Source organism: Zavarzinella formosa DSM 19928 (assembly GCF_000255705.1).
GTDB lineage: Bacteria > Planctomycetota > Planctomycetia > Gemmatales > Gemmataceae > Zavarzinella > Zavarzinella formosa.
In genome coordinates this window covers 538,362-592,309 of the sequence record NZ_JH636442.1, presented here as the reverse complement: position 1 = coordinate 592,309, position 53,948 = coordinate 538,362, and the positions used below count along the sequence as shown (strand labels likewise).

General features: G+C 59.6%; 36 protein-coding genes, 1 tRNA gene and 2 pseudogenes. 26 read left to right on the top strand and 13 right to left on the bottom strand.

Annotated elements, in window-relative coordinates; all coding sequences use genetic code 11:
- From BGIM_RS52055 to BGIM_RS0123675, 3 genes are all read left to right on the top strand, one after another.
- Positions 1 to 458 (top strand): TolC family protein (locus BGIM_RS52055; protein ID WP_040889946.1); only part of this gene is annotated, 458 nt, incomplete at its 5' end.
- On the top strand, positions 455 to 1,696 hold the full coding sequence (locus tag BGIM_RS52050; protein WP_020472207.1) for an efflux RND transporter periplasmic adaptor subunit: 1,242 nt from the start codon (positions 455 to 457) through the stop codon (positions 1,694 to 1,696). The genes BGIM_RS52055 and BGIM_RS52050, both read left to right, overlap by 4 nt.
- Positions 1,697 to 1,707: 11 nt before the next feature.
- Positions 1,708 to 4,818: an efflux RND transporter permease subunit gene (locus BGIM_RS0123675; RefSeq protein ID WP_020472206.1), complete on the top strand. Its 3,111-nt coding sequence runs from the start codon at positions 1,708 to 1,710 to the stop codon at positions 4,816 to 4,818.
- A 10-nt stretch (positions 4,819 to 4,828) separates the two neighbouring features.
- On the opposite strand, the gene BGIM_RS58120 is transcribed toward BGIM_RS0123675, so the two are convergent.
- The 10 genes and pseudogenes from BGIM_RS58120 to BGIM_RS0123615 form a co-directional block, all read right to left on the bottom strand.
- Positions 4,829 to 6,880, bottom strand: coding sequence for a response regulator (locus BGIM_RS58120; protein ID WP_020472205.1), 2,052 nt, complete (start codon positions 6,878 to 6,880; stop codon positions 4,829 to 4,831).
- A gap of 177 nt (positions 6,881 to 7,057) precedes the next feature.
- Positions 7,058 to 9,322, bottom strand: a pseudogene (locus BGIM_RS0123665) (response regulator); the annotation flags it as partial.
- On the bottom strand, positions 9,319 to 10,398 hold the full coding sequence (gene cheB, locus BGIM_RS0123660; RefSeq protein WP_020472203.1) for a chemotaxis-specific protein-glutamate methyltransferase CheB: 1,080 nt from the start codon (positions 10,396 to 10,398) through the stop codon (positions 9,319 to 9,321). The pseudogene BGIM_RS0123665 and the gene cheB, both read right to left, overlap by 4 nt.
- The gene (locus BGIM_RS0123655; RefSeq protein WP_020472202.1) at positions 10,395 to 12,464 is read right to left on the bottom strand and encodes a hybrid sensor histidine kinase/response regulator; all 2,070 of its coding nucleotides are present in this window, start codon (positions 12,462 to 12,464) and stop codon (positions 10,395 to 10,397) included. Before BGIM_RS0123655 ends, cheB begins: the two co-directional genes overlap by 4 nt.
- Positions 12,465 to 12,467: 3 nt before the next feature.
- A complete protein-coding gene (locus BGIM_RS0123650) occupies positions 12,468 to 13,940 on the bottom strand; it encodes a CHASE3 domain-containing protein (protein WP_020472201.1) in 1,473 nt (490 codons plus the stop codon).
- Between the two features lie 175 nt (positions 13,941 to 14,115).
- Positions 14,116 to 14,757 carry a chemotaxis protein CheW gene (locus BGIM_RS0123645; protein ID WP_020472199.1) on the bottom strand — a complete coding sequence of 214 codons (642 nt, stop codon included), beginning with the start codon at positions 14,755 to 14,757 and terminating at the stop codon, positions 14,116 to 14,118.
- Complete coding sequence (locus tag BGIM_RS58115) at positions 14,754 to 16,322, bottom strand: CheR family methyltransferase (protein ID WP_020472198.1); 1,569 nt, start codon at positions 16,320 to 16,322, stop codon at positions 14,754 to 14,756. Before BGIM_RS58115 ends, BGIM_RS0123645 begins: the two co-directional genes overlap by 4 nt.
- On the bottom strand, positions 16,322 to 16,774 hold the full coding sequence (locus tag BGIM_RS52035) for a chemotaxis protein CheW (protein ID WP_020472197.1): 453 nt from the start codon (positions 16,772 to 16,774) through the stop codon (positions 16,322 to 16,324). Before BGIM_RS52035 ends, BGIM_RS58115 begins: the two co-directional genes overlap by 1 nt.
- Before the next feature lie 557 nt (positions 16,775 to 17,331).
- The gene (locus tag BGIM_RS52030) at positions 17,332 to 18,234 is read right to left on the bottom strand and encodes an ATP-grasp domain-containing protein (protein WP_020472195.1); all 903 of its coding nucleotides are present in this window, start codon (positions 18,232 to 18,234) and stop codon (positions 17,332 to 17,334) included.
- Positions 18,235 to 18,599: 365 nt separating this feature from the next.
- Positions 18,600 to 18,673, bottom strand: a tRNA-Asp gene (locus BGIM_RS0123615).
- Positions 18,674 to 18,793: 120 nt separating this feature from the next.
- On the opposite strand from BGIM_RS0123615, the gene BGIM_RS0123610 reads away from it, so the two are divergent.
- The 17 genes from BGIM_RS0123610 (at position 18,794) to BGIM_RS0123525 (ending at position 34,961) form a co-directional block, all read left to right on the top strand.
- Positions 18,794 to 19,462, top strand: coding sequence for a hypothetical protein (locus tag BGIM_RS0123610; RefSeq protein WP_020472193.1), 669 nt, complete (start codon positions 18,794 to 18,796; stop codon positions 19,460 to 19,462).
- A 19-nt stretch (positions 19,463 to 19,481) separates the two neighbouring features.
- Positions 19,482 to 20,357: an RluA family pseudouridine synthase gene (locus BGIM_RS0123605; RefSeq protein WP_020472192.1), complete on the top strand. Its 876-nt coding sequence runs from the start codon at positions 19,482 to 19,484 to the stop codon at positions 20,355 to 20,357.
- 63 nt (positions 20,358 to 20,420) lie between these two features.
- Positions 20,421 to 21,116: a Uma2 family endonuclease gene (locus BGIM_RS0123600; RefSeq protein ID WP_020472191.1), complete on the top strand. Its 696-nt coding sequence runs from the start codon at positions 20,421 to 20,423 to the stop codon at positions 21,114 to 21,116.
- A 51-nt stretch (positions 21,117 to 21,167) separates the two neighbouring features.
- On the top strand, positions 21,168 to 22,103 hold the full coding sequence (locus BGIM_RS0123595) for a bifunctional riboflavin kinase/FAD synthetase (protein ID WP_020472190.1): 936 nt from the start codon (positions 21,168 to 21,170) through the stop codon (positions 22,101 to 22,103).
- Positions 22,100 to 22,339 carry a NifU family protein gene (locus BGIM_RS0123590; protein ID WP_020472189.1) on the top strand — a complete coding sequence of 80 codons (240 nt, stop codon included), beginning with the start codon at positions 22,100 to 22,102 and terminating at the stop codon, positions 22,337 to 22,339. The genes BGIM_RS0123595 and BGIM_RS0123590 overlap by 4 nt, the downstream gene beginning before the upstream one ends.
- Positions 22,339 to 23,163, top strand: coding sequence for a sugar phosphate isomerase/epimerase family protein (locus BGIM_RS0123585; RefSeq protein ID WP_020472188.1), 825 nt, complete (start codon positions 22,339 to 22,341; stop codon positions 23,161 to 23,163). The genes BGIM_RS0123590 and BGIM_RS0123585 overlap by 1 nt, the downstream gene beginning before the upstream one ends.
- Before the next feature lie 27 nt (positions 23,164 to 23,190).
- Positions 23,191 to 25,680, top strand: coding sequence for an ATP-dependent helicase HrpB (gene hrpB / locus BGIM_RS0123580; protein WP_020472187.1), 2,490 nt, complete (start codon positions 23,191 to 23,193; stop codon positions 25,678 to 25,680).
- 189 nt (positions 25,681 to 25,869) lie between these two features.
- Positions 25,870 to 26,388 carry a hypothetical protein gene (locus BGIM_RS0123575; RefSeq protein WP_020472186.1) on the top strand — a complete coding sequence of 173 codons (519 nt, stop codon included), beginning with the start codon at positions 25,870 to 25,872 and terminating at the stop codon, positions 26,386 to 26,388.
- A 115-nt stretch (positions 26,389 to 26,503) separates the two neighbouring features.
- Positions 26,504 to 28,375, top strand: a complete 1,872-nt coding sequence (locus BGIM_RS0123565) for a lysophospholipid acyltransferase family protein (RefSeq protein WP_020472185.1) — start codon at positions 26,504 to 26,506, stop codon at positions 28,373 to 28,375.
- Positions 28,372 to 28,833: an rRNA maturation RNase YbeY gene (gene ybeY / locus BGIM_RS0123560; protein WP_020472184.1), complete on the top strand. Its 462-nt coding sequence runs from the start codon at positions 28,372 to 28,374 to the stop codon at positions 28,831 to 28,833. Before BGIM_RS0123565 ends, ybeY begins: the two co-directional genes overlap by 4 nt.
- A gap of 99 nt (positions 28,834 to 28,932) precedes the next feature.
- The gene (locus BGIM_RS0123555; protein WP_020472183.1) at positions 28,933 to 29,481 is read left to right on the top strand and encodes a nucleoside/nucleotide kinase family protein; all 549 of its coding nucleotides are present in this window, start codon (positions 28,933 to 28,935) and stop codon (positions 29,479 to 29,481) included.
- Between the two features lie 413 nt (positions 29,482 to 29,894).
- Positions 29,895 to 30,266: a RyR domain-containing protein gene (locus BGIM_RS0123550; RefSeq protein WP_020472182.1), complete on the top strand. Its 372-nt coding sequence runs from the start codon at positions 29,895 to 29,897 to the stop codon at positions 30,264 to 30,266.
- A gap of 175 nt (positions 30,267 to 30,441) precedes the next feature.
- Complete coding sequence (locus BGIM_RS0123545; protein ID WP_020472181.1) at positions 30,442 to 30,921, top strand: hypothetical protein; 480 nt, start codon at positions 30,442 to 30,444, stop codon at positions 30,919 to 30,921.
- A gap of 81 nt (positions 30,922 to 31,002) precedes the next feature.
- Positions 31,003 to 32,604 (top strand): DUF1549 domain-containing protein, encoded by a 1,602-nt coding sequence (locus BGIM_RS0123540; protein WP_202947294.1) that lies wholly within the window; start codon positions 31,003 to 31,005, stop codon positions 32,602 to 32,604.
- Entirely contained in the window at positions 32,592 to 33,851 is a 1,260-nt protein-coding gene (locus tag BGIM_RS0123535) for a DUF1501 domain-containing protein (protein WP_020472179.1), read from the top strand. The genes BGIM_RS0123540 and BGIM_RS0123535 overlap by 13 nt, the downstream gene beginning before the upstream one ends.
- A gap of 13 nt (positions 33,852 to 33,864) precedes the next feature.
- Complete coding sequence (locus tag BGIM_RS0123530) at positions 33,865 to 34,503, top strand: VOC family protein (RefSeq protein WP_020472178.1); 639 nt, start codon at positions 33,865 to 33,867, stop codon at positions 34,501 to 34,503.
- 32 nt (positions 34,504 to 34,535) lie between these two features.
- On the top strand, positions 34,536 to 34,961 hold the full coding sequence (locus BGIM_RS0123525) for a DUF6157 family protein (protein ID WP_020472177.1): 426 nt from the start codon (positions 34,536 to 34,538) through the stop codon (positions 34,959 to 34,961).
- 1 nt (position 34,962) lies between these two features.
- Here BGIM_RS0123525 and recQ read toward each other — a convergent pair whose 3' ends face one another.
- A complete protein-coding gene (recQ, locus tag BGIM_RS0123520; protein WP_020472176.1) occupies positions 34,963 to 37,170 on the bottom strand; it encodes a DNA helicase RecQ in 2,208 nt (735 codons plus the stop codon).
- Positions 37,171 to 37,192: 22 nt separating this feature from the next.
- Between recQ and BGIM_RS63195 the strand changes: the two genes are divergently transcribed.
- The 4 genes from BGIM_RS63195 to BGIM_RS0123500 all read left to right on the top strand — a co-directional run bounded on the left by BGIM_RS63195 (position 37,193) and on the right by BGIM_RS0123500 (position 45,968).
- Entirely contained in the window at positions 37,193 to 37,426 is a 234-nt protein-coding gene (locus tag BGIM_RS63195) for a hypothetical protein (protein WP_157369365.1), read from the top strand.
- A gap of 68 nt (positions 37,427 to 37,494) precedes the next feature.
- Positions 37,495 to 43,536, top strand: a complete 6,042-nt coding sequence (locus BGIM_RS0123515; protein ID WP_020472175.1) for an alpha-2-macroglobulin family protein — start codon at positions 37,495 to 37,497, stop codon at positions 43,534 to 43,536.
- A gap of 155 nt (positions 43,537 to 43,691) precedes the next feature.
- Positions 43,692 to 44,954, top strand: a complete 1,263-nt coding sequence (locus BGIM_RS0123505; protein WP_020472174.1) for a PQQ-binding-like beta-propeller repeat protein — start codon at positions 43,692 to 43,694, stop codon at positions 44,952 to 44,954.
- A gap of 27 nt (positions 44,955 to 44,981) precedes the next feature.
- Positions 44,982 to 45,968, top strand: a complete 987-nt coding sequence (locus BGIM_RS0123500) for a beta propeller repeat protein (RefSeq protein WP_157369363.1) — start codon at positions 44,982 to 44,984, stop codon at positions 45,966 to 45,968.
- Positions 45,969 to 46,010: 42 nt separating this feature from the next.
- On the opposite strand, the gene lptB is transcribed toward BGIM_RS0123500, so the two are convergent.
- Positions 46,011 to 47,108, bottom strand: coding sequence for an LPS export ABC transporter ATP-binding protein (lptB, locus tag BGIM_RS0123495; protein ID WP_020472172.1), 1,098 nt, complete (start codon positions 47,106 to 47,108; stop codon positions 46,011 to 46,013).
- A 437-nt stretch (positions 47,109 to 47,545) separates the two neighbouring features.
- Here lptB and BGIM_RS0123485 point away from each other — a divergent pair, with 437 nt between their 5' ends.
- On the top strand, positions 47,546 to 51,244 hold the full coding sequence (locus BGIM_RS0123485) for a trypsin-like peptidase domain-containing protein (protein ID WP_157369362.1): 3,699 nt from the start codon (positions 47,546 to 47,548) through the stop codon (positions 51,242 to 51,244).
- Between the two features lie 89 nt (positions 51,245 to 51,333).
- On the opposite strand, the gene BGIM_RS59895 is transcribed toward BGIM_RS0123485, so the two are convergent.
- On the bottom strand, positions 51,334 to 53,091 hold the full coding sequence (locus BGIM_RS59895) for a GDSL-type esterase/lipase family protein (protein ID WP_084760027.1): 1,758 nt from the start codon (positions 53,089 to 53,091) through the stop codon (positions 51,334 to 51,336).
- A 231-nt stretch (positions 53,092 to 53,322) separates the two neighbouring features.
- Here BGIM_RS59895 and BGIM_RS64955 point away from each other — a divergent pair.
- Positions 53,323 to 53,948, top strand: a pseudogene (locus tag BGIM_RS64955) (hypothetical protein); the annotation flags it as partial.

Below are 53,948 nucleotides of genomic sequence, written 5' to 3'. Positions count from 1 at the left end.
TGCTCGGCATCGCCGACGCCACCAGCGGCAAAAAGACCGGGCACGAGTTCGGCCCCGCCCTCCGCGTCACCGTCCCGATCTTCAACCAGAACCAGGGGGGCATCGCTCGCGCCGAGGCCGAACTGGAGCAACTCACCCGCCGGGAACTGGTCCTGCGCAACCAGATCATCACCGAGGTGCGGCTGGCGGCCGTGCGATACGAACAGGCCCGGTCGGAGTATGAAATTCTGCTCGGGAAAGTCAAATCCGAGGCCGAGGCGGGTATTCAACGCTCGCAAAAGGCGTATGAAGACGGGAACGCCGGTTACCTGATCGTGCTGGAAACCACCCGCCAGTTGATCGACACCAACAACCGCGAGGCCCAGCTAAAGGCCGACCTGCAACGGGCCTGGGCCGAACTGGAACGCAGCGTCGGTCGGCGGTTACTTTTCGAGACACCCCCATCCAACCTTCCATGAGTTACCAAAAGGGCTTGTTGACCGGACTGGCCGTCTCGGCCGTCGTCGGGGCGGGCGTCTGGTTCCTGGCCAGCGGCACCGTTGGCGGCGGCAAAGGCTCCCCCCCGGCGGTCCCGGCAAGTGTTTCCAAAACACTGGACGAATCGAAAATCACCACCGTGACCTTGAAGCCGGAAGGCTTGAAGAGTCTCGGCATCGAAACCGGCGTCGTGGGGCAGGAAGCCAAAAAGCGGACCCGCGTCTACGGCGGCGAAGTGACCGTCCGGCCGGGACAGGCCATCAGTGTCGCCGCCCCGCTCAGCGGCGTGTTGAAGGCCCCCGAAAAAGGCGTCCCGAGCGCCGGAACCCCGGTCGCCCGAAACCAGCCAGTTTTCCAGTTTCTGCCCTTGCTCACCCCCGAAGGGCGGGCCAACCTCGCCGCCTCGAAGATCGACGCGGACGGACAGGTGAAAACCGTCCAGACCACGCTGGACGCCGCCAAGGTCAACCTTGACCGGGCGAAGCAACTGTTGAAAGACGAGGCGGGCAGCAAGCGCATGCTGGAAGATGCCCAAGCCGCTTACGACACCGCCCAACAATCGTTGCTGGCCGTCATTGCCCGCCGCGATCTGCTTGCCAAGGTGGTCGGCGAGTTCGATGCCGGGACGGCTTCCCCCATCGCCATCAATGCCCCGGAGGACGGACTGCTGCGGACAATCTCGGCCTCGCCCGGCCAGACAGTACCAAGCGGGGCATTGTTGTTTGATCTGGTGAACACCGACCGTGTTTGGATTCGCGTGCCGGTCTACGCCGGGGATTTGAGCCACCTCGATCCCAAGGCCGATGCGGTGGTGACGCCGCTGGCGGCCAAGCCGGGCCGCTCGGAACAAACCGCGAAGTCTGTCCCGGCCGCCCCGTCGGCGAATCCGCTCGCCGGAACGGTCGATCTCTTTTACGAACTGGAGAACCGGGAGTCGAAGTACAGCCCAGGCCACCGGGTGTCGGTTCGTCTGCCGCTCGACGATCCGGACGACAGCCTGACCGTGCCGTGGGACGCGGTGTTCCACGACATCCACGGGGGAACCTGGGTTTATGAACAACTCTCCGAGGGGACATTCACCCGCCGTCGGGTGGAAGTGCGTTATGTCACCGGAAACGTCGCTTATCTGAAGCCGGGTTCGGCCCCCAAACCCGGCACGGTGGTGGTGACCAAGGGAACCGCCGAACTTTTCGGCACGGAAGCGGGCTTTAGCAAGTAGGCCGACACACCATGCTCTCTTCCCTGATTGAAACCTCCGTCCGTCTTCGGGTTGTTGTCCTCGCCCTGAGCGTCGTGCTCATGGTCGTCGGCTCCCGCTCGGTCCGCACGGCCCCGCTGGATGTCTTCCCGGAGTTTGCGCCGCCGGTCGTGGAGGTGCAGACCGAGGCCCCCGGCCTCTCCACGGAGGAAGTCGAAAACCTCGTCACCGTGCCGCTGGAGAACGCCCTCAACGGCATTCCCCAAGTGAAAACATTGCGGTCCAAGTCCGTTCTCGGGCTGTCGCAAATCGTGATGATTTTGGAGAACGGCAGCAACCCGATGGCCGCCCGGCAGATGGTGCAGGAACGGGTGACCGCCGAAACGCGGCGGCTCCCCGCCGTGGCCCGCCCGCCGGTGATTTTACAGCCCCTTTCCTCCACTAGCCGCGTGATGAAGATCGGCGTCTGGTCGGACACGCTCAGCCAGCAAGAACTGACCGACATCATCATGTGGACGGTCCGCCCCCGGTTGATGGCCGTCACCGGCGTGGCCAACGTCGCCGTTTGGGGCCAGCGGGACAAGCAATTTCAAGTGCTGGTCGATCCCGACATTCTCCGGGCCAACGGCATCACGCTCGACGCCGTGAGCCGGGCCGCCGGGGACGCGACCGTCCTCGACTCCGGCGGCTTCGTGGACACCCCCAACAACCGGCTGGCCGTCCGGCATGTCTCGCCAATCCTCACGGAAGACGATCTTGCCCGCACCGTCGTGGATTTCAAAGGCGGGGCGCCGGTCCGGCTCGGGGACATTGCCAAAATCCGCATCGACTCCGGCGCCCCCATCGGCGACGCGATCATCAACGACAAACCGGGTTTGCTGCTGATCGTCGAGAAACAACCGCAGGCCAACACGCTGGAACTCACCCGCAAGGTGGAAGCCGTCATCGAGTTGCTGAAGCCGGGATTGAAGGATGTGGAGATTGACCCGACCATCTTCCGGCCGGCGACGTTCATCGAACGGGCCATCGACAACCTGAAACACGCCCTCGTGATCGGCTGCGGTCTGGTCGTCGTGATTTTGATGATGTTCCTCTATGACATCCGAACCGCCCTCATCAGCCTGACGGCCATCCCTCTCTCCCTGATGGCGGCGCTGCTCGTCATCGCTTATTCCGGGGCAACCATCAACACAATGGTGCTGGCCGGACTGGTGATCGCGCTGGGTGAAGTCGTCGATGATGCCATTATCGACGTTGAGAACATCGCCCGCCGGCTGGCCTTGAACCGGCAACTGCCCGTGCCGCACACGCCGTTCCGAGTGGTGATCGACGCATCGATGGAAGTTCGCTCGGCTGTCGTGTACGCCAGTTTCATCGTCGTCTTGGTGTTCGTTCCGGTGTATTACCTTGACGGCCTCTCCGGGGCCTTCTTCCGGCCGCTGGCGATGGCCTATGTCGTCGCCATCATGGCCTCGCTGTTCGTGGCCCTCACGGTCACGCCCGCTCTTTCTTATATGCTGCTCACCGGCCGCACGACCCCGCCGAAAGAAGCTCCGGTGGCCCGGTTCTTGAAAGCCCAGTATCGCCGGGTGTTGCCGTTCTTCGTCAGTCGGCCGACGTTTGCGATCGTGTTTCTCAGCGCGGCGTTCGTCCTCTCGGCCGCCGGGGCGACCCGGCTCGGACAGGAATTTTTGCCGAACTTTCAAGAGACCGACTTCTTGATGCACTTCGTCGAAAAGCCCGGCACCTCGCTGGAGGCGATGACCCGCGTGACTGTGCTGGCCAGCAAGGATTTGCGAAAGATCGAGGGTGTGCGAAACTTCGGCTCGCACATTGGCCGGGCCGAGGTCGCGGACGAACCCGTCGGCCCGAACTTCACCGAACTGTGGATTAGCATTGATTCCAAGGCCGACTACCAAAAAACGCTCAAGCTCATCGAAGCGGCCGTGTACTCATATCCGGGGCTTTACCGGGACGTGCTGACCTTCCTGCGGGAACGCATCAAAGAGGTGCTGACCGGTTCGGGGGCCACCGTTGTCGTGCGGTTGTACGGCCCGGATCAGGCGGTCTTGAGGTCGAAGGCCAAAGAGGTCGAGGCGGCGATGGCCAAGGTGCCGGGAGTGGCCAACCTGAAGGTAGAACCGCAAGTGTTGATCCCCCAAATGGAAGTGAAACTCAAGCCCGAGGCGGCCGAGAAATACGGGCTGACGGCCGGTCACATTCGCCGGGCCTCCTCGACGCTTTTGAAGGGTTTAAAGGTCGGCGAAGTCTTCGAGGGAGTGAAAAAATACGACGTGATGGTGTGGGGCGTCCCGAGTGTGCGGAGCGATCTCACGGCCGTGCAAGAGTTGCCCATCGACACCCCCGCCGGAGTGCAAGTGCGGTTGGGGGACGTGGCCGAGGTCGCCATCGTTCCCGCTGCCAACGAAATCAAACGGGAGAATGCCTCCCGCCGCATCGACATCACTTGCAATGTGAAAGACCGTGATTTGGGCTCCGTCGCCGGCGAGGTTGAAACGGCGGTGAAGGCCGTTCCGTTCGACCGTGAGTATCACCCGGAATTCCTCGGCGAATACGCGGCCCGGCAGGAATCCACGCGAAAGCTCTACGCCCTTGGCGCGCTGGCCCTGATCGGCATCGTGCTGTTGCTGTTTGTCGATTTCGGGGAGTGGCGGCCGACCTGGCTCGTCGCTCTGACCATCCCGTTCGCCCTCGTCGGCGGAGTGATCGCCGTGTTTCTCACCGGCGGGGTGATGTCCCTCGGGTCCATCGTCGGCTTCGTGACCGTGCTGGGCATCGCCGCCCGAAACGGCATTATGATGGTGAGCCACTTCCGGCATTTGGAACACGAGGAAGGCGAACCCTTCGGCCTCTCGCTGGTGACACGGGGGGCCGAGGAACGCCTCGCCCCGATTCTGATGACCGCCCTCGCCACCGGCCTCGCCCTTCTCCCCCTGGCCATCACCGGCAACAAGCCGGGGCAGGAAATCGAATTCCCCCTCGCCGTCGTCATCCTTGGCGGGCTGGTCACCTCCACCGTCTTAAATCTCTTCCTTCTGCCCCCGCTATATCTGCGGTTTGGGAAAAAAACGAATAGCGGAGAAACCGACCATTCCAAGCCCCCGGCCAGCATTGCAGGGTGAGCCGGGCAAGTCATTGGTTCTTCTCAATGTCTGATGATTCAAGCGAGTTGGAACCCAATGACGGGAGGAAGAAAAAAAAGGTCGCGCCACGATCAGGCTCGGCCTCGGCCCAAACCCGCCCCAAGTGCCGCTGAACGATGCGCTGAACGATGGCCAGCCCCACACCGGTCCCTTCGTAGTCTTCGGCTCGATGGAGTCGCTGAAACACTCCAAACAACTTGTGAACGTAACGCATATCGAAGCCAGCGCCATTGTCTTTGACGAAGTACGTCGATCCCAAGGAATCAGACTGGCATCCGATCTCGATCACCGCCGGGTTCCGCTTGCCGGTGTATTTGAACGCATTGGAGAGCAGGTTGAACCAAACCTGTTTGAGCAGATTCGGGTCGGCCTGACAAGGGGCGAGATCCCCGATTCGGATCTCCACAGGCCGTTCCGCAACGACCGGCTTCAGTTCCTCCAGGCATTTCTGAACCATCTTCAATGTGTCAACCGGTTGCTTACGCAACGGCTGTCGGCTCAGGCGGGAGAAGCCAAGCAAGTCGTCCACAAGCCGGCTCATCTGTTGGGCGCCTCTCAGGACATCGCGGAGATAGTCTTGTGCTTCGTCGGGCAGTGAAGGGCCAAAATCACTGATGACAATCCGGGCATACCCGTCGATGGCCCGGAGCGGCGCCCGGAGGTCGTGCGACACGGAATAGGAAAACGCCTCAAGTTCCTTGTTGGCTGCCTCAAGCTCCGCCGTGCGTTCGCGCACCCGTTGTTCAAGAGCCTCGTTCGCCGAACGGAGCGACTCCTCGGCGAATTTCCTCCGGGTGATGTCGATAATCGTGCTTTCGTACCGCAAGGTTTTGCCTTGAGAGTTTCTGATTGCCCGGCCATTCAACGACACCCAGATCCGGCCCCCGTCCTTCCGGACCATTCTCAGTTCGATGTTCTGAACCTGACCATGTTCCTCGACAAGCCGCTTCACCTCCTCGCGATCCTGTCCGTTCTGATAGACTTGCGACCCCAAGTCCCGCACACCGGCGATGAGGTCGCCGGGTGAGTCGTAACCCAGAATCCCCGCCATGGCCGGGTTTGCGATCTGCACCCGGCCGTCCGGAGAGGACTGAAGGATGCCTTCGGAGGCGTTTTCGAAGATGGAACGGTACTGCTCCTCCGCACGCAGGACAGCCAGATGGAGTCTGGCGCTCTCCAAGGCCGACGCCCCGGTGTTGGCAAGAATGCCAAGCGACTTGACCTGTCCCATCGTGGACGACTGCCGCCGGTTGGTTGAGTTGACGTTCAGAACCCCGACGAGCTTGCCGCCCACCAGCATGGGCATGGAGATCGCGCAGCGAATATCGGATCGCGCCTGAACGGGCGAGAATCGCGGATCGCGGACCTCGCCCATGAGCGTGAGCGGTTCACGATGGCGGGTCACCCATCCCGCGATCCCGTGTTCCAAGGGAACCCGTTCTCCGACGAGGTGGGCCCGCCCGTCGCCCCGGATGACGGCGACCCGGAGTTCGTCCCCCTTGTCGGTGGGCAGCATGATCGAAGCCTCCTCGGCCTCGCATTGTTGCATCGCGGCGTCAATCACTTTGTTCAAAAGCGTCTGATGATCGAGAGTGAAGGCGATGGCATTGCATAGCTCGTAAATGCCCACGGTCTCGCGCAACTGGAGGTTTTCCAATCGCAGCCGTCGGAGTTCCAGGGCGCGAGCCAGAACAGGCAGGATCACGTTGAGCTTGAACGGCTTCAAGATGTAATCTGCGGCGCCGGACTTCATCGCATCGACGGCGGTCTGCACGGTCGCCTGTCCCGTCATGACGATTCCGGCCAGGTCGGGCTCGATTTTGCGAGCCGCCTGAAGCAGCGTGATCCCGTCCATCCCCGGCATCATCAGATCCGTCAGCAAGAGATCAAAGGCCCGGCCCGCCAGTGCGTTCAGGGCTTCGTGGGGGGAGGAGAACCGCACGGTCTCGTAGCCCTGCCTCGCAAGCTTGTCCGCCAGAGAATTCAGAAGTTCAATCTCGTCATCGACGATCAACAACCGTCCCAGACTGGAAGTGTTCATGGCGAAATTCTCCGGCGGATGGATCGGCACGGGCTGACGGTCACGGGGCCGTCTTGCCGGGGGCGAGGGAGTTTATGTTGGTCACCCGGCGTCCAGATGTTTGCCGTTATGTCCGTTGCGGACGGGCAACGCAATCCGAAAGGTGGTTCCTTTGCCTGTTTCACTGGTCAGGGTGATCGTCCCGTGGTGTTCCTGGACGATTCGGCGGCAGATCGCCAGACCCAAGCCCGTCCCCTTCCCCGGTTCTTTTGTGGTGAAGAAAGGCTCCATGATCTTGGGCAAATGCTCGGCCGGAATACCGGTTCCGGTGTCGGTGAATTCCAACACGACTGCGGCCGGTTCATCCTCCCTAACGCCGCTGCCGATTCGGATGAACAGGGTGCCCCCCTTGGGCATGGCATCGCTGGCATTCACGATCAAGTTCAGGAACACCTGCCGGAGTTGCTGCCGATCGGCCTGGATGAAGGGAACATCGGGTGCGAACTCCCGAACCACTTCCACGCCGCGTTTGCGGAGGAAATGGAGGCTTAACTCCAGCGTCTTCTCGATTTCCGAGGACAACTCGAAAGTGGAAACCTGTTGATGACCGGGCCGGCTGAACTGGAGCAGGTCTGCCACCAGTCGGGCCATCCGGTCCGTTTCCTGCTCCATGACTTTCAGTTCCCGGCGGGCGGCCGAGCCTTCCGGGGCTTGGGAAAGCAATTCTTCGATCCCCAAGCTTACCGTTCCCAACGGATTGTTCAGTTCGTGGGCGATGCCGGCGGCCAACTCCCCCATGGTCGCCAGTTTGGCCGTCTGCCAAAGTTGCTGGGAGATCTCGCGGACCTCTTCATTTCTGGCCTGAAGGACAAGTTCCATTTCCTTCCGCCGGGTCACGTCCCGCACTGTCGCAAGAACCAACACGCCGTCCTCCGTCACGACCGGTCCCAGCACGATGTCCGCCGGAAACTCGGTCCCGTCCTTGCGACGGGCCCAAAAATCGCGATCCGGCGCGCTGGCGCGCCGACGCGGCTCGGCCATGTAAGCCTGACGAAAGGATTCATGTTTTTCGCGGAACCGTTCGGGCACTAATATTTCGACCAGTTGATTAAGCGCCTCCGCGCGGCCATACCCGAACACCGCCTCGGCCTGGGCGTTGAACCGGACGATCCGGCCATCGCGGTCGCAAACGACAATGGCGTCCGGCGAGGACTCGAATAGACCGCCTAACAACGCCTCGCTTTTGCGGAGGGTGGAGACCACCTCCTGAATCAGCCGGTTCTCCCCCTCGTATTGCTTGCGTCGCAGTTGAGCCCGCACTCTTCCCTTGAGGACGCCAAACTCAAGCGCCTTCGGTATGTAATCGTCCGCCCCCGCCTTCAGGCAACTGAGAAGGGCCTCCTGATCCTTGGTGGCGGTCAGGATCATCACCGGGACATCCCGGCCCCCCGGCATCGCCTTCATTCGCCGGCATGTCTCCTCGCCCGTCATGCCCGGCATCACCAAGTCGAGCAACACGCAATCGACCGGCTGACTGGCGAGTATTTTGAGCGCGTCTTCCCCGGACCGGGCTTGGAACACCTCGTACTCGTCCTGTTCGAGTTCATGGGAAACCGCGTCCAGAAATGTCGGGCTGTCATCCACTGTCAGGATTCGCTTCGGACCGGCCGGTGAGATTTGCCGTCCCAAGGCGGTCGGCGCGACCGCCGAGCGCAAGAGGGTGGTGATGCGACTGAGGACGACGGCAGTCCCTTCTTCTTTGCGGACGAAACTATCGGCCCCTGCCTCCAAGGCCCGGAGTTCGTCGTCTGTTGCCGCCGAGGCGGTGAGCAGCAGACAGGGAATGTGCCGGAGCGCCGGTTCAGATCGGAGGCGGCGAATCACCGTGCCGCCGTCAATGCCGGGGAGTTGACCATCAACCACGACGACATCAGGGCGGGTCTGCCCGGCCATCCGCAATCCTTCTTCTCCAGTTCCCGCCGTCTGCACGGCGTACCCAGCCGATTCGAGAACCTCGGAAAGCTCCTCCCGAACCGTCGGGCTGTCGTCGATGACAAGGACAAGAGGCGAAGAGGATGACCCTGCGGAACCGGACCGCCGGCGCATGAATTCCCGGGCGCGGTCGATCACGATGGCGCAGTCATAAGGCTTGCCAAGGTATCCGTCCGCGCCGACCACCAGCCCCCGAACCCGGTCGCGGACTTCGGCTTCCGCCGACAAGAGAATGACGGGCATGTTCGCGATCGCCGGGTTCGCCCGAATCTCACGGAGCAGGTCAATCCCGTCGCCATCCGGGAGGAGCACATCCAAGACGGCCATCGCCACGGTACCTTCGGCCAAGACCCGGCGGGCGGACGCCAGATCGGCGCAGAGGACCGGTTCAAAGCCGGCCTCCGAGAAGGCCTCCGACAGATCCATGCGCACGGTCAGGCTGTCGTCGAGGATTAACACACGGTGGGTCATGATTTCTTCCCTCCGTTGCCGGCAACGGCGAGCGAGGCGATGGTCGTCGCGATTTCTTCCAGAGGGAGGACATGACGCGCCGCCCCCAGCAGAATTGCCTCTCGCGGCATCCCGAAGACGACCGATGTCGCCTCGTCTTGGGCAATGGTCAGCCCGCCCGCCTCCCGGATGGCGAGGAGTCCCTTGGCCCCGTCACGGCCCATCCCGGTCAGGAGAACGGCGGCGGCCAGTTTTCCGATCTCTTCCGCAATCGATTGAAAGAGAACATCCACCGAGGGCCGACATGAGTGGATCTCACGGTCGTATGTCAGCATGAGTTTTCGCTCCCGGACAATAAGGTGCCGGTCCGGCGGCGCCAGCAACACGCACGGAGTGCCGAACGACGGAAGCGGCTGATCGCGGACCACCATGACCACGGGAATCGAAGAATGATCGTTGAGCCAGTCGGCAAACGCCACCCCGAAAATCGGGCTGATGTGCATGACGATCAGGATCGGGAGCGGGTAGTCGGCCGGGAGCGCGCGCAGGAGGGTCGCCAGAGCCTGCGGACCGCCAGTCGAGGCGCCGATCGCAAGATACTGGCAGGATGACACCGGCCCTTGGCGAGAAGGGAGGGAGGAAGCGACCGGCGGGTCTTTCCGAGTCTGTCCCAGTTTCGCCCGGAGGTGGGTGATTACCTTGATCCGCGAAACAAGTTTCACCGTGGACAGCAATTTCCGTTCCCACTCGGGGTTGCTGGTGTCGTCAAGAGGCTTCTCAATGACTTCGATGGCCCCGGCGGCGAGGGCTTCGTAGGTCCGGAACAATTCACCGCGATTGGTTGATGCCGAAACGATCACAATGGGCGTCGGGCAATAGGCCATGATGTACTCGGTGGCGGACAGGCCGCTCATCACCGGAAGCACCATGTCGATCGTGACAACGTCCGGCCGCAATCGCTCGCAAAGTTCAATGGCTTTTTTGCCATCATCCGCCTCGGCGACCACCTCGAACTCGGGATCGGCTTGAAAGCATTCCACCAAATACTTGCGCACCGTGAGGGAATCTTCCACGACCAACACTCGTGTTTTTCTCATGGCGATTCCCCCCCGATGAGCCGGCGTATCGTGCGAAGCAGATGCCCCTCTTCAAAATCCCCCTTGGCGATATGGTCGCTGGCCCCGGCCTGTTTTCCCCGCCGCCGGTCTTCGGGCGAGGCTCGGGAGGTCACCAAGATCGCCGGAATTCGCCGCAGGACGGGGTCCGCCTGGAACTTTTCAAGGAGTTCAAAACCGTTCATTCCCGGCATTTCCACGTCCACGACAAAGATCGCATACTGTTTTAACTTCGCCTTCTCCAAGGCGTCTTCCCCGGAGACGGCCAGATCGACGTGATACCCGGCGGTTTCCAAGATGCTTTGCTCCAGCATGCGACTGGTGAGCGAATCATCGACCACTAGGACGGAGGATGGAGGAACCACCACCGGCTCGGTCGCCGACTCGGATTCGGAATGAACCGCGGCGATCAGGGCGGCCGGGTCAAGCACCAGTTCCGGATTGCCTTCGCCGTCAAGCGTTCCGCCGACGACCAAGGGGACCGGCCCGCAGAGGGCCGGCAGCGGCCTGACCACCACGTTGCGGACGCCGTTCAATCGGTCCACCCCCACCGCCGCTTGCAACCCTCTGGCCCGGACAACGAGGATGGTCCACACCATCGGCGAGCGCCCGGTCTGACGCCGCCCGTCCAGAATATCCGCAAGCGGGACAAACGGGAAAGCCTGTCCGTCCAAAACCATCATCACACCATTGTTAGACCGCACCAGATCCTTGTTCGCCAGTCTCGCCGTTTTGAGAATCGCGTCAAACGGTATTAATGCCCTTGAATCCCCGGCATCGACGGCCAGCACGTCCATCGACTCCATCGACACGGGCACCATCATCTCAATCGTTGTGCCCCGGCCCGGTTCGCTGCGAAGACTGACTTCGCCCTTCAACCGGCTGACCGTCGCCCGCACGACATCCAGCCCGATGCCGCGCCCCATGACCTCGGTGACCTCGGCCGCAGTGCTCAATCCTCCCTGAAACAAAAGCTGCGCTGCTTCGGAAATCCCAAGCGCCCTCGCCTCGTTGGCGGGGAGCAACCGCTTCGCGATCAAGGAATCTTGAATGGCGACAAGGTTGACGCCACCGCCATCGTCATCGACGACAAAGTGAATGCGTCTTCCAACCTTGTTCACACGAAGGCGAACGCGGCCCTCGGAGGGCTTGCCGCTTGCAGACCGTTTCGCCTCTGTCTCGATGCCATGAGCCACCGCATTGCGAACGACATGCGCGAGAGCGTCCCGCAGCGCCAGCAAAACGTGGGCATCCAGTCGATGTTCACCACCGGCGGCCTCAAAAATCACTCGTTTCTTCAGCGTCTCGGCCGCATCTCGCGCGGTGCGTTCCATCAAGGCGAAAATCGTCTTCGCGGGGAGCAACCTCAGATCGCTGACCCGGTCGCGGATGGCTTCGAGATCACGGTGCGCGCGGTCAAGGCCGGCGCGCAAGACCCGATGGCTCCGCTTCAACGCCGCGTGTAATTCGTCGGCCGTGGAGGACTCCGTGCCGGCGAGCAATCGTTTGCCGTCATCGGCAACTCCGGACAGTGAAGCCAGTTCCGTCGCCAGTTTGCCGGCCGTTTCCGTGATGGAATCAAGCGTCGAGGCTTCCTGGAACAGTGCCCCCATATGACTGGCCGCATCCGCGAGATCATAAAGCAGCGAGTCCATTTCCGCGATTTCCACGCGAACATTGGTGAACGCTCCCTCCGCCTCTGGCGGCGGTTCGGAGGGTTTCGCCTGTTCGGGTGTTGAAAAGACGGATTTGAGGTTTTCGCCGCAGGCGTCGGCCAGTTCCAAAAGCCGGCTGACCTGTTCCTTCGGGAAAGGGACGGTGGCCTCCCGGAAAGGTGACAGCACTTCTTCAATATGGTGGGCCGCCTCGGAAACTTCCCGCTGTTTGACCACGCGGGCCGCCCCCTTCAGGGTGTGCGCGATGCGCAGCAACCGGCCGATCAACTCTTTGCTGACACCCTGTTTTTCAAGGTCGATGATCCCCTGGGAAAGACCGTCCAGGAGTTCGCGGGCCTCGATCCGAAAATACTTGTAGGGATCTTTTGCCATGGGTCACGCATTCGTTTGCGGCTGGATCAGTCTCGACAGGTTTCGGGACAAACCGGTCAGTTCGGTGACGGTCTGGAGAGTCTGCATCGAACTGACCTCCGACTCCTTGGAGGCCTGGGCCATGCTGGCGATCGCTTCGTTCACTTGTTCCACGGCCGTCGTCTGTTGCTTCGTGCTTAATTCGATCTCGCGCGCCGCCTCGGTTGTCGTTTCAACCAGCCGGGCGATTTGCTGGAACGCGGCAGACACGTCTCGCGTTTGTCGGGTTCCGACATCAACGGCCTTGGAACCGCTCTCCGTGGCCATGACCGTGGTGTGGACGGCGCCGCGGATCTCCTCGATCAACGATTTGATATCCTTGGTCGACCCACCCACGCGATCCGCCAGCTTGCGGATTTCGTCCGCCACGACCCCGAAACGACGCCCCGATTCACCGGCCCCGGCGGCCTCGATCGAGGCGTTGATGGCCAGGATGTTGGTCTGCTCGGCCAGTTCGTTAATCACCTCCAGAATGCCGCCGATTTGCTGGGACTTGCGGCCAAGATCCAGCATGTGGGAAACGATAAGATCGACCTGCCCGCGAATGTTCGCCACCGCTTCTTGCGCGCCCCGCAGCGTCTGGTCGCCGGTGCGCGCCCCCCGTGCGGTTTCCTCGGCAATCCCGGCGACTCGCTGGGCGCTCTCGGCGATTTGCCTCGCGGTGGCCACCAGTTCTTTGATGGTGGTGGCGATTTCGCTCATTGATGCCGCCTGCTCCCGCGAAACGGTCGTCTGTTGATTCGCCGCAGCCTGGAGCTCGCTCGACGAACTTTGAATATGCTGAATAGCCGAACCGATTTGCTTGGTCAGCGACGTGACGATGTACCACGCAAAAATCGCGGTCAGCGCCAAACCAGCCAGGCTGCCCCACAGAATGACGGCCTTGGTCCATTGGGCCGTCGATTCTGCCTCGGCCCCTCGTAATTCCAGCAAATTCTGTTCCTGCCGGTCCATTTCCGCAAGGATTTGCCGAATCGTGTCCATCGCTTCCTTGCCTTCCCCTGCGGTCACCACCTTGGCCGTCGGCTCAAAACCTTCTTTGCGGCGTTGATCGATGGTTCGCTTTAACTCGGCCAGTTTTGCCTCGATTATGAGGCTTAATTTGTCCAATCGGCGTTGTTGGTCCGGGTTATCCGACGTCATTGAACGAACCCGTTCAAAAGTCTTTTTGATCTGTTCCAACGCGGAGTTGTACGGTTCCAGAAAACCATCAACTCCCGTGATGACATAACCGCGCTGGCCGGTCTCGGCGTCCTTCAATTCGGAGAAAAGATCGGCCAAATCCCGGCGAACCTGATGAGTGTGATTCACCCGTTTGTCGTTCTCAATCAAACGATCCGTGCTGTAATAGCCGGCGACCCCGACGGCCAATAACACCAGTCCGGCAAATCCAAACCCCGTGGCCAGTCTCTTTCCAAAAGTCCATTGTCCAGTCATTTGAGCGACCCTCTTAAACCGCGAGCCTGAAATTATCCTGAGTGTGCTGGCTTAACAACACAGGCTCAACGCATGGAAATAGAAACGAAAGAACGGCGTCGCTCGCCGCGATTGCCAATCGCGACAACCGGAGGATTTCGGGATCATCATCGCCCCGAAGCCACAAACGCATGACTCAAGCCCCTTCCACAGGGGTATGCGAAGGAACACGTTCTCGAATTGCCGCCACGACGGCGGCCATGCGCACGACGGGACGCAACATCCCCCCGCCTCGCACGGTCAGTTGCTCATGCGAGGCGGCGCCTGGCGCCTCCGTGCCAAAGATGTCCGTCTGAGGCACTCGCAAATATCCCTCCATCGCATCGAACAGCAATCCCAGCGGCTCTTCCCGCCCGCAGATCGCGAGCCACGACTTCTCACCCGGCGTCCGGTCAAACCCCAGCGCAAGCTCCAAACTATACACGGGCATTAATTTTCCCTGACTGTTCGCCAACCCCAAGAGCCATAGATTCCCGCCGGGCAGCGCGACGATCTTGCCCCCGGCCTCAATTCTGGCGAGTTCGGCCACGCGCACCGCAAACGGACGGTCTGCGACACGGATGGCCACGAAATCGGCAAGTTCTCCCTCCGGAGCAGGCTCCGGGGCCGCAAAGATCTGGTCGAAACTCCGGCGCATTTGCCCGGCATCGTCATTCCGAATGTCGCCGCTCCGGTCACCGGTGCCCAAGGGTCGCTTCCGTCGGCGAGAGGTTCCGCCTCGCGTCGTTTGCTCGACATCATCATCCCGAAAACCGCCAGTTTGGTCACCGGTGCTCATGCGTCGTCCCCACCCGCGCGAAGTTCCGCCTCACATAATCGGAGCAGCATGTCGCGGCTGAATCCCCCGCCGAACAAGAGAATACGAGACGTGTCCTCACGGGGGAGCAAAGCGGCGGCATCGCCAAAGGCACGGCACGCCCCCTCCCGGTCCCTCGCCCGCTTGCGGAGCAGGCCAAGGTGCAAATGCGGCATGGCGAACCCCGGATCGAGGTAAATCGCGATCCCGTCCTGCTCCATGGCGGCCTCATACTCTCCGGCATGCTCCCGACACAGGGCAAGAAGGTATCGGGCCTCGGCATTGAGTTCGTCCCCGGTCAGGACATCGTGGCACAGTCGTTCGGCCTCCGCGACCTGCCCGCCATTGGTTAGGATCGCGGCGCGCAGAAGTTGCTCATCGGGGTCTCGTCGCCCCTCATCGGCCGACGAGCCGAGAAGTTGAAGGGCGTCGGCGTATCGTTCCTGTCGGACCATCTCGCGAGCGGCGTGGATGCTGCCGGTCAGGCCCGTCTTCTCCGGCGCCGGGCGAACTTCCTGTTCGGGAAACCCGGCTCCCCGGCCGGACAAAGGCACCGGCTTCATCTCCCGTCCAAGCCGGGCAATCCGCTCGGATGCCTTGCCAATCGCGGCCACCCAAGAATCATCGACCGCCGCCAATTCGGGAATATATGCGTCCAGAAAACGCGGCGTGGTTTCCGATAGCACCGGAGTTTGAGGCATCTTCTCGTCGCGCAAACGACGCCGATAGTAGAAGGTGTCATGCGTGTGCTGGAGATGGTATTCGTTTGAGAGGCCGCGCAACGTCTCGGCCGGGCCGAGAAAGAGAAATCCACCCGGAGTCAGGGACGATGTGAACCGGGCGACGACGGTTCGGGCCGCCTCGGGTGTGAAATACATAATCACATTGCGGCAAAAGATCACATCGAAGGCGCCCGGCCGCCAAAAGTCAGGGGCATCGTCAAGGAGGTTTCTTTCTTCAAAAGACACCATCGCACGGATGGAATTGTCGAGAAGATATTCCTTGCCAACAACTTGGAAATACTGCGGACGGAGAGCTTCATATCCTCCCCGAAGCGACCACTCCGTGTAACGCCCCCGGACGGCCTTGGCCAGCGAAACGGGGTTGAGATCGATTCCCGTGACACGAAGATCCCAACCGGAACTGTCCTGAAGATACTGTCGCAGCAGGATGGCGAGCGAATACGCCTCTTCTCCCGAGGCGCAACCGGCGGACAGGATATGAAGCCGCCGGGGAGCCGCCCCCGGTTGTGGTTGCCGGCCCGACAGAGCGACATCGGTGAACGCGCGGAATTGGTCCGGGTGACGGAAGAAATACGTTTCCCCCACGGTGAGATCAGCCGCCAGCGTCGTCGTCTCGGTTTGAGACGCTTGCCCCGTGAACAACCGGTGAACATAAGTGATGGCATCCGTTTCCGTCACACGGTCGGTCTGTTTCGCAAGAATCTCGCCGAGGAAATCCCGCTTGCCGTCGTCGAAATCAAGCCCGAACCGCCGGGCCACGGCATCCCGAAAGCGGTCGATCAGTTCTCGGGAGGGCAATTTCATCAGCTTTCCAACCTGTTCGTCTCAAGGACACGCCAAACCTCATCCGGCACGACTTTCGCGGCCCGAAGAACGAAAAACAACTGATCATCCCTCACCCCGACCGCCGCCATCAGTTCCCGGTCACCCCCTTGGAGCAACGGCGGCGCCTCGCGCAGAATCGAATCAGGCAGTTGGCAAACACCCGACACCTCGGAGACGGCGATGGCAAGTTTCCTCTCGCCGAATTTCAGCAGGACATACCGACCGCGAGGCCCGTCGCCCGTTCCTCCGAGCAAGACATCGAGATCCACGACCGGAACTGGCCCCCCGCGAATTACGGCAAGCCCGAGCAGGTACGGCGGCGTCCCTGGAACGGGTTCGGCGGGGAGCGGACGCATGCACTCCGCCACGACCGCCAGAGGAATCGCGCACAATTTGGAATTCAGGCGAATGAGGAGAAAGGTTGTTTCCATGGGAGGGCTGTTTACCATGGTCATACGACTTTGGAGCGAACGGAGGCTGCAACCACAGAACCAAAGCCGTGTTACCGGATGCCGCGCCCGAACTGTGAAATAGTTAGCTCACAAGTCATCTGCCTATCTAGATTGTGACCGCTCACGTTGGCTTTAGCAACAAAAACATATTGTCATTTATGTGCAAGACACACTTTTTATTGCGTTCATTCCTTAACCCTCCAACAATGGCCAAACGGCTTATACGCATCAATATTCGTCGAAATATAACTTCGACGGAGATTAGCAATTCCATTTGGCGACACTGCGAAGACCGTTCTGACAGGACTGATTTTCAAAAATCAAATCGCGGCATCCAGATCCCAACGATCCAATCAGCGTTTGCGAGCATGACAACCACAAAACTCTTGGCAATTTTTTGGGGAAGAAAAGTTCTGCCCGCCGGCAACTGATTCGCCGGGCTGACTTGGCGCCGCCGGTCTTTTCGCCGCCAAAAGCGAATCGGTGTCTTGACCGACATCGCCCCCGCATTTCGGTTTGCCGCCGTCGTTGATTCATCACGCGCCGACGTTTGATTGGGCGGTGGTGTTCAGCACGTCACGCAAACGATTGTAAAACTTGTCGGCAGGCAAACTGGGCGGCAACGACGAGCATTCCCCTGCTCCCATGTCAACGATCAGCCAATCGCCGTCTTCCGTTTGAGCAACATCCATGGTGAAGAATGGGGCATCGAACCTTCCCGCCAGCCCTTCAAACGGATTCCAGTCAATCCGGTTTGCCGACTGGTTGTGGTAATGAGAGGAGATCAGCAGTTTGCCATGCCAGAAAAAAAGACGATACTCCTCGCACATCGGGTATTCTCGCGGACCGAAGCCGCGAGATCGCAATGGCACATACTGCTTCACAACAAACCCCCGGTTGAATGATGTTCCCTGTTCTTTCCGCAACGCCTCGGCGACCGATTCAAATTGTTCCCGTCCCGCCCCCTTCGGAACGAAACAGGCTTCATGCCACTTGTGCTTCGCGGATTTGATGTGATCCTTGAGCACGAACGGTCCATCCCCCAATTTGCGACTTCGGCTCCATGCAAGATAGGGGTCGGCCGTGTCCGTCCACACGGCCACCGGAGACGCCTCACGGACCTTCGGATAGTAGTTGGGGAAGTAAGTCACCTGGGCATATTGTTCGGGCGTGCTGACGAGGCGATACCCGCGGGCCATCAGGGCATGATGGAACTGGCGGTAGACCGATTCCGTCCAGATCCATCCACGGTAGAGAAGCGGTTCGCCATCCCCGTCGGGCAAATGCCGCACGGCCTGTTCAGCTCCTTGCTGCGAAAGAGTTTCTTCCGCAAACAACAAGCAGGCAAAACCGAGTGATTGGGCGGCATCAAACTCATGCTCGAAAATGGAGTCGGGCAGTTTTTTCATCATCGGATTCTGCGGAAACAGGAGTTTCATTCGGATTATTCTTTGTGTGTCTGAATTTTGGAGGTGATGTATTTTTGCGTAAAAACACAGATCCACAGTTGTCTCAGCGGGCAAGTATTGGCGCGCACCGGACCGACGAAGTGAATGGAGAATGGAGGCAGAAAACACGCAAAAAGCCAAGACACCGAATTTGTGTCAAAAGATCATGCTGTTGTTAATGAGAATGCTTGGTTGGCTGGTGAAGCGGAAGAGATGCGTTGAGGATTTTGAATGATTTCGGATACGACACTGGAAAAACGTAGCCGTCAAATTAACGGGCCGAAGTTTCCAGCAATCGTCGCATCAAACCATCGAAAAGATGAACAAGGATTTGTCTGACAACTTAATTACATCAACGAGGACGACGGGGGTCGAACCCGCAACCTCCGGCGTGACAGGCCGGTGCTCTAACCAATTGAGCTACGTCCCCTTGTGCGTTTAGATATAGGGTGCGTCCTGTGAATCAGCAAGGTGGAAGAAGAGATTTTTCCGCATCCGGCCGGGAACCCTATCATACCCTTTTGCGGGAGTTTCCACGGGGGTTTTCGTCTTGGTCGTCATCACCTGCCCGGCGTGCGGAAAGAACGTTCAACTGCCCGACGAAATGTTGGGCGAGCGGGCCGTTTGCCCGTACTGCAAGAGTCTATTCAAAGCCCCCGCCCGGCTGGCCGACGGGACGCTCACGCCCGCCACGTTGCAACGCACCAATCCATTCGCCAAATCGCGGGCCTTTGCCCCCGGCTTGTTGCTGGTATTGTTCGGCTCCCTCTCGCTGATCTGGAACGGGGCGCATGCCCTCCAAGCCCAACTGGATCCCGTGGCTTTCGAGCGGCAAACCCGCGAAGATTTCGCCCAAATGGCCCAGTTCATGAAACAATCTGAATTGAAGGACAAAGACCCCGAAGACCCGGCGGTGGTCGCCAACGCCGAAGCCAAGGCGGCCGAGTTTAACCAGAAGGCCGATGTCACGATTCGCTGGCTCCCTTGGTTTCGCGTTTTGTTCATGGGTTTGAGCATTGTCAGCCTGCTCGGCGGCCTCGGCATGGTCCGGCGGCGCTGGCATTCGCTGGCCATGCTTGGAAGCGTGGCGGCCATGTTCAACGTCTTGAACTACTTTTGCCTGGGCGGCATGCCGATCGGGGCGTGGGCTTTGTTTGTGTTGATGAACCCGGCCGTGCGGGATCAATTTCACGGCGCAAAGCCGACTGCCAAATCCTGATATCATCGTGGGAATCATCATGGCCGCACCGGGTCGAATGTTGCCGTCGCCGACCAAAGAGGGGCCGTTGCTCCTCTGGCTCCTCGACGTGCTCAAGCCAATGAATCGCACCCGCGTGAAACAGTTGCTCAAGTTTGGCGGCGTGTCGATCAACGGCCAATCGGTCACCCGGCACGACCACCCGGTGAAACCCGGCGACAAGGTGATCGTTTTGCGGGGAAGCCCGCCGCCGGAAGAAACGATTCTCGAACGGGCGGGCATCAACATCGTTCATCAGGACGATGCGTTGATTATCATCGACAAACCGGCCGGCTTGCTCACGGTTGCGACCGATTCGGAAAAACACGTCACGGCGTTCGCCATCCTCAGCGCCCAACTGGAAGCCATCGACGCCGGCCGGCCGTATGTCGTCCACCGGCTCGACCGGGACACATCCGGTTTATTGGTATTCGCCCGCAGCCCCGAAGCTCAAGAAACACTTCAAGACAACTGGGAAGAAGTCACCAAGACCTATCTGGCCATCACCGAAGGAACGCCGAATCCGGCGGAGGGCTTGATCGACACCCACCTGGCCGAAACCCGTGACCTGCGGATGCGAATCTCCCCGCAATCCGAAGGGACCAAACGGGCTATCACCGCCTACAAAGTAATCTCCACCTATGAAAAATATGCCTTGCTGGAGGTGGAGTTGCGGACAGGCCGAAAGCATCAAATCCGCGTGCATCTGGCGAGCCGGGGCCATCCGGTGATCGGCGACCAAGTCTACGGGGCGAAAACCAACCCCGCGAACCGCCTCGGGTTACATGCGTGGAAACTCGGCTTCGACCATCCCGTGACCGGCGAATGGCTGGAAACAGAAGTGCCCCTGCCGCATGTGTTGAAACGGATCGTGTGAGATGGCCGCGATTGTGCGCCCGACAGGAGATGGCTAACATGATCGAAGGGAGGCAAACACGCCATGATGTTGAAACAAGAAGAAATGCCCGGCATCGACGGCGTGCCCCCATTGCGTGACGGGGAACAGTTAAACGCCGATGAATTTCATCGACGTTACGAAGCCATGCCGCATGTGAGGAACGCTCAACTCATCAAGGGAATCGTTCGCATGTCGTCCCCGGTCCGAAACAACATGCACGCCGACCCGCACTTCATGATGAACGGCTGGCTGGCTTCTTACTGTTTCGGCTTGCGCGGCGTTCGTGGCAAGGACAACGCCACCCTTCGGGTTGACGATGAGAATGAACCGCAACCGGACGCGATGCTATTGATTCTGCCCGAATTCGGCGGCGGAACCTGGAGCGACGACGAAGATTACATTCGCGGGGTTCCCGAACTGGTCGTTGAAGTGGCGGGGAGTTCGACGAGGCTCGACGCTGGTGAAAAGCGGGATTTGTATCAGCGAATTGCCGTGCGAGAGTATCTTTTGTGGCGGGTGGAAGACAACCGCGTTGATTGGTGGATCTTGGAAGATGAAGTCTTCCAGCCTTTGCCAGCGGACGAAGCGGGAGTGATCCGGTCCCGCGTGTTTCCGGGACTGTGGCTTGACACTCCGGCCCTCTTGGAGGGAAACACACGATTGCTCTCCGCGACGCTGGCCGCCGGGTTGGCCACGCCAGAGTATCGGGCATTTGCGGAGCGGTTCAAGGGGACATGACAACCCCCGCGTTGGCGATGTTGGAAGACAAGGATTGATCTCGGAGAAGGCATGGCCGTTGCGACTTTGCGGTATCACGAGACGCCGCCGCCGGAGTTTCGCGGCGGGGTTGTGACCGTTGGCAATTTTGACGGTGTCCACGAAGGGCACAAGGCCCTGATCGCCGCCGCCCGCGAGATGGCCGGGGCCGGGGGAAAAGTGGTTCCGGTCACTTTTGATCCGCACCCGCTTCAGGTGTTGACGCCCGCGAAGTATCAACCGCCGCTCACCACGGTCGCCGAGCGGGCAAAACTCCTGCATGGCATTGGGGCCGACCATGTGGTGGTCCTGCAAACCACCCCGGAACTCCTCGCCCTTTCGGCCGAATATTTTTTCGAGACGATCATCCAGCAAGCCCTTGACGCCCGCGGAATGGCCGAGGGATTTAACTTTCACTTCGGCAAGGATCGAGAGGGCGACAACGCTCTTTTGCGATTGCTCGGCGGGGCAACGGGCATTCCGTTCCGCGAAGCGCCAGCCTTTGAATTGAACGGCGAAACCGTTTCCAGCAGTCGCGTGCGGGAAGCTTTGATGGCCGGAGATTTGGAACGAGCCACCAACCTATTGGGGCGGCGACACCGAATCTCCGGAACCGTTGTCGAAGGGGCCAAACGGGGCCGGACGCTCGGATGGCCGACCGCCAATCTGGGGAATGTGGCGACGCTGCTCCCGGTTAATGGAGTGTATGCCGTGCGCGTGTGGCTGGACGGAAAGCCCCAAATGGGGGCGGCCAACATCGGGCCAAATCCGACGTTTGGCCAGAACGCCCGGAAGGTGGAGGTTCATGTCATCAACTTCACCGGCGATCTGTATGGCCAGACGATGGATGTTGATTTCGTCGGCCGGTTGCGGGCCACGCAAAAATTCTCCAGTGTCGATGCCTTGTTGGGCCAGATGACGTTGGATATTCAACGGGCAAAAGTCCTGTTGTCGGCGGAGAACCAATGATTAACGACGACCTGCGAAGCAGGGTGGAGGAAGTTATCCGCACCCGAGTGGCTCCGACAATGGACCTCGACGGGACGAGCATTGAAGTGCTGGACGTGGACCAAGGCTGCGCCCGCGTGCGGCTCAACGGCGCCTGCGCCGGCTGTCCGGCCACGGTGATGACCATCATCATGGGCATGGAACACGAACTGCGCCAGCATATCCCCGAGATTGAATATCTGGAAGCGGCCCCCTGATGTTCCTCGGCTACAACACCAACGGCTTCGCCCATCATCGCCTGCCCGACGCCATCAAGATTCTCGCGGAACTTGGCTATGCCGGGGTCGCCCTCACCGTCGATGTTCACGCCCTTGATGTGTTCGCCAAAAATCACGCGAGAGAACGTGATGAAATCGCCGAACTGCTAACCTTTTATCGTCTGACGAATGTAATCGAAACCGGCGCTCGATTTCTGCTTGATCCACGCCGGAAACACCAACCCACCCTGCTGGACTCTTTTGCCGTCCCTCGGGCAAAACGCTCGGACTTCCTGAAACGCTGCATCGAACTCGCGGCCGTTCTGAAATCGGAGGCCATCAGTTTTTGGTCCGGCACGCCGGTGGAATCGGCTCCAGACGAAGTGCTGATGGATCGGCTCGTCGACGAGCTTCAACCACTCTGCGAATTCGCGGCCTCGCACCAAGTTCGCCTGGCCTTCGAGCCGGAACCGGGCATGTTTATCGACACGATGACGAAATTCCGCGAACTCCATGACCGGGTGAGCCGCCCGAATTTCGGCCTGACGCTGGATGTCGGCCATCTTCAGTGTCTCGGCGAATTACCGGCCAGCGAACACATCAAAGCATGGAAGGATCGCCTCTGGAATGTCCATATCGAGGACATGAAATCTGGAGTTCACGACCACCTGATGTTTGGCGAGGGAGACATGGACTTCGCGGATATCTTCGCCGCCCTGCGGGAAATCAATTATTCCGGCGGGGTCTTCGTGGAACTCTCCCGGCACAGCCACAACGCCGTGGAAACCGCCCGCAAATCACTGGCGTTTTTGAGCAATCTCTGAAACCTCTTTGTTTTCCTTGAGGTAAAAGTGCTTTCCCTGCCCATTGATGCCGTGCTGCCCGAGGTGTTGGACGCTTTGCGCGCATCGGCCAGCGTGGTGTTGCAGGCCCCGCCGGGGGCGGGCAAAACCACCCGCGTGCCCCCGGCTATTCTGGATGCCGGACTGGCGAGCGCCGGGCAAATCGTAATGCTGGAACCCCGCCGGATCGCGGCCCGCGCGGCCGCCCGTCGCATCTCCTTTGAGCGAGGAACCACTCCCGGCGATTTGATCGGCTGGCAGGTTAGGTTTGAACGTCAGGCGACCGCCCGCACGAAAATCCTGTGTGTCACGCCCGGTATTTTGCTGCGGATGCTGCAAGACGATCCATACCTCGAACGGGTTTCATGTGTCATCTTCGACGAATTCCATGAACGGGGCCTGGAAACCGATCTCGCCCTCGGTCTGGCCCGATTGATTCAGCAAAACGTGCGGCCCGAATTAAAAATCGTTGTGATGTCGGCAACACTCTCGGCCGGGCCGGTGGCGAAATATCTCGGTGATTGCCCGGTTGTCACCAGCGAGGGCCGGGCTTATCCGGTGGAGATTCGGCACGAACCGAAACGGGATGACGACCGGCTTTCCGATGCCGTTTGCCGGGTGATCGACGACCGTTGGGACCGCACCACCGGAGACATTCTGGTGTTCCTCCCCGGCGTTGGCGAAATCATGGGAGCGAAAAGCGAATTGGAAGCCAGATTGCCCGACGCGGCCGTCCTCCCGCTTTACGGCGATCTGTCGGCCGAGGAACAAGACCGGGTGTTGCAGCCCGCCGGTCACCGGAAGATTGTGCTGGCCACAAACGTCGCGGAAACGTCCGTCACCGTCGAGGGGATTTCCACGGTGATCGACACCGGCGTTGCCCGGCAGTTGACCTACGATCCGGCGGTGGGATTGGACCGGTTGGAGTTATTACCCATTTCACAAGCCTCGGCCGATCAACGGGCCGGGCGGGCCGGACGAACGCAAGCGGGGGTATGTGTTCGGTTATGGAGCGAGATCGCCCAACGGTCCCGGCTGCCGCAAACGCCTCCGGAAATCCAGCGAGTGGATCTCGCCGCCAGTACGTTGCAACTGCTTTCGCTCGGGGAAAACCCGTTTGCCTTCGGCTGGCTTGATCCCCCGGCCGATCATGTGGTCGAACAATCGGTGGAGGTGTTGCAAAAACTCGGGGCCGTGGCCGATGGCCGCATCACACCCCTCGGCCGTCGCCTCGCCAAGTTGCCGGTTCATCCGCGTCTTGGCCGGATGTTGTTGGAGGGGGCAGCGCTCGGCCACCCGGATCGCGTCGCCCTCGCGGCGGCTTTTCTCTCCGACCGCGACCCGTTCGGCCGGATAAGTTCCCCGCATGAGACATCTTCCGATGTGCTGGATCGCCTCGAATGGCTTGAAGCCTTCGAGGGCAATCGCGGAGGTCGCCACTGGCCCGCGTCTCTCAATCCGCAGGGCGCCAAGCCCGTCCTCCGTTCACGGGATCAACTGGCCCGCCTTCTGCAACAAGAACAACCAACGGAAAGATGCGACGCGGACACGGCCGTGCGGCGGGCCATCCTCGCCGGTTTCCCGGATCGCGTCTGTCGGCGCCGGGAGACGACCTCCGACCGGGGCGTAATGGTCGGCGGCCGCGGAGTGAGGCTCACCGGGTCGAGCGGGGTGAAACGGGCCGAGTTTTTTGTGGCCATTGATGTGGATGCCGGGGGAAGCGAAACACTTGTCCGGCAAGCCTCGGCCATTGAACGGGAATGGCTTGTCCCCGTCACGGAATCGGTGGAAGTGACTTACGACGATTCGACGGACAAGGTCAGCGGTTGGAAGGTCACCCGCTGGCTCGATCTCGTGTTGGATCAACGCCCGGCCGGGAACATCGACAAAAACCAACGGGCCGACGCCTTGGTGACAGCCGCCATGCGGGACATGGAGCGAGCATTGCCCCGGCCGGAAAGCGACGGGGGAATGTATCTGCTCCGGGTTCGCTGCCTGCGAAACTGGATGCCGGAACTCAATCTGCCTGATCTTTCCGGCGACGTGCTTCACGAACTGCTGACCTGGCTGGCCCCCGGTTGCAAATCGCTGGCCGAGCTTCGGGAAGCGGATTGGGCAAATGCCTTCCGCGAGAAACTGACTCATCATCAGCGAAACGCCGTCGAGCGTGAAGCCCCCGAACGAATGGAAGTTCCAACCGGCAGCGAGATCAAACTGACCTACGAGGAAGGCCGCCCTCCGGTGCTGGCCGTGCGGTTGCAGGAATTGTTCGGCCTCACGGACACCCCTCGAATCGCCGGGAACCGGGTGAAAGTGTTGTTACATTTGCTCGCCCCGAATTACCGGCCCGAACAGGTGACGGACGACCTCGCCAGCTTTTGGGCGAACACCTACCCGACCGTGCGCAAGGAATTGCGATCACGTTACCCAAAGCATTCGTGGCCGGATGATCCGCTGACCGCCACCGCCATCCGGGGACCGAAGAAGCGGCGTCCGTAGGTTTCCGCAGACATCTTAATCGTCACAATCCGCTCAAATTACCTGATCCCACCACTCCGGATGATCCCGAATACCCTTGTCAGGCATCAATTTTGCCATTACCCTCAATTCATCAACTATGTTGGCGTGTGAGGTTCACACTTCCACGCCGTGCGCGCAACATTGATTAGGCACCTTGGGATAAGCACCATGACCCGTCTCATACTCACCGCTCTGTTGTTTGGCGTGCTGGCCCTGCCCGTTTCGGCGGCCGATCCCACGCCGGAAGAACTCAAAAAGTCGATCGATGATCTGAAGAAAGTCACCGACGATCTCAAAAAACTCAAAGACGCGATGAACAAGCTGGAGGAGCTTCGCAGCAAATCCATCATTTTTGAAACACAGCTTGAGTTGATTGAAAAAGACATCAAGGACATGAAAAAGAAGCTTGGGATGGACGGTTCCACCCCCAACACTTCGCTGAAACCCTCCGATTCGACATCGGCTTTCAAGGGCCAGGGCCGTGTGCGTTTCATCAACCAATTCTCGGAAGAAATGTCCGTCGTCGTCAACGGCCGGTCATACCGTCTGCTGCCGGGCGACGAAAAGCTGGTCCCGGTGCCGCCGGGTGAATTCTCCTATCAAGTCCTGCAACTCCAACGCGCCCCGCAGGACCGACTGATTGCCGCCGATGAAACGAAGACCGTGACGATCTATCCGATCAAATAAATAAGAATCACGAAAGGCCAAAGAGAAAACCATTCCAATTGCGGGTTTTCTCTTTGGCCTTTCGAGTTCCGCGTTCTTGACTTGTCTCCCACTCGCGGGTCAGCAAAATGACCCGATGTCCTCCCCAATTATTCTTCGCCTTCGTTTTCTCGGCCTCACGCTGGCCGTCGGCCTGATTGTCTGGACGGCCACCGTTCTCGCGTTTTTCGCCTGGCGAGTGCTTGTCGAAGGGCATGTCGGCCATCAGGAAACCTCCCCCTCCGCTCCGTGGCTGCTCCTGTTGAGCTTTCCGGCGGCTTTGTTCTCGCCGGTGATGGGCTATGTCGCCCAGTCAGGCTTTCGGCGGCAGTTTCTGTTCACCATCACGCTCATCATCTTTGCGATCCTGCTGGTTCCTTTTTTCGATCCCAAGGGGCAGCCGTGGATCAGTTATGCCGGGTTGGTGTCGCTGTTCACCGTGCAATACCTCATGCTTGCTCATGTGGTCCTCACGGAACTCAAATTCCACCTGCGAATTCTCCAACTGGCGTATGTTTCCACGTTCGTGATTCTGGTGGCCATGACGGGCTTCCTCGGCGGGATTGGCTTTGTGTTCTCCTGGGCCAACATGTCCGACCCGGCCGAGGCATTGAAGTTGCTGCTGGCCGCTGTTCTCGTCAGCGGGACGTTGCTGCCGATCAGCCTGCCGGAGACGGAAACGACGAGCGACGGGTTCGTCAAGACAATGCGGGCCGGTTCCAAAATCTTGTGGAAGGAACGCTACACCCGCTATCCGTTGCTGATGATCCCCGTGGTGTCGTTCCTCATCACGTTGACAGCGATGTGGATTCTGCGGGCCGGCGTGACCGGGCCGGAAACGACCATCGCCCAGGCGGACACCGTCGTTTGGGAACGCTCCACCCGCTTCGCCTTGGGCTTGCTGCTCGGCTGGGTGTGGAGCCTTTCGCATCCGAACACGTTTCGTAGCGGTTATTTATTTCCCCATGCGTCCGTTCTGGCGGTCTTCTGCGCTGGCTGGCTTATCATCGGCGAATCGCGGGAAACGCCGGTGCTGCTTCTGGGAATCTGCTTCGGCTCCGTCATCAGCCCGCTGTGGAACTGGGTTTCCAACTGGACGACGCCCGGCTGGCACGGCGTCGCGGCCATGTGGCTGTTCGGCGGTTGCGCGGCCGGGGTGGCGTTGGCCGGAGGCGTCGGCCTGCTCGGCCGTCGTGTGGACGATATTGCCCCGATCTGTTTGTATCTGTTGCTTGGCGGCACACTGGTGATGGCGATTACCGGTTGGGCAGCCCTGGCCCGGCCAATGATGGAAGGCTCCCTCGAATTTCTATTGTTGCCGATGTACCATGTTCACCGTCGCGGGCCGGGCTTGCAGAAACTCCCCGTTCGGCGGGAACCGGTGATCTACATTGCCAACCATGCGGCATGGTTTGATCCGCTCTGGCTCTCGAAATCCCTGCCGGCGCCTTGCACGCCGATGATGTCCTCGACCTTTTACGATCTGCCCGTGATCTCGTTTCTCATGCGGCAGGTGATGGGCACCATCCGCGTCCCGGACGTGGGATATCGCAAGGAAGCCCCGGAGATACAGGAAGCCATTGCGGAGATTGATCGCGGCAACGCCCTGCTGATCTTCCCCGAGGGATATCTGCGCCGAAAGGACGAAATCATGATGCGGCGATTCGGCCGGGGCATCTGGCAAATCCTCGCCGAACGGCCCAACACGCCGGTGATTGCCTGCTGGATCGAAGGGGGTTGGGGGAGTTTCTTTTCGCACAAAAACGGCCCGCCCACCAAGAAAAAGAAGTTCGACCTGTTTCGGAGAATTGACATCGGCTTCCGTGATCCCGTCATCGTGCCGCCAGAAATTTTGGCCGACCAAATGAAGACCCGGCTTTACCTCATGCACGAATTGTCAATGGCCCGTGTGCCGATTGGCCTCAAGCCGCTCGAACTGCCAACCACCGGCGAGGGAGGCGACGAATGATTAGCATCTCCGTGGCCAACCCGCTGGACATCATCGAACCGGATTACGTGCGGCTCAAACTCTCGGCCCGCACCGTGCTGGAAGGCGAAGGCATCAAGGAAGCCAAAATCAGCCTGGCCCTCGTCGATGACAAAATGATCGCCGACATCAACAAGCGTTTCCTCGACCACGACGGCCCGACGGACGTGATTACGTTTCCGATGAGCAACCCGAAAGCCAAAAAGCTTGAGGGTGAGTTAGTCCTCGGGGTCAATGTCGCCCAGCGAGAAGCCGAGGAACGCGGTCACGACGTCCACACCGAACTCTGCCTCTATGTCATCCACGGAGTCCTCCACCTTTGCGGCTTCGACGACCGCACCAAGAAGGACGCCGCCGCCATGCGCCGCAAAGAACGCGAGTATCTGACCAAACTGGAACTGCCGGACATCGCCGACCGGGAAGAAAAAGACGACGACTAATCCGAGGATGTCCTTGCACGAGTGATGACGCCGGGGGAGATGCCTACCCCACCTGAACCAACGACATAGAATTCCGGCACACCAAAGGAGAAGAAAAACGTGGGCACCTCTTCAGCTCTCAAGGCCATCATTCTTCGCGGCCCCCCCGGCGTCGGCAAAAGCACTGTTCGTGACCTGCTCCGGAGTTATCTCGGGAGATCGGCACGACACATCGATCTCGATGCCTACTGGGGCAAGGGTGAGTGGAGATATTCGCAACCGGATTTTCGGTATGCCGATCTTCAACTTGCCACCGAACCCGTCTTGCTGGTGGAACTGGCTTGGGGCGAACCGGCCGGGCTTGCTTTTCCAGGCGCCACCAAAGGGGCGAATGAATGGGTGGACATTCTTCAGAAGGCAAAGCGAGTAATTTATCCGTTTCTGCTGACCGCTGACTGGAATGACATCCTAAAGCGGTTGTTGGATCGGCATGGTCATGACATGCAAACGAACGTACTTGACCAACTCGGTCGGGCTAGTTTCTACGAACATCAGCACCCGATGTTCAACTACCCCGCCATTCCGGGATTCACGGAACGCACCATCGACACGACGGGAAGATCAGGCGAGTCGGTCGCCAATGAGATCAAGAAAGTGACCGGCATCTAAACCTGTCCGCTAATGCCACCAATGTGTGACCGACGGCGGTGCGGCGTTGATCGTCATGACGCACCGCATGTCAGGGAACAGGAGCATTGTTTTGGCAGATGACGAACACATCGGATTACGGTGATTAACCGGTTCCATGCCGGAGGCAACGGCCTTTTGCCTTCGGCTCTCCACATGTGAATGAAACCACCGCTTGCCGAGGATTGAAATGTCTTTCGCCTCACTCGCATATTTCTTTAATTTCCATATTTTAAATTAAATAGAAATATTTTATTGATTTTGACCGCTGGGTCTGTTAAGATCAGGCTGAAGGCTGACCGATTTTGGCAGTCACAAGTCAGTTGAAAACACGCTTCTTTCCCACGGCTCAGATCGGCTGATTTTCGGGAACATCACCATTTTGGGAACATCGCATGGAACCAACCACTTCCGGAAGCCCTGTCGGCATGGAATACATTGATGCGAAGAATTTCGCCGGACGACGCGGAGATCACCCGATGGCCCCGACTTATGTGCCGCAACCGATTGACACGACGGCCTTGCCGCTGCCCGAGGACTTGGACGAATTATTGGAGCAATTGGCCGCGAACACGCATGACGTTTGGGCTGTCCTGCGTATCAGTCAAGGCTGGCGGTTCGGTCCGACTAGGAACGATGGCGTTAAGGAACACCCATGTCTGATCCCTTATGACCGGCTTCCCGAAAGCGAGAAAGATTACGACCGGGCCACCGTCCGGGAGATATTAAAAGCAATTCTTTCCCTTGGCTACCGAATCACCCGGTAATCGAACAACGCCCCGGACACGCGAACGCCCGACGCGGTCCGGGGATCGCGGAAGCCCCCCGGCCGTGAGACCCGCCACGGTCGGGGGGATGTCGGGGCGGTTTATCCGTGACACTCCCGGCCCCTTCCGGTAAAACCGACTCCATTGAACCAATCCCACGTCTTGGAGCCATCTCATGTCCGACCCGATTGAATCCGTCGAATTGGCCGTCACCGTGATCGCGAACGAGAACGGCGAAGTCCTGTTCGATTACAATTCGTCATGGGGCGTTTTCTCGCTGCCCATGACGAAGATCGGCACGATCCCCGGCCCCACACCGAAATCCGAACCCCTCCCCGAAACCGCCGAAGCCGCCGCTTTGCGGGCCGCCGTCGAGGTGCTTGGTCATCCCCTGCCCAAGGGCCATCGGCCGAAGCATGTGGAAGTCCATGTTCCCCCCTACCAACAAAGCGGCCGGGACGGCTCTTGGAAGCGGTACTCCGTCCAAGTGTTCGTATTGCGCGCCCCGGCCGGCAAGGCATGCCCGTTGGACGGGCATTCGGCCGTCTGGCTCCCCCGCAACGGCCTCGCGGATCTCGCCCCGATTTCACCCACGGTCAACCCCATCCTCGACGCCATCACCCCGGCCGTCTGGGCTGGCCTGATGGGTGGATGAACACCCCGATCTTGAAACATCCCCCGGATTCCCGTGGTAAGATAATCACGTGGCGCTTGCGGGGGACGTTTCGGGATGTGGATGCGCAACCTCTTGTTTCTGGGTCTGATCGCCGGCGGCGGGCTTGCCCTCGGCATCAACATCCTGCCCCCCCGGCATGTGAAGGCACGCACGTCCTACGATCCGGTTGCTTACCAAGAAAAAGACTTTCTTGAAACGGTTCATCGGGCCGACAATTCCTTCCGGGAAATGTGGACAACAGAAAACGTCCGTCCCGCCCTCCCCGCCGATGACCTAACCATCGCCCGCCGTCTGTCGCTTGGCCTCACCGGAACGGTTCCCTCTTTGGAGGAGATTCGGCAGTTCGAATCCATCCCCGTCGGCGAACAGCTTCCGTGGTGGATCGATCATTTGTTGCAAGACAAACGGTTCGCGGCCTACTTCGGCGAACGTCTCGCGCGGGCCTTTGTCGGCACGGAAGACGGGCCGGCGATCTTCTTCCGGCGCCGCCGATTCGTGACTTGGCTCGGCGAAGAAATCACCAAAAACCGCCCCTACGATCAAATTGTCCGTCAAGTGATCGCCACCGAGGGACTGTGGACGGACAAACCGGCGACCAACTTCATCAGCGTCACCGCCCAACAAGAAAAGGAAAACCAGCCTAACCCGGTGCGACTGGCCGGGCGGGTGACGCGGGCATTCCTCGGATTGCGGCTTGATTGCGCCCAATGCCACAATCACCCGTTCGCCAAATGGAAGCAAAAAGATTTCGAGAGTTTTGCCGCGTTCTTCGGCCAGACCCGCGTGGGCTTCCGAGGCATCGCGGATAGCCCCGGCCAATACGAAGTGGAAGACCCGAAGACCCAAGAAAAGCGGGTGGTCGAGCCGGGCGTCGCCTTCTCGCCGGAACTGCTGCCAACCGAGGGAACCCTTCGGGAAAAAATCGCCGGTTGGGTGACGCACCCGAAGAATCCCTACTTCGCCAAGGCAGCCGTCAATCGGGTGTGGGCGATCATGTGCGGCCAACCGTTGCTCACCCCCATCGACAACTTGGAATCGGATAGCTTCCAGCCCCCGGCCCTGCAAATCCTCGCGGACGACTTTTCGGCCCACGGCTACGATCTTCGCCGTCTCATCCGCGTGATCGCCCGGATGCAGGTGTATCAACTGGACAGCCGGTGCGACCACGACGCGGGCGATGCCGCCGAGAAGACTTGGGGGCTGTTCCCGCTCACACGGCTGCGACCGGAGCAAATGGCCGGAAGCGTATTGCAAGCCTCCTCCATTTCCACGCTGGATGCGGAAAGACACATCATCTTCCGGGCCTTCCGGGCGCTCGACGAGAACAATTTCGTGAAGCGTTACGGGGACAGCGGGGACGATGAGTTCGACGGCCGGGGGGGCACGATCCCGCAACGGTTGGTGATGATGAATGGTGAACTGGTCGGCGAGAAGTTAAAGGAAGGTCCGGTCAACGCGGTGACACGGATCAAGATGCTGGCGCCGGACGACCCGAAGGCCGTGGAAGCGGCCTATCTAACCGCCCTCACCCGTCGGCCGACACCAGAGGAAGCCGCCCATTTTGAGAAGCGGTTGAAGGAAAGCGATCACAGTCGCGGCGAACACTTGCAAGACTTGTTCTGGACCCTCATCAACTCGACGGAGTTCTCATGGAACCATTAAACCGTCGGCATTTCCTGCGGACCACCGCCACCCTCGCCGGGGCCACTTGGCTCACCCCCGTGGGGCAATGGCTGGCCCGCGCAGCCGAAACCTCGCCCGGCAATAGCCCGGCGAAGTCCGTCATTGTCTTGTGGATGGGGGGCGGCCCGAGCCAGTTGGAAACCTTCGACCCGCACCCGAACACCAAAATCGCCGGGGGAACCGGGGCCATCAAGACGGCTGTAAAGGATATGATGCTCGCGCCCGGCCTTGAGCAGTTGGCCGAGCAAATGGAATCGGTGTCGCTGATCCGCTCGGTCATGAGCAAGGAAGGCGACCACGAACGCGGCACGTACACGCTCAAGACCGGCTTCCGGCCGGACCCGACGGTGACGCACCCCTCCCTCGGGGCGGTGGCCTGCCATGAACTGCCGACCGATAAATCCGAAATTCCCCGGCACGTCAGCATTTTGTCGGCCCAATGGCCCGCCCGAGGAGGATTTCTGGGGGACAAATACGACGCCTTCCTGATGGACGACCCGGCCGGTCCGGTGCCGGACACCAAGAGCTATTTGCCGAAAGATCGTGATACCAAACGATTGGAAAACCTCGACGTGGTGGAGCGGGCTTTCGCCAAAGGACGGCAAAAACGGGTTGGCGAGACGTTGCACCGCGACACGATCGCCGGGGCATTGAAGATGATGAGTTCGGAGCAGTTAAAAGCGTTTGATGTTTCGCTCGAACCTTATTCCGTCCGCAAAACCTACGGCGACACCCCGTTCGGCCGGGGATGCCTCGCCGCCCGGCGGCTCATCGAAGTGGGCGTGCGCTGTGTGGAGGTGACTCTCAACGGTTGGGACACCCACGCCAACAACCACAAATTCTGCACGGACAATTTGAAGATTCTCGATCCCGCGTTTTCAGGCTTGCTCAAGGATCTTCGCACCCGCGGCTTGCTCAATAAAACGATGGTCCTTTGCATGGGTGAATTCGGCCGAACACCCACCATCAACCCCGCCGGAGGCCGGGACCACTGGCCAAACGGTTTCAGCATGGCCATCGCCGGGGGTGGAATTCGTGGCGGCCAAGTGATCGGGGCGACCGATCCCGATGGCAAGCAGCAACCGACCGATCAAGTGAAAGTCGGCGACATCCATGCCACGGTGTTGAGTTCGCTGGGAATCGACCACAAGAAACTGAACGAAACCCCGATTGGCCGCACAGTGAAATTCACCGAGGGCGAGCCGATCAAGGCATTGGTGGGATAACCCTTCTCAAGCCATGCTACAACTCGATCATCTGGTTCTCGTCGCCCCGACGCTGGAAGCCGGGGCCGATCACATTGAACAATTGCTCGGCGTCCGGCCGTTCCCGGGGGGCCAGCACCGGGAACTCGGGACGCACAATCTTCTGTTGCGAATCGGCGCCGATGTCTTTTTGGAAGTGATTGCCATCAATCCGTCGGCCACTTCCCACCAAGGGCCGCGCGTGTTTGGCATCGGCGACGGTGCCCGCGTTCTGGCCGATTGGGAAGCCGGTTTTCGGCTCAAGACATGGGTGGGCCGCACGCTCGACTTGGAACCCTTTGTCCGCGATCACAGCCCAATTGTGGGACAAATCAAAGCGGTCACTCGCGGAGAGCGACACTGGCACATGGCCATCCCGCCAGATGGGTCGCTTCCGATGCAAGGGGCGGCACCAACGCCGGTGGTCTATGAGCCGGGGATGATCCCGGCCTCGCACATGCCAGATGAGGGGATCGAACTTCAACAAGTGATCGTGGAACACCCGGACGCGGAACGGGTGCGATTGCTTTATTCACAATGGGGCGTGACCGGCCCGGTGGTGGTTCAATCCGGGTCGCGTGCGCGATTGCGGGCGATCATCAGGGGGAAACTGGGTGAAGTCGAAATCCGTTGAACGCCACTGATTGATCCGTAATTTGACGTCATATGAAGCCGATCAACAACACCTTCGTTTTGGTTTCGCCCGATTGCCCGGCGACGACCGCCATCATCCCATCACCACGGGGCGGGAACCCCACGGTGGCCGTCATCCAACACAAACTATTGACCACCCAGCCTTATTCACTCACGTTGGAAGATCTCATCTTTCAGACGCATGTCTTGCGATCCAATCTTTCGACAGTTGAAATGAACGTTCGGGCGGCCGAAATCCGCAAAACGCTGTTTGGCAAATCTCATCCGTGCATGCGGGCATCGCCATTGCCGAAGCAATATGGCTGGGGCGTTCATCATGACGAGGCAGGCCGGATCGCGATTTACGGATTGGAAACGGAAGAGTACCGACGATTGGCTTCGGGCGAAATCGACAGGCTTGAAATCGTCATCGCAATGCGAAACAAACGCGCCAAATGATTCATTCCCGCCCGGCGTCCATGAACGCAAATACCGCCCGGATCATCTCGTAACTCACCTGTTCATTCAGCGCCAGATACACGGGCTTCAACCGGGCAGTCCCCAATTCCTCGGCCATATTCGTCACCCGCTTGCGGACATCTGGCGGCACCCATTCGTCAATCGACTTTGGCTTCTCCAGCCGGATGAAATCGGCCAGATGATCCGAGATGGTGGTCCGCGTCAGTTTCGTCTGGTGAATCACATCGTCCAGCGAACTTCCCTCTCGAAACAATGAGAATGAAAGTTGCTTGGCCGCCGACATCTTGCCGGATGACGGAGCGGCCGACGCCGTTGACGTGTCGCGCGGCGGGGGCAGGTCCGTCTCCAATGCTTTCGCTTCCGAATGGCTGCTGATCGCATCCAGAAACGATTCGCCAAAATCACGAAGTTTCGCATCACCGATGCCAGACACCATTCGCATTCGCTCGGGGGTCGTCGGCCGACATCGGGCCAATTCGGCGAGGACGGCATCGGCGAAAATCACATACGGAGGAACGTTCAACCGGATCGCATGCTGTCGCCGCAATTGGCGAAGCAGTTCAAACAGTTCCGGATCGCTTCCGGCGGGCAGCGTCCCCTTTTCACGTTCTCGTTCTTTCTTCGCCGATTCCTCAGACCGCATCTGGATCAGGCGAACCGTCTGCTTGCCCTTCATCACCGCCCATGAGGCCGAATTCAACTTCAAGACCGGATATTCCCCGTCCGATTGCATGAGGACGTTCTGGCCGATGAGTTGAAAGATGCAGTTGCGAATCTCGCTCTTGGCCATCTCTTTCAGCAAGCCATAGGTGCTTAACTTGTCATGGCCTCGCGAGCGAATCGTTTCCGTGTTGGCCCCGCGAAGGACTTCAATCACATGGTTGGCCCCGAATCCCTCGTTCACGCGGGCGACGCACGAGAGGATTTTCTGGGCGACCACCACGGCGTCGGGAACATCCTGCGTATCCCCCAGGCAAATGTCGCACGCCCCGCAATTTTCCGGTTCGTACACCTGCCCGAAGTGCCGCACCAACGCCCGGTGCCGGCAAATGGCCCCGCTGGCGTAATGCGTCATCTGGTCGAGTTGAAACTTCGTGGCCGCCAGAAATTCCGGCGGGCTGTTGGCCTCGGTGGCCGACTTCTCCATGATTCGCCGCAAGGCCATCACGTCCGCGAACGAGAACAACAACAGGCACTCGCTCGGCAGTCCATCCCGACCGGCCCGGCCGGTTTCCTGTTGATAATGCTCAATCGTTTTCGGCACGCACGCATGAATGACAAATCGCACGTTGGAGCGGTCAATCCCCATGCCGAAGGCGATGGTCGCCACCACAATGTCGGCTTCCTCGGCCGAGAACTTGTCGTGGCTTTCTTTCCGTTCCTCGGCCGACATCCCCGCGTGATACGGAACGACCCGGTATTTCAATTTTTGAAGTGCCTGCGCCACATCATCCACGTCCTTGCGGCGAAGGCAATAAACGATGCCCGCCTCGCCCTTTCGCCGATCAAGCACTTCGCGGATTTGGGCGATGGTGTCCGATTGCGGCAACACCCGGTAAGTGAGGTTCGGCCGGTCGAAATTGCCGACGTGAACCTCCGGGTCTTGAAGGTTCAACTGGGCAATGATGTCTTCCCGAACCTGTTCGGTGGCCGTCGCGGTGTACGCATGGACGGATGAACCGGGGAAAAACTCCCGCAACCGGGCCAGCATCCGATATTCGGGGCGAAAATCGTGCCCCCAGTGCGAAATACAGTGGGCCTCGTCAATCGCAATCGTGCGCGCCCCGGCCTCGCGGAGCATTTGGGAAGTGCCCGTGTTTACCAACCGCTCCGGGGACACAAACACCAACCGCGTCTCGCCGGATTTGATGGCGGCCAGCGCGTCGTTCCATTCCCACGTGGTCAGCGTGCTGTCCAACCGCACGGCTGTGATTCCGTTGCGGGCAAGGCTGTCCACCTGATCCTTCATCAAGGCGATCAACGGCGACACAACCACCGTGAGACCGTCCCGCACCAGCGCCGGGGCCTGATAGCACAACGATTTTCCCCCGCCGGTGGGCATGACGACGAGCGAATCTTTTCCGGCCAGCACCGCCCGAATCGCCTCGGTCTGCATGGGCCGAAGGGTGGTGAAACCCCAGTTCTTGGCAATGACAGCCCGCAGTTTTGGCGGGAGGTTGGTTGACACGTGACAATCCCGGAATGAACATATGGACAGCATATCAAACAGGGGCAAGAGCCGCCGTAGTGAACAAGCGTCCCAAGCCCCGCTGAACGCCGCATCACTCAGGATAACCGGAGGATTAAAAACTCAAGCTCCGTTGCCCTCCTTTGCCGCTTTTGGCCGGTTCTCCATGCGCCATATCACTCATCAAAACCACTCATTTGAAAAATTTGGCAGGCAACAGCCGTTTTCAATCCACATTGGCTTGATTGTCGTCTAACTAGGACACGGGGATCGCATGGCGGCGGTGCCCGCGCGTACTCTCCCAGACTCCCGATGGGTTTCCACATGTCACGGTTTTCGCGTCTTCGACTCTTCGGCTCCGCTTTTTTCGTCGCGGCCATCGGCATGATGGTCGCCTTTGCCGTGGACACCCCGCCGGGGCCGCGAGGCGACCAATGGAAAAAAGTAGACGAGGCGGTCGCCAAGGGATTACCCAAATCGGCCATCAAGGAGTTGGAGCCAATCATCGAATCGGCCATCAAGGAGAAAGTCTGGCCGGAGGCAATCCGGGCCATCAGCAAGAAGATCGCCCTAGAGGGGAATATTCAGGGGAACAAACCGGCCGAGCGCATCACCCGGATGAAGGCCGAGATCGCCAAGGCCCCCAAGGAAATGGTCCCGGCGATGGATGCCATTCTGGCCCATTGGTACTGGCACTTTTTCCAACAAAACCGCTGGCGGTTCATGAACCGCACGGCCACGGCCGCCTCGCCGGGAGACGACTTCACCACGTGGGATCTGCCCCGCCTGTTCGCCGAGATTGACAAGCAATTCGCCAAGGCACTGTCAGCCGAGAAAGAACTGAAAACGATTCCGATCTCGGCCTATGACGCCCTGCTGGAAAAGGGAACCGTCCCGGATTCTTACCGGCCCACGCTGTATGACTTTGTGGCCTTTGATGCCCTCCAGTTTTACACCTCCGGGGAACAGGCCGCCGCCAAGTCGGAAGATTCCTTTGAAATCCCCGCCTCCAGCCCGATGCTATCGGCCGTCGAAGACTTTATCAAGTGGGTTCCGGAAACAACCGACACTGAATCGCCAAAACTCAAGGCCATCAGACTTTGCCAATCCCTCTTGGCCTTCCATCAAGAGGACAAGGACAAAGCCGCCTTCCTCGACGCCGACCTTTACCGGCTTCAGATCGGGAATGCGTTTGCCTTCGGCGAGGAGAAGGCCGGCCGATACAAAACCACCCTCAAGCAATTCGCCGAGCGATGGGCCACGCACGAACTATCCGCGACCGCCCGGCATCGTTGGGCGACTCTGGTGCAAAACGAAGGGGACTCGGTTGAGGCCCGGAAGATCGCTTTGCAAGGCAAGAATGCCTTCCCGGACAGCAACGGCGGGAAGCTTTGCCACAACCTGATCCTGAGCATCGAGGCGAAGGAAGTTCAAGTCACCACGGAACGGGTCTGGAACGACCCGCCGCCGGTTCTCCGGGTGCAATATCGCAACATCTCGAAGGTTCATTTCCGGGCCGTGAAGGCGGACTGGGCCTCCCGGCTGGGCGGCGACCGCTGGCGGCCGGAATATCTCAACGAGGCCGACCGGAACGACTTGGTGACGCGAAAGCCGGAACTCGAATGGTCGGCCGATCTGCCCCCCACGTCGGATTACCATTCCCGGACAGAAGATGTCCCCGCTCCGAAGGGCCTCAAGGCCGGTTACTACTTCATCGTCGCCAGCCCGGACCCGAGTTTCAAAGACGCGAACAACAGTCTGTCCATGACCGACATTTGGGTGAGCGATCTGGCTTTGGTCATCCGCAACGCCTGGGGGCAGGGAAAACTGGAGGGGTTTGTCCTGACCGCCAAGACCGGCGAACCGATCCCGGCGGCCGTCATCAAAACTTGGATTCGCAATAACAACAACCGCAGCGTCCAGCCCGGCCCGTCCGTTAAAACGGACACCAACGGGTTCTTCAACCTTGGCGTTCTCCCGGCCAATCATGCCTGCTTCATTCTGGCCGAGCATGAGGGGCAGGCTCTCGCCGCCGCGAACGAACATGTGCTGTACCAATACCCCGACCAATACCGGCCGTTCGCCCAAACGATGTTGTTCACTGATCGTTCCCTCTATCGTCCGGGGCAGACCGTGCAATACAAGGGCATCTGCATGTACGCGGACTCCAAGGGGTGCGATTACAAAGTACTTCCGGGCCGCAAAGTGACGGTCGTGTTCAACGACCACAACGGCAAGGAAATCGCCAAACACGAGGCCACCTCCAACGACTTCGGTTCGTTCAGCGGCGTGTTCACCGCCCCGCGTGACCGTCTGGCCGGGCAAATGCACATCCAAGTGCCCGGCGACGGCGGCGGTTACGTTCATTTCAATGTGGAAGAATACAAACGACCCAAGTTCCAAGTCACGGTCGAGGCTCCGAAGGTCGCCCCGAAGCTAAACGGGGAAGTGAAGGTCGTCGGCAAGGCCGTCTCTTATAACGGAGCGGCCGTGAACGGGGCCAAGGTGCGTTACCGCGTCACCCGCGAGGTTCGCTGGCCCGTTTGGTTCTACGAATGTTGCTGGTATCGCTTGCCGCCGAATCGCGGGGCGGCGCAGGAAATCATCCACGGGACAGCGACCACCGAGGCTGACGGGAGTTTTGGCATCACGTTCACCGCCAAGCCGGATTTGACCATTCCCGAAAAGGACGAGCCGACGTTTCACTTCAAGGTCCATGCGGATGTGACGGACACCACGGGCGAAACCCGCTCCGGCGAAAAATCCGTGGCCGTTTCCTACACGGCCCTGCAAGCGAACATGACGGCCAATGATTGGCAGACGGTTGACAAAGAAGTCAAAGTCACCCTGACCACCCAAACGCTCGACGGCGAAGGCCAGCCCGCCAAAGGGACGGTCAAGGTTTACAAGTTGAAGTCCCCGGAAAAGGTTCAACGGCCGGATATTATCGCCCCGTATTCACAACCGCGACGCGGCAAGGGCATCGCCGCCACCCCCAAACCGGACCCGAACGACCCCCGGACATGGGCCTTGGGCGATGTGGCCGCCACCATTGCTTTCGAGACGCAGAAAGACGGCAAGAAAGAACTGAATGTCAAACTGGAATCCGGCCTCTACCGGGCGATCCTCGAAACGCAGGATCGATTTGGAAAGCCGGTGACGGCCCAGATTCAAATTCGCGTGTTGAACCCGCAAGATGCGAAGCTCGCCCTCAAGATTCCGAATCTGTTCGCGGCCCCGAAACTGTCGCTGGAACCGGGCGAGGAGTTCTTGGCCGTGTGGGGTACCGGTTACGATCAAGGCCGGGCCTATGTCGAAGTCGAACACTTGGGCAAGACCTTGCAAGCCTTCTGGACAGACGCCAACAAGACCCAAGTGAGCATCAAACAGGCCGTGACGGAAGCGATGCGAGGCGGCTTCACCGTCCGCACGACGTTCATCCGCGAGAACCGGGGGTATCTGGAAAACCGACGTGTGGACGTGCCTTGGAGCAACAAAGATTTGACGGTGAAGTGGGAACGGTTCGTCTCCAAGCTCGAACCGGCGAAGAAAGAAACTTACACGGCCGTCATCACCGGGCCAAAGGCGACCAAGGTGGCCGCCGAGATGGTGGCGGCGTTGTACGATGCTTCGCTGGATGCTTATTTGCCGCACAACTGGATGCACAAGTTCAATGTCTTCCGGCAGGACCACTCGAATCTTTCGGTTCAGTTTGAGAACACCGGCAAGTATTTGTCTCACTTCCGGGGTCAGTGGAATGGCGGCTATCAGGCCGTGAACATTCGCTACCGGGCATTCCCGGCTGATATCACCGTGAACATGTGGGGGTACGGCTATTTCGGCGGCGAGGGAGGCGGCCGCAACATCAACGGATTGGGGATGCCTGGCGCACCGCCCGCTGCCGCCGCATTCGACGAACGTGATAGTTTGAGTGATGCCAAAAAGAGCGAGGGTGTTGAGCGGCAAATGGCCGCCGCCCAAGGACGCGGCGAAAATGCGGGCAAGGACGGGTCCGACAAGGCAGGGAGCGGCCCATCCGGCCCGGACCTCAGCAAAGTCGCGGCTCGCAAGAACCTGAACGAAACCGCCTTCTTCTTCCCGCACCTGACGGCGGACGCCAACGGGGCCATTCGGATGGAGTTCACCATGCCGGAGGCCCTGACAAAATGGAAGTTCATGGGCTTCGCCCACGGCAAGGAACTGACCAGCGGCTACCTGCAAGATGAGGTCGTGACCGCCAAGGATTTGATGGTCCAACCGAACCCGCCGCGCTTCCTGCGAGAAGGGGACGTGCTGGAATTCAGTGTGAAGGTCAGCAATCAATCACCGACCAAACAGTCCGGCAAAGTCCGGCTGACGCTGGCCGATCTTCGCACGACGGCCCCCATCGACGAAGCCTTGGGCAACACCGCCCCGGACCAGTCATTTGAAATCGCCGCCGGGGAGTCCCGCAGTTTCTATTGGACGCTCACCGTGCCGGACGGTCAGGGGCCGATCACTTACAAGGCGGTCGGCGCCACCGAACGGCTTTCGGACGGCGAAGAGGGCGTGCTGCCGGTGCTTTCCAAGCGGATTCTCGTCACCGAGTCGCTGCCGTTGCCGGTTCGCGGCAACCAGACCAAGACGTTTGATTTCACCAAGCTCAGCAACTCGGGCAAGTCGGACAGCCTGAAGACCCAGAGCCTGACGGTGCAAATGGTGTCCCAACCGGCGTGGTACGCGGTGATGGCCCTGCCGTACCTGATGGAATCTCCGCATGAGTGCAGCGAGCAGGTGTTCAACCGTCTGTATGCCAATTCGCTGGCCCGGCACATCGCCATCGGCGACCCGAAGATTCGCCGGATTTTCGACCAGTGGAAGAACACCCCGGCTCTCGACAGTCCGCTTCAGAAGAACCAAGACTTGAAGGCGGTCATGGTTGAGGAAACCCCGTGGCTGCGGGACGCCAACAAGGAGGCCGAGGCCCGGCGAAACGTCGGCGTCCTGTTCGATGACAATCGCCTGAACGAAGAAACCGCCCGGCAGCTTCGCAAACTGGCCGACCTGCAACACGCGGATGGCATGTGGCCGTGGTTCCCCGGCGGACCGTCGAACGAATACATCACGCTCTACATCACCACCGGATTCGGCCGCCTGCGGCATCTGGGTGTGAAACTCGACCAGACCCCGGCGGTCAAATCGCTCACCCATCTGGATGCGTGGGCCGACCGCATGTACCGCGACATCTTGAAGCATTCCAAGAACAAAGACGAGAACCACCTGTCCTCCACGGTCGCTCTGTACATTTACGGCCGCAGTTTCTTCCTTCAGGACAAGGCGGTTGGCAAGGAACACGAAGAGGCCGTGAATTACTGGCTCGGCCAGGCGAAAAAGTATTGGCTGCAACTGGCCAACCGGCAGTCGCAGGCCCATCTCGCCATCGGGCTGAAGCGATTCGGGGACAAGGAAACCCCGGCGGGCATCCTTGCCTCGCTCAAGGAACGCTCGGTGTCCAACGAGGAAATGGGCATGTTCTGGCGGGACACGGAACTCTCCTACTGGTGGTATCATGCCCCGATTGAAACGCAGGCACTGATGGTGGAGGCGTTCGACGAAGTCGCCAACGATGCCGCCGCCGTCGAGGATTGCAAGGTCTGGCTGTTGAAGCAAAAGCAGACCCAAAACTGGAAAACGACCAAGGCCACCGCCGACGCCGTTTACGCTTTGCTGCTTCGCGGCGACAACCTGTTGAAGTCGGATGCCTTGGTGGAAGTGTCGCTCGGCGCCGAGAAGATCAAGCCGGAGAACGTGGAAGCCGGCACCGGTTTCTATGAGCAGAAGTTCATTCGCGGCGAAGTGAAGCCGGACTTCGGCAAGATCACCGTGAAGAAGACCGACGCGGGCGTCAGTTGGGGCAGCGTCCACTGGCAATATCTGGAGGACATCAGCAAGGTGACGCCGCACGAAGGCACGCCGTTGAAGCTGGAAAAGAAACTCTTCAAACGGGTGTTCACCAAGAAAGGCCCCACGCTTGAACCGGTGACCGGCCCGCTCAATGTCGGCGACGAGGTGATCGTTCGCGTCGTGTTGCGAACAGACCGGGACATGGAATACGTCCACCTGAAAGATCATCGCGGCAGCGGCACTGAGCCGACCAACGTGCTGTCTCGCTATCGCTATCAGGACGGTCTCGGCTACTACGAATCGACGAAGGACACGGCCTCGCACTTCTTCATCGATTACCTGCCGAAGGGCGTGTACGTGTTCGAGTATGCCGTGATGGTGCAACACAAAGGCAAATACCCGACCGGCCTCGCCAGCATCCAGTGCATGTACGCCCCGGAGTTTAACAGCCACAGCGAAAGCGTGCCGCTCGAAGTGAAGTAATCTTGTCAGAGGCAATTCAGGCCGTGGAACACGCGATGTTCGGCGGCCGTTTTCATTTCTCGAATTTTGATCGTCAACACCGCAAACATATGCGATGATGGCCCGACGCGAACTCTCCCCCGAATCGTCCGTGATTCCTTCACGGATGTCTTGCCATGCAAACCTTCCTCTCCGCCTTTTCCTGCGTTCTTTTGTTGGCCGCCACGGTTCAAGCCGGTGATTGGCCCGGCTGGCGCGGCCCGACGGGACAGGGAACCAGCGACGAAAAAGATTTGCCGCTCACTTGGAAGGGTTCGGCTGGCGAGAACATCGCCTGGAAGACCCGCCTGCCGGGCCAGGAGGGAAAGAACAAACAAGACGAAAATCAGTCCAGCCCCATCGTCGTGAAGGGGAAGGTGATCGTCACCGTGAGTTTTTGGCCCGGCGACGCCGACCGCGCAAAGACCCAGCCCGAGCATCATGTCGCGTGTTATAACGCCGCCGATGGCAAACAACTCTGGGACGAAAAAATTCCCCCCGGCCCGTGGAAACTGACCGACCTTCGAGGCGGCTATACTGCGCCCACTCCAGCAAGCGACAGTGAACGGATTTATGTCGCCTTTGGTTCCTCGGTGCTGGCCGCGCTCGACATGGACGGCAAAACGGTCTGGCGAAAAGAGATCGTCCCGTATGACTTTGACGTGGCCTTTGCCGCCAGCCCCGTCCTTTATGGCGAAACGGTGATTCTCCAATGCGATGGTGTCAAAGGTTCGTCCCGCCTGCTTGGATTTGACCGGAAGACTGGCGATCTCAAATGGGATCAAAAACGCCCGAAGAACAACTTCAGCCACAGCACGCCCGTGATTGCCAAGATCAAGGACAAGGATCAACTGCTGATCGCGGCCTCGGATGTTTTACAAGGGGCCGACCCGACGAACGGCCAGATTCTCTGGTGGTGTTCGGCCAAGGGGGACACCGTTTCGCCCGTCCTCGGCGGCGGGGTGGTTTATGTGGACAGTGGACGCGGCGGCCCCGGTTATGCCGTGGACCCGACCGGTTCCGGAGATGTGACGAAGACCCACCTCAAATGGAAGGCGGGCACCGTCCCGGATGGTTTTTCTTCACCGGTGATCGTCGGAGATTACCTGTATCGCCTGCACAATCCCGCCATTCTGAAGTGCTGGAAACTTGACACCGGCGAGGCCGTTTTCAGCGAACGACTGGACGGCATCACCACCGGGTCAAGCCCCGTGGCGACGGCCGACGGCCGGATCTATCTGGCGAGCGGCGGCCGAAGTTATGTCATCAAAGCCGGACCGAAACTGGATGTGCTGGCGGTGAATGAATTGGGCGACAACGGCCCCGCCTCCCCGGCAGTGTCGGACGGCCGGTTGTTCATCAAGGGCCGGCAGTTTCTTTACGGCATCGGCAAAAAGTGAATTTCTCCTCTCCCAAAGGTACGACTCATGCGATTTGTAACGAGTATGTTGATGCTGGCCGTCGCCGGATCGGCGACAGCAGCCGAATGGGTGGCGGTCACGGATGGCTTGGCCAAGCAACACAAAGCCGGATTCGGCGGTTTGTGCGGGGTGTTGGTTGATCATTCAACCGGTCATCTTTACCTGAATATCAGCGACAAGGGCATGTTCCATTCCTCCGACGGCGGGAAGACATGGAACCAGCACGGAGCCGCGTTCAAAGGCCGGACGGAATGGCCCGGAGCCATGATGTTTGACCCGTTCGGGAACAAGCCGACGATGATGCTTGCCACCGTTTACGGCGGGCCAATCCGGTGGTCAACGAAGGGGGATGAATGGCACGAAACCGACAAGAAATCGGTCCATGTGGACTGGGTGGCCCTGAACTGGAACTCGCCGGACTTTGATTTCATCCTCGCCATGAAGCACGAGGCCAACGGCGAATTGCTGGTCTCCCGCGATGGCGGCAAAACCTTCAACACCAAAGGCAAGGGCTTCGCGGCGGCTTGGGTATTCGACGATAAAACGGCGGTGGCTTCCGAAATGAAGACGAAAGAGAATCCCAAGCCCTGCCTGTTGCGAACCACCGACGGCGGCGAGAAGTGGACCCCGAATGGCGACTTCTCGACAGCCGCCTTGCCAAAGTGGCGGGACGGCACGCTCTATTGGGTGGTGGATGGCACCCTGCTGGCAACGACCGACAAAGCCGCCTCGTGGAAAAAACTTGGCGACCTGAAAGACGGCAAATACGGCCCGGTGTTCGGCAAGGATGCGAAGACGATGTTCGTCCTCACAAAAGACGGCGTTGTCGAATCGGCCGATGGCGGCGCCACATGGGGGAAGGCCGTTCCGTTGCCGAAGGATCTCAAGGGCTGGTCGCCGTTGACATGGCTGGAATACGACCCGGTCGGCGATTCGCTCTATGTGTTGAAGATGGGTTCGGAATTGTGGCGGTTGAATCGGAAAGACAAATAACAAATCGTCTCGCTCGCGGCCCCGCCCGGCCCGCGAGCCTCTTCAAAGCCCCAATTGTTTCCGCAGCGCGCTTAGTTGCTTTGAGCGGACATCATCCCCGGCAAACGGGTCGAACAGGATATTCCCGGCCAACAACCGGCTGAGGACTTCCAGAGACCGGACGCGAAGTTCCGTTTCCCGCCGGGCGAGGGCATCCACCAACGGCGGGACGGCCACATTGCCGCGTTGCAGCAGTTCTTGGATGGCCTGCGAATAAGTCGAATCAGCCTTCAATGCCTCCACCCAACGGCGGGCCTGTTCTTGCTCGGCAAGCAGTCGAGAGACGTCTGGTTGCGGTTGGGGCTGTGGTTGCGGCTGGGGGTTTGGAGGCGGGGCCGACATTCTGCCGAAGGTGTTGTCCGAGAACGTCGTTCCCAAATATTCGTTGATGGCGATGGGGTCGTGGATGAGTTGTTCTGGCGTCCCCTGCGTGACCACCCGGCCATCTTTGATGAGATAACTGCGGTCGGTGATCTTCAACACTTCCCGCACGTTGTGGTCGGTCAGCAAGATGCCAATGCCCTGTTCGGCCAGTTCGCGGATGTTCTTCCGAATGTCTTCCGTGGTCTTCGGGTCCACGGCCGCAAAGGGTTCGTCCAGCAGAATCAGGAGCGGTTCGCACACCAGACACCGGGCGATCTCCAGCCGGCGTTTTTCCCCCCCGGAGCAGCGGGCCGCCGGGTTGTATTTCACGTGCTGCAACTGGAAGCGATCCAGCATCGCGGTCGTGCGTTCCCGCCGTTCCGCTTTGGTGAGCCGGCGTCCGAGGCTTCGGCTGCGCGGCAGGGCCTCCAAAATGGCGAGGAGATTCTGTTCGACGTTCAGCTTGCGGAAAATGGATTGTTCTTGCGTCAGGTAACCCATCCCAAGGCGGGCGCGCCGGTACATGGGCAGGCCGGTGACGTCTTGGTTGTTAAACATCACCTGACCATCGTTGGGCACGATCTGCCCGGTGGTCATTCGGAAGCTGGTGGTTTTCCCGGCCCCGTTGGGTCCGAGCAACCCGACAACCTCTCCGGGGTTCACGTCAAAGGACACGCCATCGACGACGCGGCGCTTGCCGTAAATCTTCACCAACCCGCGGGCTTCCAGCAAGGCCATGCGTCATTCTCCGCGATGGGATCGAATTCATACGGATACACGAAGAGAATCCCCGGAACAAGTGACAAACGACTCTGTGACAACGAACAATCATCGCTCATGCGAGGATGGGTAAGATGGGGTGTTTTCCAGCCAAGAATTAAGATGATTTGATGGCGATTTTCGTTGTTCGATCCCCGGATTTGAGGGAAGCCAAATGTTGGCAGCCATCAATGGAACATCAGGGAACTGTGAACGCCAATATTTTTTGTGAGAGATTGCACGGATATTTTCTTGCACATCTGTCACATTTTGGGTAAATTATTTAAAAATTCGACTGAATCGAATATTTTTTGGCAAAGAACCGTGCCTGCCAACATTGACGGATGAAACAAGTCCGGTCAAAGTCTGTCTCTCGCGATTTGATCCCGTTTCACTCGTCATCAGAGGATCTTGTCATGCCCACAACACAATGTCCGCAGTGCCAGACCACGATCACTTTCCCGGAGGCTTTCGCCGGCAAAACGCTGACGTGCATCAATCCCGTTTGCGGGGAGATGTTTTCCGCTCCGAAGTCGGCGCCAGCCGTTTCGCGCTCCTCACCACCGCCGATGCCGCCGGTGGTGCCGCCGCCAATGCCGACTCCGTCGTCACCCAAGGTCAAACGGCCTTCGACGCCGAACCTGCCGCCGGTTCCCAAACCGCCGGTCGCCAAGGCTGGAAAATCACGGCCACTCGAAGAACCCAAATCGAAATCGGGGTTGCTCATCGCCCTCGGCTCGGGCGTGATTGTGTTGCTGCTTGGCGCGGCCGGCATCGGCGGCTATTTCCTGTTCCTTGCCCCGAAAGGCAAGACCGACACCAACATCGAATCGACAAGAACCAACACCAACAACATCGAATCCATTCGCACCGGCGGCTTGGCGGATGTTGCGAAGTCCAGTCCGGGAACGCCCAAACGGCTGGTCCGTCAGGAAATGAAGCCGGGCGAAATCATTGATGTGCTGACTCCTTCGACCGTGATGATTCTCCGGCCGGTGGTTCAGGGAATGTCGATTGGAAGCGGTGTGTTGATCCACCGCAACCCGGACATCATCCTGACCAATGAGCATGTCGTGGACAACGACGCCCAAGTGCGGGTGTTCTTTCCCCACAAGATGCCGAACGGCACCTATCAAACGAAACTTGATTATTATCTCGCCCACCGGGCGGCTCACTCGCAAATCGGGCGGGTTCTGGCCGTGGATCGCGGACGGGACATGGCCCTGATCGAGATTCCCAAAGCCCCCGACTCGGCGCTGCCGATTCCGCTGTCCCCCCAAAGCGCCGGGAAATTGGAGCATGTGTACGGCGTCGGCCAGTCGAACAGCACCTTCAACTCCCTCTGGCAACCGCACACCGGCCAGACCCGGCAGACGGCCGACCAACCGATGACCAACGGCGTCGATGGCTCGTTCAAAGCCTTGCTGACCCAAACCCCCGTCAATCCCGGCGACAGCGGCGGGCCGGTGGTCAATCAATTCCTCGACCTCGTGGCAATTGTCGAGGCAAAGGCCACCCGGCAGGACAACATGTCCATCAACGTCGATGTCACCGAGATTCGCCCGTTTGTGGAGGCAACCTTCCGACAAAAACTCGGCAAATCTTTCACCAGCCCACCAAGTCTTGCGGGGATGGGCGCCGAGGTGCAGCCGAAATCCACCGAGGAATTGGTAACCCTGTTGGAAAGCGGCTCCAATGCCGAGGCCCAAGCCGCCGGGATGCAACTAATTCGCCACGGGGCCGATGCCGTGCCGGGATTGAAAGCGATGCTCGAAAAGCAAACGGCGTCCAGCCGGCGGCCATTGGCCCTGGCCACGCTCGAACAAATCGGCGAACCGGCGGCGGTCGCCGTCGATGCGGCCATCGCCTGCCTCAAGGTGAAACATACAGCGACCAACATCGCGGCCATTAAATTCCTGCGGGCCTTGGCCCCCCACGGGCGCAAAGGCGTCGGCGATATGTGGGTGTTCGTCTCCAGCGACGACCCTACCCTCCGGATGGAAGCCGAAAACACCATTGTTCGCTATGGGCCGTATGGCCGAAGCGACTTGGAGATGCTTCGGGAGCAAGCGGGCAAACAGAATTTCGCCGTCAAAGAATTGGTTGTCCATCTGATGAGCCGGATGAAGGACTTGAGCAATGCCGAGTTGGTCCGGGAATTAACCGACCTGAAAATCCTGACCGACCACGATGCCCGAGTCCGCACGCTGCTGGCGGAAATCTTCCGGATTTATCCGACGCGATTCACGCGGGAAGAACACTTCACCCATCTGCTTCCGCTGCTTGCCGACCCGAACAAAAACGTGGTGACGGAGGCCAGGCGTTCACTGGAAGAACTCACTTGGGACCAGACAAGCATCAGCCCCATCGTCGATCAGCGAAAACGACCGGTGCTTGACGGGGATCGCAATCAAATTCAACTGAAGGGATACAGCACGCCGACGTTCGGCGATCTGCTGGTTGACGAAGAACTCGGCCAGTTTGATCTCTTCCCCGAGAAACCCCGCCTCGTGGATGTTCGGGGAAAGGCCGTCACGTTGAAGAAAACCCGCCGATTGCAGGAGACTGACTGCTCGGTCCTGATGCGGCTCGCGGCCGACAAGTCGATGCCGGTCAGCGGGAGTGTTTATGCGTTTGGCCTCGTGCAATGCCTGGGGAACAAGGCCCCGGTGAAGCCGTCGGACTGGACGCTGTTTTTGGATGCCGCCCGCTTTACGGATGTGCGGATTCAACAATCCGTGCTGCAAGTGTTGCTGTCCCAAGATACCGCCGTCGACGAGCTTCAAACGGCCATCTTGCCATTCACCCGGCATGCCGACAAGGAATTGCGCATCAACGCCCTGATGGCGCTGAGCCAGTGTAAGAACAATCAAAAGGGCAACAGCGAAGCCTTCTTCCGGGCCATGAACGACGGGGACGCGGAAATTCGTTCCGTGGGCTACATCGCCCTCACTGGTAGTCTGGAACGAAACGCCTCACTCTATCGAGAGCCGGAGGATGTCGCCGGGCACATGGAAACGCTGAAATCATCGCCGCAACCGCTCGCCCGTTCGATGGCGATTCAACTGCTGGCGACCGGCGGAGAAAAAACCAAAATCGCCATTCCGGCGTTGAAGGCGGCCTTGGACGACTCCGAGGATGCGGTGCAACTCTGGGCCATTCGCGGCTTGTCCCAATACAAGGAAGGCGCCCAACTCATCACGGATCGTTTCATGGACGCCCTGACGGATGACATTCGGTATGACACCGTCCAGTTCGTCAGCGACGCGGCCAGTATTCGATTGCTGAAACCGGCCGACTTCGTCCGGATGCCGGGCGTGGAACCCTCGTTGGAAGTCGAAGACTTCTACATCGCCGTGAACAAACGATTGATTCAACAGGAGAATCTAAAAGGTGAAGAAGCAAATCGCGTCATCAAGAACGCCCTGCTGCGGCGGGCCGTCCTGATTGCGATGCTCGACCTCGGGGCCGTCAACCGCAAGGTGGTTCCCTTGCTGGACAAGATGCTTCAAAAATCGACCAATCTGGAAGTGCTGCAACTCACCCTGATGGCCCTCCGGATGTACGGCCCCGACGGTCTCAAGGATGATCCCAAGATCGTGGATCATTGCATCGCCGTGTATGCCCTCGGGATGGATAAAGAACCGTTTCCGAGGGGACTCAACGAGGGCGAGAAATCCGCGATCATCAAACGCCGCAAGATTTACATGAAGTCGCTGGTGGATGCCATCCGCGAAATGGGGCCGGCCGCCCTCCCCCAACTGGAAGCGGGCTTGCGGGCGACCTTCCTCGCCCAGCGAATGCAAACAGACCGCATCGTCTGCCTGGCCCGCTGGGAGTGCATGGCCGCGATCCTCGGCACACCGGGCATCAAGCTGGAACCGGCCGTCAGCAGTTCGTTGTTGGGTGTGCTGCAAACCTCGGACAAATCGCTCACCATCCAGATGGATGTCCTGACGAAGACAAACAAGCCCATTCCGGGCGAATCGTTTGAAAGCGAACGGTCGCGGAATATGTCACGGGCCGACTTGATCGAATTCTTCCGTGATTCCCATGTGATCGTCCGGGATTGCCAGTCCAAAACCCGCGAACTCGCCAAGGCCGGCGGAAAGTGACAGACCAACGAAAAGCCGGAAACGATCTATGAAGACGAAGGGCCGGTGACACAAAAGTGTCACCGGCCCTTCGTCTTTCTCGATGCTCTTCACTTCACCAATTCCCGCAGCACCGGCAACATCGCATTGGTGATCTCCCGGTGCCCGATAGCATTCGGGTGAACGTGGTCGGTCATCCATTTTTCGATCTTCTCGCCTTTTTTCTCGGCATCCATCCACAATTGCTGATGATCGACGAGAAGGACATTTTCCGCGGCCGCCACTTCCCGGCAGGCTTTCATGTATTGATCCATCATCCGGTTGGGGTGCTGGCCAGAACCATCGGCCGGGTGCCCGGCGTCGTAGCGATTGGTGGTCATCAGCACCGGCTTGATGTTTGCTTTCTTGAGTGTGCGGACCATACCGGTGAGGTTCTCGCGGTAATCGATCAGCGTCACGCGGGGGAGCTCTTTTCCCTTGTCAATGTAACTGTCGTTTGCTCCATACATGATTGTCACGATGTCCGGTTGTTGATCCAGCACCGCCTTGGCGAAACGAGCCTTGGCTTGGGTTGATGTTTCCCCGCCGATGCCAATGTTCAGGACTTCGACGCTTTTGCCTTCCTTCATCAAGGCGGCTTCCAGCATGGCCGGGAACGTGTCCTCCTCTGGGACGCCGGGCCGATAGCCTTTGGTGATCGAATCGCCGAACGCGATGACTCGCACGGGTTTGGTCATCAGCCATTCGCTGTTGAACGTCGCCAATGTCAGCGACCGTGTTTTGAAAGGGCTACCGTCCGCCCCGCCTCGTTCGAGCAGGCAATAGATGGCCCCGGTCGGGCCGACCGCGAGGTCCGCGTAGCCACTGATGCCGGTTTCCACGGCCCGGCGATGCTTCCATGTTTTGCCGTCGTCATCGCTGACGTGAATCGTCAGATTTCGCCGCTCGCCGCCGTGGGTGTTGTGCGGGTTCGAGAAAAGAATGTGCTTCGCATCAAGCCTGTGCAAGGAACCCTGGCAAATCGGTTCCGGCAAGGCGGTGTCGATCACCGGCTTGGTCCATTTCGTCGCCCCGTCCGCGCTGACGGCCACGGCCCGAAGATGGGAGGGGGATTCATGCCGGATGTTCAGCATCACCCGGCCATCGGACAATTCCACAGCCGTCGTTTCGTTCGGATTGGCGAGGGCAGGAACGTTGGCGACGATGTCCCCGCGTTGCCAGTTTTTCCCGCCGTCGTCGCTGTAAATCGTGCTCATACAGGACGGCCGATGAGCGCCACCCCCGGTTCCGGTCGAAAGCCAGACGGGAACGATTAGCCGGCCGGTTTTGGAGAGCCGGATTCCATGTCCCGGCCCGGTGGCGATCACCTTCCAATCGTATTCCTTGCGAAAATCCTCGAATGTTGCCGTGATCTCGACGGGTTTGGAGAACGTCACGCCATCATCCGTGCTTTTGGCATAAAAGCAACGCATGTACTCGACGCAATAGAGGAAATGAATCACGCCCGAATCAACGATCATCACCGGGTTGTTGAAGGTGATGTCCGTCGGCTTCGCGGTCTTCTGCTTCGTCGAAACCGGGTTCTTGGTGAATCCCGTGCCGGGATCGACGACGGGTCGCATCTTGTCCCATGTGCGCCCGCCATCCGTGCTGCGTCGGCACACCAAATTGATGGCCCCCCAATCGCTCGTATCGGTCTTCCTCGCTTCGCAATAAGCGATCAGGCTCCCCTTGTCCGTGACGACCAAACCGGGGATGCGGTATAGTGCATAACCATCTTTCCCGGCCTCAAAGACGGACTGCTTCTCCAGAGTCGGAGCCGCGTGGATTTGGAATGCGATCATTAGAACGACAAGTAACGCACGCATCGGGTGTCTCTCAAGATTTGTCATCGGGAGATGGGGACCGAGGATACGATCCTCGGAGGGGAATGCAACCAAAACCGGCCATCAACCCGAGATTTTGCCAACATGGCCTGCCCGAATTTTGGCGGACTCAATCACGGCCAAGCCGATCTGCTGATTTTTTCCTCTGACAGACCGTCAGCGACGGCCGCACTTTCTCTTGACCGGCGCACAGGAAAGGGTATCCAAAGTTTCATGGAAGCGCACCCCTCGTCTGATCTCGCCCCGCCCGCTCGTTCCCTGAAAAAAGACATTCTGGCCGGGCTGTTCGTCCTGCTCGTGTCCTCGGCGGTGTTTGTCGTCATCACCCGGCAATGGCAAATTCCCCTGAATCTGCCGCGAAGCTACGCCGGCGATTATCTGGTTTATCTCGCCTGGGTGGAGACGATGATCGAGGAGGGAAGTTATTTGCACAACTCGCGGGTCGGCCGACCCTTGGGCACCGACTGGCGCGCCTTCCCCACTTCCGACGGCTGGCTCAACTGGCAGGTCATCCGCGGGCTCGCGCTCCTCAACCCCGAACCCGCCTGGGTCATGAACTGGTTCTACTGGCTCACCTTCCCTTTGGTCGGCCTCAGCGCCTTTGCCGTCGCCCGCTTGCTGGGTATTTCCCGGTTGATCGCCGTCGCCTTCGCCCTGCTCTATGACTTCATTCCCTACCATCTCATGCGTCATTCGCACGTTTTCATGACGGCGTATTATCTCATCCCGTGGTCGCTGTATGCCTGCCTTCAATGGCGAACGAGCAACCCCGCCATCGGAAAGTGGAACCGCCAATCCCTTGTGTTCGTCATGCTGGCGGTTCTCACCGGATTGGGGTA

Coding starts and splice junctions, on each gene's coding strand:
- ybeY (WP_020472184.1), top strand. CDS start 28,372: ATGATTAGCATCTCCGTGGCCAACCCGCTGGACATCATCGAACCGGAT.
- BGIM_RS0123530 (WP_020472178.1), top strand. CDS start 33,865: ATGCTACAACTCGATCATCTGGTTCTCGTCGCCCCGACGCTGGAAGCC.
- BGIM_RS0123655 (WP_020472202.1), bottom strand. CDS start 12,464: ATGGCAAAAGATCCCTACAAGTATTTTCGGATCGAGGCCCGCGAACTC.
- BGIM_RS0123525 (WP_020472177.1), top strand. CDS start 34,536: ATGAAGCCGATCAACAACACCTTCGTTTTGGTTTCGCCCGATTGCCCG.
- BGIM_RS0123600 (WP_020472191.1), top strand. CDS start 20,421: ATGATGTTGAAACAAGAAGAAATGCCCGGCATCGACGGCGTGCCCCCA.
- BGIM_RS52035 (WP_020472197.1), bottom strand. CDS start 16,774: ATGGAAACAACCTTTCTCCTCATTCGCCTGAATTCCAAATTGTGCGCG.
- BGIM_RS0123650 (WP_020472201.1), bottom strand. CDS start 13,940: ATGACTGGACAATGGACTTTTGGAAAGAGACTGGCCACGGGGTTTGGA.
- BGIM_RS0123675 (WP_020472206.1), top strand. CDS start 1,708: ATGCTCTCTTCCCTGATTGAAACCTCCGTCCGTCTTCGGGTTGTTGTC.
- BGIM_RS58115 (WP_020472198.1), bottom strand. CDS start 16,322: ATGAAATTGCCCTCCCGAGAACTGATCGACCGCTTTCGGGATGCCGTG.
- BGIM_RS0123500 (WP_157369363.1), top strand. CDS start 44,982: ATGCGATTTGTAACGAGTATGTTGATGCTGGCCGTCGCCGGATCGGCG.
- BGIM_RS0123565 (WP_020472185.1), top strand. CDS start 26,504: ATGTCCTCCCCAATTATTCTTCGCCTTCGTTTTCTCGGCCTCACGCTG.
- BGIM_RS0123645 (WP_020472199.1), bottom strand. CDS start 14,757: ATGAGCACCGGTGACCAAACTGGCGGTTTTCGGGATGATGATGTCGAG.
- lptB (WP_020472172.1), bottom strand. CDS start 47,108: ATGGCCTTGCTGGAAGCCCGCGGGTTGGTGAAGATTTACGGCAAGCGC.
- BGIM_RS0123550 (WP_020472182.1), top strand. CDS start 29,895: ATGGAACCAACCACTTCCGGAAGCCCTGTCGGCATGGAATACATTGAT.
- BGIM_RS0123585 (WP_020472188.1), top strand. CDS start 22,339: ATGTTCCTCGGCTACAACACCAACGGCTTCGCCCATCATCGCCTGCCC.
- BGIM_RS58120 (WP_020472205.1), bottom strand. CDS start 6,880: ATGAACACTTCCAGTCTGGGACGGTTGTTGATCGTCGATGACGAGATT.
- BGIM_RS52030 (WP_020472195.1), bottom strand. CDS start 18,234: ATGAAACTCCTGTTTCCGCAGAATCCGATGATGAAAAAACTGCCCGAC.
- BGIM_RS63195 (WP_157369365.1), top strand. CDS start 37,193: ATGGACAGCATATCAAACAGGGGCAAGAGCCGCCGTAGTGAACAAGCG.
- BGIM_RS0123545 (WP_020472181.1), top strand. CDS start 30,442: ATGTCCGACCCGATTGAATCCGTCGAATTGGCCGTCACCGTGATCGCG.
- BGIM_RS0123575 (WP_020472186.1), top strand. CDS start 25,870: ATGACCCGTCTCATACTCACCGCTCTGTTGTTTGGCGTGCTGGCCCTG.
- BGIM_RS0123605 (WP_020472192.1), top strand. CDS start 19,482: ATGGCCGCACCGGGTCGAATGTTGCCGTCGCCGACCAAAGAGGGGCCG.
- BGIM_RS0123535 (WP_020472179.1), top strand. CDS start 32,592: ATGGAACCATTAAACCGTCGGCATTTCCTGCGGACCACCGCCACCCTC.
- BGIM_RS59895 (WP_084760027.1), bottom strand. CDS start 53,091: ATGCGTGCGTTACTTGTCGTTCTAATGATCGCATTCCAAATCCACGCG.
- BGIM_RS0123505 (WP_020472174.1), top strand. CDS start 43,692: ATGCAAACCTTCCTCTCCGCCTTTTCCTGCGTTCTTTTGTTGGCCGCC.
- BGIM_RS0123485 (WP_157369362.1), top strand. CDS start 47,546: ATGCCCACAACACAATGTCCGCAGTGCCAGACCACGATCACTTTCCCG.
- BGIM_RS0123595 (WP_020472190.1), top strand. CDS start 21,168: ATGGCCGTTGCGACTTTGCGGTATCACGAGACGCCGCCGCCGGAGTTT.
- BGIM_RS0123515 (WP_020472175.1), top strand. CDS start 37,495: ATGTCACGGTTTTCGCGTCTTCGACTCTTCGGCTCCGCTTTTTTCGTC.
- cheB (WP_020472203.1), bottom strand. CDS start 10,398: ATGAGAAAAACACGAGTGTTGGTCGTGGAAGATTCCCTCACGGTGCGC.
- BGIM_RS0123540 (WP_202947294.1), top strand. CDS start 31,003: ATGCGCAACCTCTTGTTTCTGGGTCTGATCGCCGGCGGCGGGCTTGCC.
- BGIM_RS0123590 (WP_020472189.1), top strand. CDS start 22,100: ATGATTAACGACGACCTGCGAAGCAGGGTGGAGGAAGTTATCCGCACC.
- BGIM_RS52050 (WP_020472207.1), top strand. CDS start 455: ATGAGTTACCAAAAGGGCTTGTTGACCGGACTGGCCGTCTCGGCCGTC.